This window comes from Streptomyces sp. NPDC006335, assembly GCF_040612795.1.
Classification (GTDB): Bacteria; Actinomycetota; Actinomycetes; order Streptomycetales; family Streptomycetaceae; genus Streptomyces.
On the sequence record NZ_JBEXQX010000009.1, the window covers coordinates 1 to 55,078 of the forward strand.

The window sequence follows — 55,078 nt, forward strand, 5'->3', positions numbered from 1 at the left end:
GCCGGCCACGGCCCCTTCACCTGGGGCACCAGCGCCCGCAAGTCCCTGGAACACGCGATCATCTGCGAAGCCGTCGCCGACATCGCCCTGCACACCATGTCCCTGAACCCGACGGCACCGCCGCCCGCCCACCTCCTGGAACGCCACTACACCCGCAAACACGGCCCCGACGCCTACTACGGCAACCCGGGCCCCCGGTCAGGGGCTACTGGTCGAAGTAGCTGAGATCGCCCACGGTCCATGCGCTGACGTCCTTGATCGCGACCCTGTACATGCCTCCCGTCTCCGGGATCCCCAGGCTCCCCTGCAGGATCCGGGCGAGGTGGAAGTGCAGGTGGGTGGGCGCCTCTGCACGGCCGGGACGCTCCCCTCGCGGGGCACGGGCGAAGACGTCGGAGAACGGTCCGAGGCGGTCCGAGTCCTTCAGGACCTCCGCCACCCGCTCCCTCCACACGGCCTCAGGAGCCAGCCGGCCGGTGATGACGGCACCGCCGACGACCACGGTCAACGACATCTGATTGCTTCGCTCGGACTCCACCGCGGCGGAGAGGGCGACAAGCAGCTCGTCAGGGTTCGACATGAGAGCAGATCCTATGCAGTCCCGGCAGCGGGCGGGGATCGGGTCCCGGCAGCGGTGACGGCACTCGGCGCGCGACCGTCGCGCCGAGTGCCCGCCGACTCGGGGAACCGGGCGTGTTGAGCGGGTGAAGCTTGGGCCCGGGTTCGTGCCGCGGGGCATGCATGAACGTCTCCGCCGTACCGCGACGAGTCGGCGGACACGACGCGCTGGAGGCGAGTGATGAACCAGAGAACTGCCCAGGCCGACCCCACGACCCACCGGGTCCCGGTCCTCATCGTCGGCGGTTCCCTCGTCGGCCTGTCGACCTCCGTGTTCCTGGGCCGACTGGGCGTACGGCACACGCTGGTGGAGCGGCACGCCGGCACCTCCATCCACCCCCGCGGCCGCGGCAACAACGTGCGCACCATGGAGCTGTTCCGGACGGCCGGCGTCGAGCCGATGATCCGTCAGGCCGCCGCCACGCTGGCCGGCAACCACGGCATCCTGCAGACCCCCACCCTGGTCGGTGACGCGGGCGAGTGGCTGTTCAAGGAGATCGACGCGGGCGGCGCACTGGCCCGCTTCAGCCCCAGCTCATGGTGCCTGTGCAGCCAGAACGACCTGGAGCCGGTGCTGCTCGACCACGCCGCACGGCTCGGCGGCGACCTGCGGTACGGCACCGAACTGCTGTCGTTCGAGAGCGAGCCCTCGGGCGTCACCGCGATCCTCAAGAGCAGGGAGACCGGCGAGCACACCACCGTCCTCGCGGACTACCTCGTCGCCGCCGACGGCCCCCGCAGCCCGGTCCGCGAGCAGCTCGGCATCGGCCAGAGCGGTCCGGGCGACCTGTTCAGCAACGTCAGCATCACCTTCCGCTCCCGCCGCCTCGCCGACGTCGTGGGCGAGCGCCGGTTCATCGTCTGCTACCTGACCGACCCGGCGGCCGACGGCGCCCTGCTGCCCGTGGACAACCGGGAGAACTGGGTGTTCCACGCGCCCTGGCACCCCGAACGCGGCGAGACGCTGGAGGAGTTCACCGACGAGCGGTGCGTCGAGCACATCCGCCGCGCGGTCGGCGTCGCCGATCTCGACGTGGAGATCACCGGCCGGGCTCCCTGGCACGCGGCCCAGCGCGTCGCCCGCGCCTACCGGTCGGGGCGCGTCTTCCTGGCCGGCGACTCGGCCCACGAGATGTCCCCGACGGGGGCGTTCGGCTCCAACACCGGTATCCAGGACGCGCACAACCTCGCCTGGAAGCTCGCCGCGGTCCTCGGCGGCTGGGCCGGGGAGTCGCTGCTGGACTCCTACGACGCCGAGCGCCGCCCGGTCGCGGAGGCGACCAGCGCCCGCGCCGCCGCCCGGTCGGCCGAGCACAGCCACCCCGGCTACGCCCCGGCGCCCGGCACCGGCGGCGGCCCCCAGCGCGGCATCCTCAACGTGGCCCTCGGCTACCGCTATCCGCGGGGTGCCGTCGTGGGCGCCGACCCCGCGACCCCGGTCGTCCCGGACCGCCTCGACCTGTCCGGCGAACCCGGCAGCAGGGCCCCGCACCTGGCGGTACGGCACCGGGGTGAACAGATCTCCACGCTGGACCTCTACGAAACGTCGTTCGTCCTGCTCAGCGACGCCGGGGCGGCGAGCGGCTGGCACGAGGCCGCCGTCCGCCTCGCCGAGCGGACGTCCGTCCCGCTGACCTCGTACCGGGTGGGCGAGGGCCCGGACGCCGAGCTGGCCCCCGAGGGCGACACCAACTGGTCGGCCGCCCACGGGACGACGCCCGAAGGCGCCGTACTCGTCCGGCCCGACGGGTTCGTGGCCTGGCGGTCGGCGGGGTCGGTCCCGGACGCCGAGTCGGCGCTGCGTCAGGTCCTGAGCACCCTGCTGGGGTCCGTCTGACGCCCCCCGGACCGGGGCCGGTTCACCCGGCTGACCGCCTTGAGTGGTGGCCGACGCCCGGCTGACTGACGGTGGATCACGTCGGGGGTGGGCCACCCAAGCTGACGAAGCACCAGCTGCCCGGCCGCCGACGGAAGGAACGACACATGCGCTCTGCTCGCATCCTCCTGACCACGGCGGCGGCCTCGGCCGTCCTCGTTCTCGGCGCACCCGGCGCGTACGCGGCCGGGGACGATTGGGACTCGTCGGACTCCTCCTACAGCAAGGAGCACACCAACCCCAAGTACGACCCGGAGACCTACAAGGACAAGGACAGCGAGCACGGCCGGGACTCCGGTGGCGGCAAGCACGAGGGCGGCTGGAGCGGCGGCCACGAGAAGCCCAGCGGCGGAATGCACACCGGTGGCGGCGGGCTGGCCTCCCCGACGGTGACCACGGGCGGGCTCGCCATGCTGGTGGTCGCCGGAACCGGCCTGTACGCGGCACGCCGTAAGAGGGTCGCCGGAAGCCTGGCCTGACCCATGCCGGACGCGATAGCCGCCGTGGCCGCCACGCGTGCCGCGTGGCGGCCCGGCCGGCCCGCCCCCTGCCCCGTCCGCCTGATTCCTGCCGCGCCCTGGTGAGGTGGTCCCCGATGGCAGTCAGTCCTTCTCCTCCCGCAGACAGCCCCGGCGGTCCCGGTCCCGGCGGTCCCGGCAGTCCCGGCAGTCCCGGCCAGGACGAATCCGCCCCCACCGGGGACGGGTCCCACACCAAGGTGATGGTGGGCGCCGCGGCGATCCTGGTACTGGCCGTGAGCCTGTTCGGCGGAAACGACGGGTCGTCACCCGCGGCCGCCCCGCCGCCCCGGGCCGTACCCGCCTCCGTGCCGGCGGCGTCGGCCCCGCCGCCCGGACAGGCGGCCGGGCAGCCGGCCGGCCGGCAGCTTCCGCGATCGAAACCCGTCCGTCTGCTCATTCCGAAGATCTCGGTCGACGCGCCCTTCACGGACCTCGCCATCGGTCCCTCGGGCCGTCTCGAACCTCCTCCCGCCCACGACACCAACCTCGTCGGCTGGCACGCCAAGGGCGTCTCCCCCGGGGAGCCGGGCACCGCGATCATCGCCGGGCACGTCGACACCGCGACCTCGGCGGCCGTGTTCGTGAACCTCGGCGAACTGGAGGAGGGGGACATCTTCCACGTCGACCGGGCCGACGGGCGCAGGGCGTCCTTCGTGGTCGACAGCGTGGAGACGTTCGAGAAGGACGACTTCCCCAGCCGGCGGGTGTACGACGACACGGCCCGTCCCGAGGTCCGGCTCATCACGTGTGCGGGTGACTACGACCGCTCGGCCAGGGACTACACCGACAACCTGGTCGTCTTCGCCCACCTCCTCTGATCCCGCCCCGCCCCCCTTCCCGGCCCACCGGTCACCCCCACGGTGCATACGAGTCGCGCGCTTCCCGGGGCGGCCTGACGATCGAGGAACGCCGACGTCGAACCCCGTGACCGACGTTCGTCCGCCTTACCCCCGAAGGAGATGTGCGCAGGATGACCACCACGTCCGACCGTGTTTCGAAAGCGCCTACGCAACAGGCGTCACAGCGGGTCTCCCAGTCCGTGTTCGACGGCTCCAGGCTCCGTGTCGTCCTGCTGGTGGACGTCTACGACGGGGCCCAACAGCAGTTCCTGGAGGCGTACGAGAGCCTGTGCAGCCAGGTCGCCTCCGTCCCCGGACACGTCAGCGACCAGCTCTGCCAGTCCATCGAGAACCCCTCCCAATGGCTCATCACCAGTGAGTGGGAGAGCGCGCCGCCCTTCCTCACCTGGGTCAACAGCGAGGAACACGTGCGGATGGTGCAGCCGCTGCACAGCTGCGTCCGGGACACCCGCTCGCTGCGCTTCCACATCGTCCGCGAGACGGGCGGCCCGGCGGTGCCGACCGGCCCCGAGGAGCGCCGGCTCCAGGCGGCGCCCAGGATCGGCGACGGGCTGATCCGGCACGCGCTCACCTTCACCGTCAAGCCGGGCAGCGAGGCCACGGTCGCCAAGATCCTCGCCGGCTACACCTCGCCGGAGCCGCGGGTCGACGACACCACCCGGCTGTGCCGCACCTCCCTGTTCATGCACGGCAACCGGGTGGTCCGGGCCATCGAGGTGCGCGGCGACCTGCTCGCCGCGCTGCGCCACGTCGCCCGGCAGCCCGAGGTGCGGGCCGTCGAGGAGGCCATCAACCCCTATCTGGAGCAGGACCGGGACCTGGACGACCCCGAGTCCGCCCGGGTCTTCTTCACCCGCGCGGCGCTGCCCGCCGTCCACCACGTGACGTCCGGTCAGGAGAGCCCGGAGGCGGTGCGGCACGCGCTGTACTACCCGGCCCGCGAGGGATGCGGCATGCGGCTGGCCGAACTGCTCGCCCGGCAGGACGAGGCGGCGGCGGACGACCCGCGCGGACCCGTGCTGCGCAGCACGATCTTCCAGCGCGACGACGTCGTGATGCGGCTGGTCGACGTACGCGGCCCCCTAGACAGCGACCCCGGCCCGGTGCTCGGTCTCACGGACCACAGCCGGGCGGCCGAGCTGACGGCACTCCTCGACGGCGCGGCCCTCGGGGTGGACGGTCCGGCACTGCGGGACAGCACGCCCGCCCACCTCCTCGCGGTCTCCCGCATGGACCTCGTCACCGACCGCCGCGCGCCCGAGGCCTGATCCACGGCTCGGGCCGTGACCGGCCACGCCCTCATGTCGATGCAGCACATGTTCGGAGGAACGTCGTGATCAAACGTCATCCCGGAGTAGTGGATCTCAGCGAGGTCGAGCCCAACACCCGGCGCGGGGGCGACCTGCGCGCCATGCTCACCCCCGCCACGGTCGGCTCCACCAGCGGTTTCATGGGCGTGGCCATCGTGCAGCCCGGCGACCGCATCGCCGAGCACTACCACCCGTACTCCGAGGAGTTCATCTACGTGGTGTGCGGGCAGCTCGAGGTAGACCTGGACGGCGAGCCCCATGAACTGCGGCCCGAGCAGGGGCTCCTGATCCCGTCCCACATGCGGCACCGCTTCCGCAACGTCGGCAACGTGGAGGCCCGGATGGTCTTCCACCTCGGCCCGCTGGCCCCGAGCCCGCCGCTCGGGCACGTCGACACCGAGGACGCCGACGGGGTGCCGATCCCGGAGGCGGTCCACGCCGGCGGGGCGGCCGAGCCAACCAGGTTGCGCTCATGAGGAGGCGCGTGGCGGTCACCGGCATAGGAATCGTCGCCCCGGGCGGCATCGGTGTCCCGGCGTTCTGGGATCTGCTGACCAGCGGTCGTACGGCGACCCGCGGCATCACGTTCTTCGATCCGTCCGGGCTGCGTTCCCAGATCGCCGCCGAGTGCGACTTCGACCCGGCGGCCCACGGCCTGGACCCGGAGCAGATCGCCCGGAGCGACCGCTACCTCCAGTTCGCCCTGGTCGCCGGGGAGGAGGCGGTACGGGACTCCGGCCTCGACCTCGCCGCGGAGAACCCGTGGCGGGTCGGGGTCTCCCTGGGCACCGCGGTCGGCGGAACCACCCGCCTTGAGCACGACTACGTCCTGGTCAGCCACGGTGGGCAGCGCTGGGACGTGGACCCCCGGGAGGCCGGTCCGCATCTGCACCGGGCGTTCTCGCCCAGCACCCTCGCCTCGGCGGTCGCGGAACGGTTCGAGGCCCGCGGGCCGGTGCAGACCGTCTCCACGGGCTGCACCTCCGGGCTCGACGCCGTCGGGTACGCCTTCCACACAATCGAGGAGGGCCGGGCCGACGTGTGCATCGCCGGCGCCTCGGACTCGCCGATCTCCCCGATCACCATGGCCTGCTTCGACGCGATCAAGGCCACCTCCCCCAGCAACGACGACCCCGCCCACGCCTCCCGCCCCTTCGACGCCCGGCGCAACGGGTTCGTCATGGGCGAGGGCGGCGCGGTGCTCGTCCTGGAGGAGCTGGAACACGCCCGGGCCCGCGGCGCGCACGTGTACTGCGAGATAGGCGGTTACGCCACGTTCGGCAACGCCTACCACATGACCGGTCTGACCGGTGAGGGCCTGGAGATGGCCCGCGCCATCGAGGACGCCCTCGGCCAGGCCCGGCTCGACGCCACGGCGATCGACTACGTCAACGCGCACGGTTCGGGCACCGTCCAGAACGACCGGCACGAGACGGCCGCGGTCAAGCGGGCGCTGGGCGCGCACGCCTACGACACGCCCATGAGCTCCATCAAGTCCATGGTGGGCCACTCCCTCGGCGCGATCGGGGCGATCGAGGTCGTCGCCTGCACGCTGGCCCTGGCCCACCAGGTGGTCCCGCCCACCGCGAACTACGAGACCCCGGACCCCGAGTGCGACCTGGACTACGTGCCGCGTGTCGCCCGTGAGCGCAGGCTGCGCAGCGTGCTCTCCGTGGGCAGCGGGTTCGGCGGCTTCCAGTCCGCGGTGATCATGAACCTGCCGAGGGAGAAGACCGAATGAGCGCAGCGCATCCCCGGCGCGCGGCCGTCACCGGAATCGGTGTGATCGCGCCCAACGGAACCAGCACCGAGGCCTTCTGGAAGGCCACCATGGAGGGTGTCGCCGTCCTGGACCGGATCACCCGTGACGGGTGCGAGCACCTGCCGCTGCGGGTGGCCGGCCAGATCCGGGACTTCGATCCGCCGTCGGCGGTCGAGGAGCGCTACCTCGTCCAGACCGACCGGTTCACGCACTTCGCGATGGCCGCCGCCGACCTGGCACTGGACGACGCCGGTCTCGGCCGGTCCGACACCGACGCCGCCCCCTTCTCCGTGGGCGTGGTCACCGCGGCCGGTTCCGGCGGCGGCGAGTTCGGCCAGCGCGAGCTCCAGCAACTGTGGGGCAAGGGCAGCCGGTTCGTCGGCCCGTACCAGTCCATCGCCTGGTTCTACGCCGCGAGCACCGGCCAGATCTCCATCCGGCGCGGCCTCAAGGGCCCCTGCGGGGTGGTCGCCTCCGACGAGGCCGGCGGTCTGGACGCCCTGGCGCACGCGGCGCGGGCCGTGCGGCGCGGCACCGACGTGATGGTGGCCGGTGCGACCGAGGCGCCGCTGGCCCCCTACTCGATGGTCTGCCAGCTCGGTTACGAGGAGCTGAGCACGGTCGAGGAACCGGACCGCGCCTACCGCCCGTTCACCACCGCGGCCTGCGGATTCGTACCGGCCGAGGGCGGCGCCATGCTCGTCGTGGAGGCCGAGGACGCGGCCCGGGAACGGGGCGTGCCGGTGCGGGCCACGCTGGCGGGGCACGCGGCGACGTTCACCGGCGCCTCCCGCTGGCAGGAGTCCCGCCAGGGGCTGGCCCAGGCGATCCGGGGCGCCCTGGACGAGGCCGGGTGCGCGCCGGAGGAGATCGACGTGGTCTTCGCCGACGCCCTCGGGGTCCCGGAGGCCGACCGCGCCGAAGCGCTGGCGATCGCGGACGCCCTCGGCCCGCACGGCACCCGCGTGCCCGTCACGGCGCCGAAGACCGCCGTCGGCCGGGCCTACGGCGCGGCGCCCGTGCTGGACGTGGCCGCCGCGGTGCTCGCGATGGAGCACGGTCTGATCCCGCCCACCCCCAACGTCTTCGACATCTGCCACGACCTCGACCTCGTCACCGTCCGCGCGCGAGCCGCCGAGGTGCGCACGGCGCTGGTCCTCAGCCGAGGGCTCATGGGGTCGAACGCGGCGCTGGTGCTACGGCGCGGTGCCGCCGGCGCCTCGTAGCGAGGCCTCGCGACCACCCATCACGACACGACATCACGACACGACATCACGACCCAAGGAGAGGAACCCCATGAGTGACCGCATCACCGTGGAAGAGCTGGCCGAGCTCATGAAGAAGGCCGCCGGAGTCACCGTCGCCCCCGACGAGCTGCGCCGGCGCGACGACTCCGGCTTCGACACCTTCGGCCTCGACTCGCTCGGGCTGCTCGGCATCGTGGGCGAGCTGGAGAACCGGTACGGCACGCCGATGCCGCCCGACGCCGAGAAGAGCAAGAGCCCCCGGCAGTTCCTCGAACTCGTCAACAGCGCACTGCTGGCAGGAGCCTGACATGACCGGACACACGCAGAACGAGGTCACCATCGAGGCCCCGCTGGACCTGGTCTGGGACATGACCAACGATGTCGCGAGCTGGCCGGAGCTGTTCAGCGAGTACGCCTCCGCCGAGATCCTGTCCCGCGAGGGGAACCGGACCACGTTCCGGCTCACCATGCACCCCGACAAGGACGGCAAGGTGTGGAGCTGGGTCTCGGAGCGGGAGCCGGACCGCGACACCCTCACCGTGCGGGCGCGCCGGGTCGAGACCGGGCCCTTCGCCTACATGAACATCGTGTGGCAGTACGAAAAGGTGCCCGAGGGCACCCGCATGGTGTGGACGCAGGACTTCGCGATGCGGCCGGACGCACCGGTCGACGACGCCTGGATGACGGACAACATCAACCGGAACTCCAAGGTCCAGATGGCGCTGATCCGTGAGCGCATCGAGAAGGCCGCCGCAGAACGCCGGCCCGTGCAGATGCTGTCCGACTGAGCGGGACGGAGAACATGACGATGCACCAGTCCCTGATCGTCGCCCGTATGGCCCCGGAGTCGGCCCTGGACATCGCCAAGGTGTTCGAGGAGTCGGACCGCGGCGAACTGCCGCACCTCGTCGGGGTCGCCCGGCGCAGCCTCTTCCAGTTCGAGGACGTGTACCTGCACCTCATCGAGTCCGAGCAGGACCCCGGGCCCGCCATCGCGAAGGTGGCCGGGCACCCCGAGTTCCGGGACATCAGCGAACGCCTCGCGGCGTACGTCAGCGCGTACGACCCGGCGACCTGGCGCTCCCCGAAGGACGCCATGGCGCGGTGCTTCTACCGCTGGGAGCGGGACGCCGGCGCCTGAACCGCCGTTCGCCGGGCACGCACTGTTCGCGTGCCCGGCGAGGGTCGGTCAGGCGGGGACCGTGCAGTCGAACGCGTGCAGATAGGGGTTGACCGGGCGGACGTCGTCGATGACCAGGCCCGCCCCCGTCAGCCTGCCGGTCAGGCTCTCGGTGGTGTGCTTGGCCCCTCCGACGTTGAGGAGCAGCAGCAGGTCCATGGCGGTGCTGAACCGCATCGACGGCGAGTCGTCGACGAGGTTCTCGATGACCACGACCCGCGCTCCGGGGCCGCCCGCCTCGATGACGTTGCGCAGCGTGCGGGTCGTGCTGTCGTCGTCCCACTCCAGGATGTTCTTGATGATGTACACGTCGGCCCGGACCGGGACGGCCTCGCGGCAGTCACCGGGCACCAGGCGGGCCCGGTCCGCGAGCGCGCCGCCCGGGCGCAGCCGCGGGTCGACGTTGTCCACCACGCGCGGCAGGTCCAGCAGGGTGCCGTGGAGTGTCGGGTACTTCTCCAGCAGGCTCGCCACGACATGCCCCTGGCCGCCGCCGATGTCGGCGACCGACGCGCTGCCCGACAGGTCGAGGAACTGCGCGACGTCCCGCGCGGACTGCACGCTGGAGGTCGTCATGGCGCGGTTGAAGACGTCCGCCGACTCCGGGGCGTCCTCGTTGAGGTACTGGAAGAACTCCTTGCCGTAGAGGTCCTCCACGACGTTGCGGCCGGAGCGCACCGCCTCGTCCAGCATCGGCCAGGCGGCCCAGGTCCACGGCTCGGTGCACCACAGGGCGATGGCGCGCAGGCTGTTCGGGTCGTCCTCGCGCAGCAGTCGGGACATGTCGGTGTGCGCGAACGTCCCGTCCGGCCGCTCGGTGAAGACGCCGTAGCAGGACAGGGCGCGCATCAGCCGTCGCAGTGTCCTCGGCTCGGTCTTCACCGCGGCCGCGATGTCCTCCACGGCCAGGGGGCGGTCGTCGAGGGCGTCGGCGACACCCAGTCGGGCGGCCGCGCGCAGGGCGGCCGCACAGGCCGCGCCGAACGCGAGTTCCCGGAGCCGCATGGAGGGCGGCGGTGCGGTCTGAGCGGTCGTCATGGTCCGTCTTCCTTCGTCGAGTTCATGGGTGACCACGGCCGGTCAGCACAGTCCGGCGGGCTTGGAGGCCCGGCACGCGTTGTGTTCGAAGGTGTTGTCCTTGCCGGCGTCCGTGTTGACGAGGTCCGCCGGGGCGTTGCCCTCCAGCGTGTTGTCGGTGATCCGGTTCCGTTCGCTGGCGGTGCCCACGAAACTCTTGAACAGGACGATGCCGCCCGACAGCGGGGAGGTGCCGGTGTTGCCGATGACGCGGTTGTGCGTCACGAGGGTGTCCTCGGTGCCGGTCAGCACGATGCCGGAGCCCTGGAGCGCGTCCAGCCGCGCGGTCTTCGGGCAGGACTTGTTGTTCTTCACGATGGTGTTGCCGCGCACGGTCAGCGCGCCGGCCCGCGGCTTGTTCTCGTCGCCTACGACGAAGACGCCCGCGCAGTTGCCGGTGAGGTGGTTGTCCGCGACGGTGAGGTTCCTCAGGCGCCGGACGGTGATGCCGATCCGGTTGCCCTCCAGGCGGTTGTGCGCGACCACGGTCCCCTGGGTGTCCGCGGCGCCCGCCTCCTCCTTGATCGTGTTCGCGAGGAACAGGCCGGCGTCGCCGTTGTCCCGGGCGGTGTTCTTGCGGAACACCCCGCGCACCGAACGCTCCTGGGCGATCCCCCACACCCCGTTCCTCACCGCGGTCACGTTCCGCACGGTCAGCCCGTCGGTGGCCATGGCGAACACCCCGGACCCGGTGAAGCCGGTCACGGTGAGGGAGGCGATGGTGACGCCCTCGACGTCGTGGTCCTTCGTCCCGATCACGCAGATGCCGTTGCCGGCCTCGGCGCAGGGGTTGCCGGCCTTCTTCGTGGCCGGCTCGACGACGGTCTCGCGGCCCGTGCCGCTCAGGGTGATCCCGGGCGTGCTCACCAAGACGCTCTCGCGATAGGTGCCGGGGGTCAGCAGGACGGTGTCACCCGGCTCGGCGGCGTCCACCGCCTGCTGGATCGACTGTCCGGGGAAGACCACGTGGGTCATCCGGGGGGCGGCGGCGACGGGCGGGGCGGCCCCGAACACCGCCCCGATGATCGCCACGGTGCATGCCAGGCGGGAGATATGAAATCTCATCATATTCGGTACGGTATGGCCCAGTAGGTCGCAAATGGGCGGGATAGACCGTCCGGGGGCGTGTCACGGGTGCGACCCGAGGTGAACCTACGGCCGTGTCGCGCCCCGGCCTTCGGCGGCGGCCCCGAGATCGCTCAGCCACGCCTCGAGACCCGCTCGGGGTGCGGCCTCAGTTCCCGGACCGTCGAGGTGATTGTTGAGGGTGGTGGCCGGGGTCGCGCGGGTGGCGGGCGCGGGGGTCGTCCACCGGAACCGCGAGCCCTTCGCGAGCCGGCCGGAATCGAGCCGCTCGGCCGTGATGACCGCGAGCTGCCGGGCCGGCCGGCGTTCGACGTCGGTCTGGAGCTTCCAGACGGTGCTCAGCGGCGCCTTGATCACGACGTCGGACGCGTATCGGATGCGGGCGTCCGCGTCGACGCCGCGCCCGCCGCAGCGGGACGGTTCGCCGCGGGCCGCCGCCTGCGCGACCGGGACGGCGCTCGTCAGGACGTCGGCGACGGCGAGCGAGAGCGCGAGCACGCGGGGCCTTGTGATCATGCTGCGCCTCTCCTAGTACCGGCCGGTTCTGGTACGCGGCTGCTCGCTCACGGGTTGAGGACGATCTTTCCGGCGACGGTGCCGGACTCGGCCGGCCGCAGGGCCTCGGCGGCGATGGAAGGCGGCGAAGCTCTGGGTGAGGTCGGTGCGCAGACGGGCGCGGAAGCGGTTCCTGGCCCGGCGACACCGCTCGACGCCCACCTCGAAGAGCACCGGGACCGGGCGGGCGACCCACCCCGCCCCTTCCGCGGTCTTCCGCCGGGCCCTGGCCTTCTGGACCGGGCTGCACGGCGCCCTGTCCCTGGAGCTCCGGGCGGCGACGCGATGTGACGTTCATCGTGATCGCGGATCTCCGGGGCGTTTTCCGCCGTGCCCTCCACCGACACCGGTGACGGCGGCGAATCAGCCGTCACCGGAGGTCACAGCGGTGCGGGCGGACCCGCACGGGAGGTAGGACATGCCCGGGAAACCGCAATATCTGTGCCCGCAAAATGAGATACAGGACCAGGGCGCGGCGAGTATTCCCCGAACGCGGGCCAGGTCGAAAATCACGGCCCCCACAGGGCCGATCGCACCGTGCTACTGTCGATCTCAGTTGCAGGTGTGGTTGCCAGAAGGTTATTTCCGACGGGCGAATCAGCACGGCGACACGGAATTCACGCACGGTGAATTCTGAAACCGCCTCCGAAGGAGATATGACATGGCTACTGGCACCGTGAAGTGGTTCAACGCGGAAAAGGGCTTCGGCTTCATCGAGCAGGACGGCGGCGGCGCCGACGTCTTCGCCCACTACTCCAACATCGCCGCCCAGGGCTTCCGTGAGCTGCTGGAAGGCCAGAAGGTGTCGTTCGACATCGCGCAGGGCCAGAAGGGCCCGACGGCCGAGAACATCGTTCCCGCCTGACACCCGGCCCTGCCGCGCATATTTCGTAGCTGGGGCCCGCACCTAGGGGTGCGGGCCCCAGCTCGCGCATTTCCAGGCGCATCACACATCGCCTTCGGCTCGTTCTCGCGATTCTCTGCGCCGCTCATCGGCTGCGGGACTTCCTTGATACGTGCCGCATCAAGGAAGGTTTCACATGAATCGCACACGCTCGAATCCCCCCCGCGGCCGCTCCGGCGGTTCGCACCGTGGTTCCAGGACCTACGGAAACCGGCAGACCGTGCAGGGCGAGTTCGCCCCGCCCAGGACGCTCACGCCCGCGCTGCCCGCGGTCGAGACGTTCGCGGAACTCGCCATGCCCGCACAGCTGTTGGCCACGCTGGGCCATGAAGGCGTGACCGTGCCGTTCCCGATCCAGGCGGCGACCCTGCCGAACTCCCTGGCCGGCCGTGACGTCCTCGGCCGTGGCCGCACCGGCTCGGGCAAGACCCTCGCCTTCGGCCTCGCCGCACTGGCCCGTACGGCGGGACGCCGGGCCGAGCCGCGACAGCCGCTCGCCCTGGTCCTCGTACCGACCCGCGAGCTCGCCCAGCAGGTCACCGACGCGCTCACCCCCTACGCCCGCTCCGTGAACCTGCGACTGACCACCGTCGTGGGCGGTATGTCCATCGGCAGGCAGGCCGGCGCGCTGCGCTCCGGGGCCGAGATGGTCGTGGCGACACCCGGCCGGCTCAAGGACCTCATCGACCGGGGTGACTGCCGGCTGGACGAGGTGGCCATCACCGTCCTCGACGAGGCCGACCAGATGGCGGACATGGGCTTCATGCCCCAGGTCACCGCCCTGCTCGACCAGGTACGCCCCGGCGGGCAGCGGATGCTGTTCTCGGCCACCCTGGACCGCAACGTCGACAAGTTGGTGCGGAACTACCTGCACGACCCCGTCGTCCACTCGGTCGACCCCTCCGCGGGCGCGGTCACCACGATGGAGCACCACGTCCTCCACGTGCACGACGCGGACAAGCACCGGACGACCACCGAGATCGCGGCCCGCGACGGCCGGGTGATCATGTTCCTGGACACCAAGCACGCGGTGGACCGGCTGACCAAGCACCTGCTGAGCAGCGGCGTCCGTGCCGCGGCCCTGCACGGCGGCAAGTCCCAGCCGCAGCGCACGCGGACGCTGGCCCAGTTCAAGACCGGACACGTGACCGTGCTGGTGGCGACCAACGTGGCGGCCCGCGGGATCCACGTCGACAACCTCGACCTGGTCGTCAACGTCGACCCGCCCACCGACCACAAGGACTACCTGCACCGCGGCGGCCGTACCGCCCGGGCCGGCGAGTCCGGCAGCGTCGTCACCCTGGTGACCCCCGACCAGCGTCGCGGCATGAGCCGGCTGATGACCTCGGCGGGCATCACGCCCCGGATCGCCCAGGTGCGTTCGGGCGAGGCGGAGCTGAGCCGGATCACCGGGGCCCAGGCCCCTTCCGGTGTCCCGGTCGTCATCACCGCACCGCAGGCGGAACGCCCGCGCCGAGCGTCCTCCTCCTCGTCCCCGTCCCGGGGTCGTCGGGGGCGCCGGGGCCAGGCGTCGGGCCAGGGTCGCCCCGCGGGCGAAGCGTCACGCCGCGCGCCGCGCCGGACCGGCTTCGGCTCCGCCGCCTGAGCGGCGTGAGCGGCTTCGGCTCCGCCGAGGCGACGCTGCCGACGGCCCACGCACCCCACCCCCCTTTCCAGCAGGAGGCACCCATGACGCCGACCATGACGCAGCACGTGGTCCTCGACAGGCCGGGGTCCGGCCCCCGGGTCTGTGACGACATGACGGTCGAGGTGGCCCTGTCCCTCATGGCCGGCGCCCGTGTCGATCACCTCGTCCTCTGCGACCGGGACGAGCAGCGCACGGGCCTGGTCACGCTGGCCGGACTCGCCGTGCTGCGGGACAGTGCCGCCTACACGGACCGGTTGCAGCTGCGGGACGTCGTGAGCCTCGCCCGCTGATTGCGTCCCACCCCGGATCCACCCGCACAGCCCGAAGGGGCCCTGCCGACGCGCGTCGGCAGGGCCCCTTCGTCGTATGACCCGCCCGCCGAAGTATCTCTGAGTCCCTCGAACACCAAAATCTCCTCTTGTCAGAGTAGACATTGGCTTCCGGCAGGGTTACTGTTTTTCTCGTAGACGAAGTCAGGGAGACCCGCCAGACACGAACTGGCGGGTAGCAGTACCCGCAGTACCCCGCAGTACCCGTTCACAGGTAAGTGGTTCAGAGGAAAGAAACGGAGGAGCAGACGCCATCAGGATCGCCCGGCCCGACGCGTTCGGCCCGGGTACCGCAAGACCCCGGATTGGATGGTGGTCCCCGGTCACGCAGCCGCGATCCCCGCACCCCTCCCGTCAGCGGGACGGGTAGCGGAAACAGAAGGTCGGCGCAGCATGAGGGCCGACAGATGGTGTTGAATTCCCTTCGGGGCCCTGGTGCCGTACGGCATCGGGGCCCCTCGACGCGTTGCACAACGAGGTGACATGGCAGCAGATAACCCACTCGGCGATCGCCTGGACGACGACGACTACCCCGCGTACACGATGGGCCGTGCCGCGGAGATGCTCGGTACCACCCCGGGCTTCCTCCGAGCCATCGGCGAGGCCCGGCTGATCACGCCCCTGCGCTCGGAGGGCGGACACCGCCGGTACTCCCGCTACCAACTGCGGGTCGCCGCCCGTGCCCGCGAACTCGTCGACCGCGGAACCCCGATCGAGGCCGCCTGCCGCATCGTCATCCTCGAGGACCAGCTGGAGGAAGCACAGCGCATCAACGCCGAGTACCGGCGTGCCGCGAACGCGGCGGCCGACAACTCGTCTTCCCGCGCCGGCTGACCGCGGGAAGACGGGCACGGGTCACCAGCTCACGGCGTCGTCCATCGACTGCTGCCAGTAGGTGACCTTGAGCGAGTCGTCGACGTAGACGCCCTTCGCGGGCAGCGGCGGGCGGGCGCCGGTGCCCACACTGCCGCTGCCGGAGCGGCCCTGGAAGTACACGGTCAGGGACGTGGCGGTGTGGCCGTTCGCGCCGCTGCCGTCGGTGGCGGCCAGGTTCACGGAGGCGTAGCCCGACTCGCCCGGGGCGAGCGTGACGACCGCCTGCGGCTGCGAGGCCTCGATGACCGGCGGCACCGACTGGGCCCCGCCGAACCGGACGGCCGGGTAGCCGTACAGGTAGCAGCTCTTGCTGCCGGTGTTGGTGACCGTGAGCAGCAGGTGGTTCACGGGACGGGTCAGCGGTGCGGCGACCGTCCTGGTGACGGAGCCCTCGCAGGTGACCGGCTTCCCGGCGGCGGGCGCCTTCGACACCGCAGTACGCGCGGTGGACGTCGCGGTGCCGCCCGTGGACCCGGCGCCGGAGGACCCCGTGGCGGCCGAGGAGCCCGTGGTGCCCGACTGGTCCGTGGCGGCCGAGGGGGCCGGGGAGTTGGACGCCCTGGCCGGAGAAGACGCCGTGGAGGAAGGGCTCGTGCCGGCCGCGCCGCCCTCGTCCTGGGTGCCTGTCCCGTTGTTGCACGCGGTCAGCGAGAGCGCCGCGAGAACGGTGGTCGCGGCGGCGGCGACGAGACGGGCGCGGGAGGTGCTGGACATGTCGATGTGCCCCTTCGAGCTCGGGTGGCGGTGGTGATTGGATGACCGAAGCTTGTGAGGTGATCCGTCCCGTTCGCCACGCCCAGCGGGCAGTTGGGGACGCTGGAACGCGGAAATGGGCTCTGACCAGGGGGAACGCGCTGACCCTGGAATGCGGGACTGGGATGCGCGGGGTTGAGGGGAACGGGTGTCAGGGGCAACGGGGACCGAGCGGACGGAGGCGTTCGCGCAGCGGCTGCGGGAGCTCAAGGACCGGTCGGGGCTGAGTTACGGGACGCTCGCCAAGCGTCTGCACATGAGTACGTCGACGCTGCACCGCTACTGCAACGGCACCGCCGTGCCCGTGGAGTACGCCCCGGTGGAGCGCCTAGCGCGGGTCTGCCGGGCCACCCCGCAGGAGCTGGTGGAGCTGCACCGGCACTGGATCCTCGCGGACGCGGAACGGGGGCGCAGGACGGACCCGGCCGCGGCGAAGGGCGCGGATCAGGAGACCGCTTCCAAGGGTTCCAAGGGGCCGGACAGCACGGAGGTCTTGGACAGTACGGAGGGCCCGGGCAGTACAGAGAGTCCGGCCAGTACGGAGGGGCTGGGCGGTTCGGGTCGGAGGTCCTCATGGCTCCGGCGTCGCCGTACCGCCCTGATCGCCTCCGTCGCCGTGGTCGCCGCGCTGGGCGCCGTCACCTATGCCCTGCGCCCGACGTTCGTCCGGGCCGGGGACACCACCGCGCCGGCGTCCACCAGCCCCCTGGACGTCGGAACCGCGGGTCAGCCCTCCACCACCCCGTCCGCCGACCGGAGCGGCGAGCCGTCCGCGTCGGCCGGCAGTTCGCCGACAAAGATCGCCCCATCCGCGACCGGCACCTCGAAGGGCAAGGCTCGGCAGAGCGCGGGCACCGGGGGTGGTGCCACCGACGCCGTCCCGCTCGCCGTCGGCGTCCGCCCCTACGTCTACGACGATCCGTGCAGCCAGCACTTCCTCGTCGACAGCGAGCCCGAGCAGGTCGGCCCGCCGGCCGGCGAGCAGGACGCGCGGCGCTGGGCCGACGCGTACGGGGCGGTCTCCTCGGGCGAGCAGCGGATCGCGCTCACCGTCCAGGGCACCGGCGAGGAGACCGTCGTCCTGAACGCCCTGCACGTCCGCTTCCTCACCAAGGACGCGCCGCTCGCCTGGAACGACTACTCGATGGGCGTCGGCTGCGGAGGCGGGGTCGGCACCAAGTCGTTCGACATCGACCTGGACAACGGCAGCCCCACGGTCACCGTGAAGAACGGCCAGCGCCCCTTCCCGTACAAGGTGAGCGAGTCCGACCCGGAGGTCTTCTACGTCACCGCCCGCACCAAGGCGCACGACGTCCGCTGGGACCTCAGCCTGGACTGGTCCAGCGGCGGCCGCAGCGGCACCGTCCACATCGACGACGCCGGCAAGCCGTTCCGGACCAGCGCCGACGTGGGCCGCCCGGGCTACGACTATCCGCTGGGCGGCGGCGAGTGGATCGAGCGGATCGGCGGCTGATCCGGGCGCCCACCGCCCTTCACAGCAGTTCGGGCTGCGGCTGCCGCGCTCGCGCCGGACCGGTCGCCGGTTCCCACCGGGCGACGGTCCGCGTGTAGCCGTAGATCACCGAGACCATCGCCAGCAGGAGCAGCGGTCCGGCCAGCCAGGGGTACTCGGCCATCTGCGTCGGCAGGAAGCGGTACGACACCAGGAGCGCGACGAAGACCGTCGTGCCGTAGGCGGTCAGCCGGAGTCCGGTCCGGTCCCAGGCGCGGTCGAACGAGCGCAGTCCCGCCTCGATGGTGAGGGTGAACACCACACCGGCGACGAGGTCCACGCCGTAGTGGTAGCCGAAGCCCAGCGTGGCGCAGAGGGTGGCGATCAGCCAGAAGGCGCCCCCGTACCGCAGGAGCCTGGGGCCCTTGCGGGAGTGGATGAAGATCGCGGTGGCCCACGCCGTGTGCAGGCTCGGCATGCAGTTGCGGGGGGTGACCTCGTCGAACGGTATGGAGTGGGGGGCGGCCATCGGTGGCGGTGTCTGCGGCCACAGGTTCGCCACCGCCCAGTGCCCGTCGCTCGGTATCTGCGGGGACCACAGGGCGATCGACGCCCAGTGGTCGGTCCCGGTGCCGTAGGCGAAGACCGGACCGACCACCGGGAAGATCATGTAGATGCCCGGTCCGAGGAGGCCGATCAGCAGGAAGGTGCGCACCAGGTGGTGGCGCGGGAAGCGGCGCTCGGCCGCCACGTTGCGCAGTTGGTACAGCGCGACGACCACCGCGGCCACCGCGAGCTGGCCGTAGATGGTGTCGAGGAAGTTGAAGCCGAACGCGCCGGTGGCGGTGATGACGCGGCCCATGACCCATGACGGGTTGCCCAGCGCGTGGTCGGCGAGTGCCAGGTACGGGTCGAGGACCAGGTGCCGTGACTTCGAGGTGATGAGGAGCCAGGTGTCCCCGGTCTTGCGGCCGGCCACCAGCAGCAGGCCCAGCCCGACGCCCTTCAGCAGCAGGACACGTTCCGGGCCGGTGCGGCGGGTGAGGGCGATGACCGCGCAGGCCACGATCACCCACAGCGCGCCGTTGCCGAAGGGGTGGCCGTGGGTCACCTTGATGTCGAGCACCCACCGGACCACCGCGATGACGAGATCCACGCCGACCGCGGTGCCGAGCGCGAGGAACCGCTGCCGCCAGGTCAGCACCACCATCATCAGGGCCAGGCCGGCGTACAGCAGGGGGCCCGACTTCGGCGGGTACACGAACTCCCGCGCCTGGGTGGTGAGCGGTCCGGGCAGATCGTAGTGGCGCGCGACGCACTCCATCGCGATGAAGAACCCGACGGCCACGACGGCCGCCACGGCCCAGAGTCTCGCCCGCGAACGAATCTGCGGTGGCATATCCATCAATTCCAGCCAGTTTCACTAGATGCTCGTCAGAGAACCGCCCGCCCGACTGAGAAAGAGGGAAGGATCTCGGTCCGGGTTCCTGTGTCCCCCCTGCGAAGCCCGGCCCACCGAAGATGCAGGGTATGACATCGCGGTGCTAATCGAACACCGGGCTGCGGCGGTCCGCCCGGCGTCGGTGCGGGTGCCTGCCGGCGGGCGGCGGAGGGACGGGGGCCGTGTCAGGAGACGGCTCCCGTCCCACCGCGGGCCGGGCGGCGGAGCTCCTCGACGGCATGGGCCGTCACCGCGTCCGCGGGCGGCGCGGGCGAATACGCCATATCCGATGTGAGGGGGTGGCGGGGGTGGGCGTCGCTGGGCGTGGGCGGACGGGGTGTACCTCCTGCTTGATATGAGCGGGGGTGTAGGTCTTGCTCGGCGGGAGCGGGGACGGGGGGTGTACGTCCTGCTCGGCGGGAGCGGGGGCCGGGGAAGGGCCGGATGCCTGGATCGGCTGAAAGTCAACGATCGGTGAGGCCGGGGGCCGGTGAGGCCGGGGGCCGAGGGCCGGGGGCCGAGGGCCCAAGGGCCGGGGGCCGGGGGCCGGGGGCCGGTGAGGTCGGTGGCCGGGGCCGGTGAGGCGGGGCCGGTAAGCCCGGGGGCCGGGAGGCGGGAGCCGGCCAGACCGAGAGCCGGGGGCCCGGGGGCCGGTCGCGGCCGAGAGCTGGGAGCCGGCGAGGCCGAGGGCCGGTCGGGGCCGGGGGTCGGGGCCGTTGAGTGCCGAGGGCCCGGAGGGGAGCGCTAGGGCCGGGGGAGCGCTAGGGGGCGGCTGGGCGTCAAGGGTGGGAACTTCGCAGCGACGGCGACGGGGTCCCCGGTCCCTTTACCTCGCGCCTGCTGTTCTCCTGAGCGTCGGGGGGCGCACGTGTGGCGGATCACTGTGGGCGTCGGAGGGATTTGTCGGGGTCTTCCGCCGGGCACAAAAGTCTGGTGTCGTGGCGCCACATTTAGGTGGGTCTCGACGTTAGAGTTGGGACCATCCCGGTGCCGCATCCCGCCGGCACGACCGGAACGAAGGTGCCATGCCCGCCGAGACCTCCCCCGCCGGCAACCTCGACGACGACGACTACCCCGCCTACACGATGGGGCGGGCCGCCGAGATCCTCGGCATCACGCCCGCCTTCCTCCGTGCCGTCGGGGAGGCGAAGCTGATCACGCCGCTGCGTTCGGAGGGCGGTCACCGCCGGTACTCCAGGGGCCAGTTGCGCATCGCCGCCCGGGCGCGCGAGCTCGTCGACCAGGGCACCCCCGTGGAGGCGGCCTGCCGCATCGTCGTCCTGGAGGACCGGCTCGCCGAGGCCCTCCGGCGGATCGAGGAGATGCGGCGGCCTCCGGGCGAATAACTGTCACGGCCGCGACAGAATCACGTGCAGGGCGCGGCGAAGTTTTCGGCCCGGTCGCCACCAGAATTCAGGGCGCCGTAGATCCGCCCACCTACCGTGTGTTACCGTGATAAAAGTTGCAGTTTTGGTTTCCGGAGAATTCACATGAGTTCTCCGGCGTCTTTCCGGGTCTTCCGGAGGGGAGTCCATCGCGGCGACTCGGGGTCCGTACAGTGCGGGTCCCGGCACTGCCCCCTAGGGAGATTCAATATGGCATCTGGCACCGTGAAGTGGTTCAACGCGGAAAAGGGCTTCGGCTTCATCGAGCAGGACGGCGGCGGCGCCGACGTGTTCGCGCACTACTCGAACATCGCCACCTCCGGCTTCCGCGAGCTTCAGGAAGGCCAGAAGGTTACCTTCGACGTCACGCAGGGCCAGAAGGGCCCGCAGGCCGAGAACATCGTTCCCGCCTGACGCTGACGCGTATCTTCACGGCTGGGGCCCGCACTCTTCGGGTGCGGGCCCTGTCCCATTGCCGTGAAAGAATCTGATTGTCCCGAAGAATCTGATTTTCTTCGTTTTTCCTCGGCTCTTTCTTGCGAATTCTCGCGCGGTTGCGCCGCGCCTCGGAGGAATTCCTCGACACGTGCCGCACGCATCGAGGAAGGGTTCCCCTCCCATGGACCGCACCCGCCGAACCGGGAACACCGGGAACAACACGTCCCGGCACCGCTCCCGCGGCGCGAGCCACCCGCGCTCCCGCCCCACCGCCGCACCCCGCGGCGAGTTCACCCTCCCCACCACCGTCACCGAGGCCCTGCCCGCGGTGGAGGCGTTCGCCGACCTCGACCTGCCCGAACGTCTGCAGGCCGCGCTCCGCGCCGAGGGTGTGACCACGCCCTTCCCCATCCAGGCGGCGACCCTGCCGAACTCCCTGGCCGGCCGTGACGTCCTCGGCCGTGGCCGCACCGGTTCCGGCAAGACCCTCGCCTTCGGCCTGCCGCTGCTGGCCCGCCTGGACGGACAGCGCGCCGAGCCCCGGCAGCCGCTCGCCCTGGTCCTCGTACCGACCCGCGAGCTCGCCCAGCAGGTCACCGACGCGCTCACCCCTTACGCGCGGGCGCTGCGCCTGCGCGCGGCCACCGTCGTCGGCGGCATGTCGATCGGCAGGCAGGCGTCCGCGCTGCGGGCCGGCGCCGAGGTCCTCGTGGCGACGCCCGGCCGGCTCAAGGACCTCATCGAGCGCGGCGACTGCAACCTGAGCCAGGTCACCATGACCGTGCTGGACGAGGCCGACCAGATGACCGACATGGGCTTCATGCCCCAGGTCACCGCCCTGCTCGACCAGGTGCGCCCCGACGGCCAGCGGATGCTGTTCTCGGCCACGCTCGACCGCAACATCGACCGGCTGGTGCGGAACTACCTGCACGACCCCGTCGTCCACTCGGTCGACCCCTCCGCGGGCACCGTCACCACCATGGACCACCACCTCCTGCACGTCCGGGACGACGACAAGCACGCCACCGCCACCGAGATCGCCGCCCGCGACGGCCGCGTGATCATGTTCCTGGACACCAAGCACGCGGCGGAGCGCCTCGCCAAGCACCTGCTGTCGGTGGGTGTGCGGGCCTCGGCGCTGCACGGCGGCAAGTCCCAGCCCCAGCGCACCCGGACCCTCGGCCAGTTCAAGGACGGCCAGGTGACCGTGCTGGTGGCCACCAACGTCGCGGCCCGCGGCATCCACGTCGACGACGTCGACCTCGTCGTCAACTTCGACCCGCCGGCCGACCACAAGGACTACCTGCACCGGGGCGGCCGTACCGCACGCGCCGGCGAGTCCGGGACCGTCGTCACGCTGGTCCTGCCGCACCAGCGCCGCTCGGTGGACCGTCTGATGTCCGACGCCGGTGTCACCGCGCGGACCACCCGGGTCCGCCCGGGCGAGGCCGAGCTGAACCGCATCACCGGCGCCCGCACCCCCTCCGGCGTGCCCGTCGTCCTCCCCGCTCCCGCGCCCGCCGAGGCCCCGAAGCGCTCCGGGTCCGCGGGACGCAACCGCAGCGGCCGCTCCTCGCGGGGCCGCCGCCGCTCCACCCCCACCAGCCGATAGCCGTACACCCACTGACGGGCCGGTGGCCGCTCCACCGGCGTTCCCGTCGCGAAGGAGACGAACAGGGCCGCACCCTGGCCGTTCTCACCGTCACGTCCCTACCGCTCCCCGTGGAGGCACCATGCGCATCGTCATCGCACGTTTTCCCTTCGACCTGACCATGAGCGAGGTCGAGAGGTCGATGGACGGCGTCCAGCCCGAACCCGCCACCGGCCTGTGTGTGACCGTCGGCCCCCACGTCTACCCGGTCAAGCAGGTCGGTCAGGTCATCACCCGCCAGGACCGCCGCGACTTCACCGCCAGCGAGGTGGGCCGCGCCCTGACCCGGCTCGGCTTCACCTGCCACGAGGTCCAGCCGCCCCGCCAGGAAGCGTTCAACGACCCGGCCGCGTCCCTCCCCTGGGCCGACACCCCGCTGGGCTGACGCCACCGATCGACACGGCCGGAGCACGGGAACGACCTGGCCCGTGGCCGCGAATCCCGGCCCTCGTCCGGCTCGCGGCCACGCGTCCGGCCGACGACCGTGTCGTACCGGAGCCGGGCCCGTGTCCGCCCGCCCCGCAGCCGCCTCGGAAGCAAGGCGCTCACCGGACAGCTGCGGTCGGTGCCGATCGACGACCGCGCCCGGCCCTCGCCCTCGCCGTGGCCACCGCCGCACCGCGCCGCTGCCCCTCCCGTACCGTGACTGCGGTCCTCGGTGCATCGCCGCCGCACCAGGCCAAGCCGCGCCTCCAGGGGTACGGCCCCGCAACCGGTGAAAGGCCTGGACCAGCACCGATTCCGGGTCCCGAGATCACCGTTTTCCGTTCCGCACCCCCCTCACCCCGTGCAAGACTGCGGCTCCTCACGGCAGAGCCGCCGTGTTCCCCCTGTCATCGCTTGAGCGGGGAGCTGCGCGGCGGGACGCTGGGAGCATGGACAGCAGGGGCGGCACATCCGGAGGCACCGTGGAGGGACGCGCACCCGAGGGCCTGGCGGTCGTCGTCGACGCGGGCGGGACGATCACGGTGTGGAGCGCCGGGGCGCGGGAGCTGCTCGGATACGAGGCCGAGGAAGTCGTAGGACAGCCGGCTGCCGGACTGCTCGCCGCCGACCTGCCCGAGTCCGCGCGCCGTCACGTCGCCGTGGGCCGGACCTGGGCCACCGAGGTCGCGCTGCGGCACCGGGGCGGCGACCGGGTGGTCGTACGGCTGAAGGCGACACCGCTCGCGGACGGCGACGGCGCGCGGCCGTGGCTGGTGACCGCCGCCGTCCCCGAGCACATGGCCGGGCCCGTCGAACCCGGCGCGAAGACCCTGTGGGACCTCACACTCGCCCAGTTGCCCGTGCCGGTGGCGATCTACGACACCGAGGCGCGGCTGGTGTCGGCCAACGAGGCCATGACCCGGGTGATGGGCCGCAGCGTGGCCGCGATGCGCGGTCTGACCCTGTGGGAGATCGAGCCGAACCCGCCCTTCGACACGTACGACCGCCTCCAGCGGCAGGTGCTGCGCACCGGTGAGCCGGTCTTCCACGAGAACTACGGGCAGGCGCCCGGCGAGGTCCGGGGCCACGCCTGGTCGATGTTCCTGTCCCCGCTGAAGGACGAGAGCGGGGCGGTGCGGGGCATGTCCGCGGCCGTCTTCGACACCACCGAGCAGTACTGGGCCCGCCGCCGCCTCGCCGTTCTCAACGACGCCAGCCTCCGCATCGGCAGCACCCTGGACGTGGCCCGGACCGCCGAGGAACTGGCCGAGGTGGCCGTGACCGGCTTCGCGGACTTCGTCACCGTGGACCTGCTGGAGTCGGTGGCCCTCGGCGAGGAACCGGAACCGGTGCCGCCGGACCGGCCGGTCACGGTACGCCGTACCGCGCAGCTGTCGGTCCTCGACGGCTGCCCGGAGTCGGTGGTGCCGACCGGCGGCACGACGTTCTACCCGGTGGGCACACCCCCGATGCGGGCCCTGATCGCCGGCCGCGGCACCCGGCCGAAGGCCTGGGACCCCGGGATGCGGGAGTGGGTCGACTCCTCCCCGGCCCGCGCCGAGACCGTGGCCAAGTTCATGATCCACTCGGCGATGATGGTGCCGCTGCGCGCCCGAGGGGTCACCCTGGGCCTGGTGCACTTCCTGCGGCACCGGACGGCCGAACCCTTCAGCGAGGACGACCTGCTGCTCGCGGAGGAGATCGTCGCGAGGGCCGCGGTGAGCGTGGACAACGCCCGCCGCTACACCCACGAGCGCCGCACCGCGCTCACCCTCCAGCGCAGCCTCCTGCCCGAGCGGCCGCCGCACCTCGTGGCCATGGACGTGGCCTACCGCTATCTCCCGGCGGGGGCCGGCGCGGACGTGGGCGGGGACTGGTTCGACGTCATCCCGTTGTCCGGCGCCCGGGTCGCCCTGGTCGTGGGCGACGTGGTGGGCCACGGCATCCACGCCTCGGCGACGATGGGCCGCCTGCGCACGGCCGTGCGCACCCTCGCGGACGTGGACCTCGCCCCCGACGAACTCCTCACCCAGCTCGACGACCTGGTCGTCAGGCTCGACCGGGAGGAGGGGCCGGACACCCGCGACGGGGGTGCGGAGGCCTCGACACCCGGTGAGGTGGGGGCCACCTGCCTCTACGCCGTCTACGACCCGGTCTCCCGCCGCTGCACGATGGCCCGCGCCGGCCACCCGCCACCGGCCGTGGTCACCCCGGACGGCGAGGTCCGCTTCCTGAACCTCCCGACCGGCCCGCCCCTCGGCCTCGGCGGCCTGCCCTTCGAGTCCGTCGAGGTGGAACTGGAGGAGGGCAGCCTGCTCGCCCTCTACACCGACGGCCTCGTCGAGGCCGCCGACCGTGACATCGAGGTCGGGCTGAACCTGCTGCGCGGTGCCCTCGCCGACAGGGCGGGCCCGCTGGAGGAGACCTGCGACGAGGTCCTGCGGACGGTCCTTCCGGCCCGCCCCGCCGACGACATCGTCCTGATGCTGGCCCGCACCTCCGCCCTGGACGCCGCGAAGGTCCGCACCTGGCAGCTCGAACGCGACCCGGCGGCGGTGGCGCGGGCGCGGAAGGCGGCGAGCGAACAGGTGACGGCGTGGGGCCTGGGCGAGGCGTCCTTCGCGACGGAACTGATCGTCAGCGAGCTCGTCACGAACGCCGTCCGCTACGGCGACGACCCCGTCGTCCTCCGGCTGATCCGTGACTCGGCCCTGATCTGCGAGGTCTCGGACGGCAGCAGTACGGCTCCGCACCTGCGCCGGGCGCGGGTGTTCGACGAGGGCGGGCGGGGGCTGCTGCTGGTCGCACAGATGGCGGAGCGGTGGGGGAGTCGGCAGACGGCCACGGGGAAGACGATCTGGGCGGAGCTGGGGTTACCGGACGAGTAGGTGTCCCCGGCAGTCGGACGGCCCGGTGTCCCCGGCGGTCGGACGGCCCCGTCCGTAGGTCGCCCGGGCTACCCGGTTTGCGTGAGGCGGCAAACGGAACGGCGAATTCACCCGCCTGTGCGACGATGCGCCCGTGAACGTACCCTCCAGCCCTTCCGCCGGCGCACCCCCCACGGAGCCGGCCCCCAAGTCCCCTGGTTTCGCGGCGGAGTTCAAGGACGCCGTGACGTTCCGGGCCTTCGGCCTGGTCCTCGGTGGCCTGCTGGTCCAACTGGCCTTCGTCGTCTCGTACGTCGGCGCCTTCCACTCTCCCACCCCCCACCGCATCCCCGTGGCCGTGGTGGCCCCCCAACAGGCCTCCGCGAAGATCGTCGCGCAGCTCAACGGGCTGGACGGCGAGCCGGTCAAGGCGATGGCGGCTTCCAGTACGGCCGTTGCCCGCGAGTGGGTCATGACGCGCCGCACGGACGCGGCCTTCCTCTTCGACCCGAAGGGCACCGAGGACACCCTGCTCGTCGCCTCGGCGGGCGGCCCGTCGGTCTCCCAGACGGCCACGCAGATCGCGCAGAAGATCGAGGCGTCCGAGAAACGCCGGATCACGGTGACGGACATCCGCTCCCCCAACTCCGGCGACGGCCGCGGCATGACGTCGTTCTACCTGGTCCTGGGCTGGGTGATCGGCGGCTACCTGACCGCGACGATCATGGGCATGGCGTCCGGCTCCCGCCCGGCGAACCGCCCCCGCACCCTGATCCGCCTCGCGGCCCTGATCCCGTACGCGATCGTCTCGGGCCTGGCCGGAGCGCTGATCGTGGGCCCGGTGTTCGACGCCCTGGGCGGCCACTTCTGGGCCCTGAGCGCGATCGGGGCCCTGACGGTCATGGCCTCCGCCGCGACGGCGCTGGCGTTGCAGACCCTGCTGGGCCTGCTGGGCACCGGCCTGGTCGTCCTCCTCTTCGTGGTCCTCGGCAACCCGAGCTCGGGCGGCGTGTACCCGGCCCCCCTGCTCCCCGCCTTCTGGAGCGCGATCGGCCAGGCCCTGCCGCCCGGCGCCGGAACGACCCTGGTCCGCAACACGGTGTACTTCTCGGGCCACGCGACGGGTTCGGCGCTTTGGGTGCTGGTCGCGTACGCGGTGGGCGGAGCGGTGCTGGCCTGGGGCGCGTCCTGGTGGCGGGAGAAACGGGGGGCTCCGGCGGGGGCCACACCGGCGACGGAGACGCCGGCGACTGTCTGACGGACGGCACGGCTTTCCGCACGGGGCACGGCACTTGTGCTCTGGCCTTCGTGCGGGGAGCCAGCCTCCCCATTGGGCTCCGGTGGGGCCGTGCGGGTCGTCGCGTCCGAGCGGCGCCGTTCATGTGGCGCACGGTAGGGACGGCCGCCTCTGTGCGGTCCGAGTGGAGTGCTAGGCGGTGGTTGTCCGTGGAGGAGTCGGTCGTCGGTGAGGTGGCGTACGGCTGCGAACCGTTCGTCCTGGCCGGTCCCGGAGGCGAGGTCGCTCAGAGCGTAGGCGAGGGGTTCACCATGACGATCATCCCCGTGGTGAGTTCCAGACGGACAAGCAGCAGGTTCCACCAGGGGCTTTCAGCCAGGCGGACACCGCCCCGAGCGCGGGGACGGCGGCGAGGGTGAAACCCCGGACGCGGCCCGGCGTGGCGACACGCCACACGCCCAACACGCCCACTCCGCCGCCCGGATGGTCGTCTCGCACATCGGTCACGAGGCGAATGATCCTCGTCGGGGCCTCATGGCGGAACCACGGGGAGGTATGAAGGCCCGCCCGTGTCGACAAGGAGAGGCGGGTCGTTGAGGATCACCTGGTGACTGATGACGAGCTCGTCCTGGCGGTCCGTGAGCGCGCCGCGGAGCGAGGGCTGCCCGGCCCGGCAGCTCCTGAGGACGTCAGCGCCGTCGAGCGTCTGGTCGGGTATCCGATGCCCGCGCCGCTGAAGCGGATGTATCTCGAAGTCGCCGACGGTGGCTTCGGGCCGTGGCAGGCGGTGTCGCTGACCGACACCGGAAAGTGGTTCAGCGATTGCGCGGACCTCGCCATGGCCTACGACCAGTTCGGCGGCCCCGGTGGCGTTCTGCCGCCGGGGCTGGTCCCGCTGACGGACCGGGGCTGCGCCATGTGGACGCTGATCGACTTCCGCACGGCCGACGGCCGGATGTGGGACTGGGACCCGAACCTGTGCTGCGCCCGGCATGCCCTCGCCCCGATCGGCCAGTCGCTCACGCAGTGGCTCGTCGACTGGCTGCGCGGGCAGGCACACGAAGGCCCCTACACCCGTCACCCACGGGATGTCGCCTCCCCCTGCATCCCGTGGGGCGCGGGGAGGTCAGGGCCGGCCCCTGCGTGAGTCATCGAACGGCACACCGGCCCGGCGGGCGCCGTTCCGTACACCTCTCCCTACGCCGTGGCCAGCACCGGCCCCCGTGCCTTCCCCGCATGTGCTCTCCGCAGGAACGGCCTTTCGACGGCGTAGTACGACAGCAGTGCCATCAGCAGGGTCAGTACCACCGTCGCCGCCAGGCGTCCCTCCCGCACGCCGAGGGAGGCGAGGAGCCGTACGACCGGGTAGTGCCAGAGATAGATGCCGTAGCTCAGGTTGCGGCCCACCCAGGACAGGGGGGTCAGGGCGAGCAGGCGGGACAGGCGGTCGTCGGGGCGTAGTTCCAGGGCGGTGACCAGGGTGGCGGAGAGGACCGCCACGGCGAGGAAGCCGATCGTGTACCAGGCGGACGTCCACGGGCCGAGATCCTCGGTGACCGGTACCTGCCAGGCGACCAGGCCCAGCAGGGCGAGGGCCGGCCAGGCGAGCCGGGCGGACCAGGTGCGCAGGAGGGCCAGGCGCGGGTCGTCGGACCGCAGGCGGGCGAGGGCTACGGCGACCAGGGCGCCGGCCAGGAGCTGGTCGGCGCGGGTGTCGGTGCCGTTGTAGATGCGGTGGGCCGCTTCCGGGGTCCACAGGACGCAGCGCCAGAGCAGGGGGAGCACGCACAGGGCCGCCGTGCACAGGAGGACCGTACGGGCCCGCAGGCGTCGGAGGAGAAAGAGCAGGACGAGCGGCCAGAGCAGGTAGAACTGCTCCTCCACGCCCAGGGACCAGGTGTGCGCGAGCGGGCTGGTGAGGTCGGAGTAGGGGCCGGGCTCCATGGCCCGTACGACGTTGGTGAGGAACGTCGCCGACAGTCCCGCGGCCTGGAGGGAACCGTCGAAGCCCCACAGGTCCGTGGTCGCGGCCAGCAGGGCGCAGACCGCGCACAGGGCCAGCAGGGCGGGGACGAGCCGCAGCCAGCGCCGCCGGTAGAAGGACATCAGGGAGATGCCGCCGCGGCGGACGTACTCGGCGATCAGCAGGCGGGTGATGACGAAGCCGCTGATGGTGAAGAACACGTCCACGGCGACCGCGCCACCCGGCAGTGCCTCGGGCTCCACGTGGTGGACGATGACCAGCGCGACCGCGAGGGTGCGCAGTCCGTCCAGGCCGCTCACCCGGCCGGTGCGGGACACCGCGGACGGAAAACCCCGGCTCGCACGGGGTGCGACCGGGGCCGGTGGTCTGCGGGCGCCGACCGCCGTGTCCGCTCCCTCCTGCCCTTCCTGCTCCGTTTCCGCCACGGCTGTCGAGTCCGGTGCCTTCGCCATGAAAGAGATCTCTTCCCACCTGCCCGCTGAATCGAGTAATCCCGGTGCGCCTAACCGGAATCCACGCTCCCATGCCTTTCTGGGCGTCCGCTGTGATGAATCACGGCCCCACCACAGGACGGGCACAGGTTCTGCTCAGCCGTACGCGGGACAGCCCCCCGTACGGCTCCACGCGTGGAATCCGCCCAGGGCTCGGGGCGCGTGCGAAGGCGGACGCGGCGAAGGCAGACGCGTCGAAAGCGGGCACGGCGAAAGCGGGCACGGCGAAGGTGCGGCCGGCGGAGGTGCGCTCTCACCGGTCGGAGACGTACGTCACATGGGCGGGGCGGGGCAGCCGACGACTCCGCGGTGTGTGTACGGGGCGAGGTCGGCTGTCAGGGCCCGGGCCCCCTGGCCGGCGCGTACGGCGCGCACCCAGGGAGACGGCCCGGCCCAGAAGGACGTCCACTCGGTGATCCGCACTCCGAACGGCGACGACCACGGAAAGGAGCTCATCGGGGCAGCACTGTCCGACCTCACCGCACCGTCGGTGAGGCGGGGGGAGCTAGGCCGCTTCCGGCCGCGGGAAAGTCTCGTCCTCGTCGTCCCCGAAGTCCGGGGCCTGGAAGGGGTTCGTGGTGGGGGGCGGCAGGGCCGCGGGGGTGCGCTGGGGCTGCCCTTCGGGGGCGGAGAACAGCGAGGTCAGATCGATGAGAGGGAGTCCTTTCTCCTACAGCTTGGTCATCTTCGAGTACGGACTCAGGATCCGCATCTGCGACGAACCGAAATCGACGAGCACCGCGATTCCGTCCTCGACGCCGATCACGCGGCCGAGACCGTACATGTCGTGTGTGACCTGGTCGCCCACCGCGAAGTGCTTGGGAGCGGGTGCGACCGGTGCCTTGAAGGGGCTGGTGGGCAAGTGACGCTTCTGTGCAGCAGGCTTTGTCATCCTCCTCAGTATGCGCCTACGGCCGCCCGGCCCGCGCCGTCTGTACAGGACCGATACGAACACGCAACGGGCGGGGGGCCGCGGAACGCCTCGCGGAGATCACCGCGAACGGGCCGGCGGGGGGTGCCGCAGCCGTCCCGGAGACTCGGCCGCGTCCCGCTCTTGAACGCCATACCGGTGCCGCCTTGGATGACCCGATGGAACGCGTCGAAGCAGAACTGTTCACACCGGGCGGCAACAACGCCGTGGTCCGCCTGCCCGGTCGTCACTTCCCCGGGGTCCTGGTGCAGGGCGACTCCCTGCACATCGTGCGGACCGAGGTGGCCGAGATCCTGGAGGCCTGCGAACGGGGCGACCTGGCAGAGGCCCGCGACACGGCCGGCCTCCTCCTGAGCGGCCTCGACGAGCTCCTGGCCGGCTACGAGGCGGCGCTCTCGGACCACGGGATCCGGCGGCCGTACTGAGGCGGCCCGCCGCGTCGCACGGCGGGGGTGAGGGTGCCGTCCGCCAGTGCCCTCACCCCCGTACGCTGCCCATCTCCGCCATGAATTCGGCGGGGTTGCTGTCGAAGCCGCGGATCAGCTCCGTGAGGTGCCACGCCCCGGACGGGTCCCTGGTGAACTCGGCGATCGTGGCGGCGGTGGCGTCCGCGACGCCCGCGAAGTCGTCGGCCAGCAGGTGGCGGTAGCCCTCGACGACGAGCACCCCCGCGTGGGTGAGGTCGCCGAAGGTGCGCGGGCCGCCGTTCTGGTGGATGGCGACGCCGACCACCACCCGGCCGTAGGCGGACGACAGGCGCTCGAACTCCAGCTCCATGACCTCGACGAACCCGAGGCCGAGGCCGGTCTCGCTGTGCCGGGTCATGGTGATGGTGCCGTCCGGCGAGCGGCTCTCGGTGTGCACGACGTACTCGGGCCGCCCGTACGGGTCGCCCGCCGCGTAGGTCGCGGCGACGATGTCGAGGTGCCGGGCCGGTTCCCCGTAGGGGCTCGGGTCCCACTTGAGCCGCACCTGGACCTTGCCAAGACCCGCGCCGTCGGCATGCATCAAGCCGCTCCCCGTCCAAGCTCCCCCCGGGACCCTCCCGCTTGCTGAAGTATGTGCTCCGATCAGCCTCTTGATGCCTCGCCCACGGTCATCTCCTGGTCAGATCCGGCCCGGACTCCGTCAGCCGGACGCCGTCAACCGGACGCCGTCAGCCGGCCTCCGCCCCCGAGGCGCGCCAGAGTTCGGACGTCTCCTCGGCGGCGCCGGGCGCGACGAGCAGCAACGGCTGGTTGTGGGCGGGGAGTTCGGGCAGGGCCACCGCTCCCGCCTCCCGTGCGATCAGCAGCGCCGGGAGCCCGTCGACCGCGTGGAAGCCGCCGATCGCCGCCGCGGTCGCCCGGCCCGCCGCGACCTGCGCCAGGGAGAGCGCCGTCGACCCCATCACGCGCACCGTGCAGTGCCGGTCGGCGAGTTCGGCGAGGAGGGCGTCCAGGCCGGGCCAGTGGGCGTGCGCGGCCCACTCGGTGAGGAAGACGTGGCCGGTGAGGGTGGTGTGGGCGGCCGCGTACGTGCGGGTGCCGTTCAGATACGCCCCGCGGCCCTTGACGGCGGTGAACGTCTCGCCCCGCCAGGGGTCCGCCACCACACCGAGCAGCGGGGTGCCGTCGGCGGCGGCCAGGCCCAGCGAGAAGGAGCACCAGCCCAGTCCGTGCGCGTAGTTGGTGGTGCCGTCGACCGGGTCGATCACCCAGTGCGGGGCGCCGGCGGAACCCTCCGTCGTGCCGTACTCCTCGCCGACGATCCCGTGGTCGGGGAAGGCCCGCCCGAGCACCTCGCGGGTGTGGGTCTCCACCGCCTCGTCGGTCGCGGTCACGATGTCCGCCGGCCCGTCCTTCTCCCGCACCTCGGCACCCGGGTCGCGGGGGCGCCGGATCGTCTCCGACGCCCAGGACGCGAGGTCCGTCGCGACCTCCAGTGCCCGGTCGAGATCCACGTCAGCCATGCCGGCCACCCTACGGGCCCGGGGTCAGGCGGTCGGCGGCCTTCCGGTGAATCCCGGGTGACCCCTGCCCCACCCGCGCCGCCCCGTCCCTCACCCTGTCTCCTCCCCGCTCACCGACGGCTGCAACGGCAGTGCCGTGCTCACCTCGAAGCCGCCCTCCGGACGCGGTCCCGCCCGCAGTTCGCCGCCGATGGAGTGGGCGCGTTCACGCATGCCCATCACGCCGAAGCCCTTCCCGGCCCCGGGGTCGGCCTCGGTGGGCGGGCCCTCGTCGGTGACCGTGATCAGGAGACGGGAGCCGTCGTAGACGAAGCGGACGTGCGCGGTCTGGGTGGCGGCGTGCTTGGTGACGTTGGTGAGGGCCTCCTGCACGATCCGGAACGCGGTCAGGTCCACACCCGGTGAGAGGGGCTGCGGCTCGCCCTCCGTGGTGACGGTGACGGTGATCCCCGCGGAGGCGCACGAGGAGACCAGTTCGGGCAGCCGGGCGAGGCCGGGGGCCGGTTCCAGCGGGGCGCCCTCGTCGTCGGTCTGCCGCAGCAGGCCCAGGGTGGCCTTCAGTTCGCGCAGCGCGGAGGACGTGGTGCCGGTGAGGTCGTGCAGGATCCGCTGGGTCTGCTGCGGGTTGGCGAGCGCGAGGTGTTCGGCGGTGCCGGCCTGGGCGTTGGCGAGGGCCAGGTGGTGGGCGACGACGTCGTGCAGCTCCCGGGCGATCCGCATGCGTTCCTCGGTGACCCTGAGCCGCGCCTCCTCCTCGCGGGTGCGCTCGGCGTGGTCGGCGCGGGCCTGGGTGGCCGCCAGGTAGGCCCGCCGCAGCCGCGTCATGGTGCCGGCGGCCAGCGGCAGCATCAGCCAGAAGACCGGGCCGATGGTCCTGAGCAGCAGCGCCACATGGTCCATGGAGTCGGAGAAGGCCGCCGCGAGGGTCAGCATCACCGTGGTCGCCAGACCGTAGGCGCGGATGGTGCTCCGCTCGGTGAGGGTGGCCAGCCAGTACAGCGATGCCATGACGGGCCCCAGCAGCAGGGGGGTGAGGAGGTAGCCCTGCGCGATCACGAGCGTGGCGCAGAGCGCGTTGACCACGACGGTGAGGCGCGGGTGGGTGCGGTGCTTGAGCAGGGCGAGGCAGGACACCCCCATGAGGGCCACGGCCAGCCTGTCGTCGTCCGGCGGCGCGGCCCCGGGCAGGGTGAGCGAGGCACCGAGGGTCGCGGAACCCATCAGCGCCAGGACCAGGGCCAGGTCGACGAGGAAGGGATGGCGTTCCGAGAACTCCTCCAGGCGGTCGGTGTACCGCCGCTCCGGGCTGGTGGTCATCGTGTTCTCCGGTGGGTGGGCCTGGGCCCCATGGTGAGCGAACGGGGCCGCCCGTGCCGTACGACACGGGCGGCCCCTGGTGGGGGGTGGGGGTCAGACGCGTACGGCCTCCTGGTGCGCGGGCGCGGGCTGCGGAGTGTCGGCGGCCCTGGTGAGCGCCTCGCCCTCGACGTCGACCCGGGGCAGGATCCGGTCCAGCCACGTCGGCAGCCACCAGGCCTTGTCGCCGAGCAGGGCGAGCACGGCCGGCACGATGGCCATCCGCACCACGAAGGCGTCGAGCAGGACGGCGGTGGCCAGGCCGAACCCGATCATCTTGATCATGGAGTCGCTCTCGCCGATGAACCCGGCGAAGACCGCGATCATGATGAGTGCGGCGGCCACGACCACCCGGGCGCTGTGCCGGAAGCCGGAGGTGACGGCCTGGCTGGCCGTCTCGCCGTGGACGTACGCCTCGCGCATCCGGGAGACCAGGAACACCTCGTAGTCCATGGCGAGGCCGAAGACGATGCCCACCAGGAAGATCGGCATCAGGCTCATGATCGGGCCGGTGGTCTCCACGCCGAAGAGTCCGGCGCCGTGCCCCTCCTGGAAGACCACGACGACCGCGCCGAGGGAGGCCAGGACGGAGAGCAGGAAGCCGAGGGCCGCCTTCAGCGGGACGAGCAGGGACCGGAAGACCACCAGCAGCAGCACGATCGCGAGGCCCACCACGACGATCAGGTACGGCACCAGCGCGGACTGCACCTTCTCGGCGATGTCGATGTTCAGGGCGGTGGTGCCGGTGACCTCGAAGGTGGCTCCGGTCTCGGACTCGATGCCGGGGCGCTCGCCGCGGATCGTGGTGACCAGGTCCTTGGTCTTCTCGGCGGTCGGCGCGGTGGACGGCACGACCGAGAAGACGGCGGTGTCCCCGGTCTCGTTGAAGCGGGCCGGGGAGACGGAGACGACCCCCTTGGTTTTGCCTATCTCCTTCGCGATCGTCGAGGCCGCCCCCTTCGCGTCGTCGTCGCCCTTCGCGTCCACGACGACGGTCAGCGGGCCGTTGAAGCCCGGCCCGAAGCCCTCGGCGAGCGCGTCGTAGGCCCGGCGTTCGGTGCTGGAGACCGGCTTGGCCTCGTCGCCGGGCATGCCGAGCTGGAGGGAGGTCATCGGCAGGGCGAGGGCGCCGAGGCCGACCACGCCGAGCAGCAGGACGGGCAGCGGGTGGCGCAGCACCAGCCGGGCCCAGCGGGTGCCGCCGTTGTCCTTGGCCTCCGCCTCGACACGGCCGCTCTTACGCGCCTTGCGCCGCAGGACCGCGTTCGGCCAGAAGCCGAGGAACGCCGGGACCAGGGTCAGCGCGATCAGTACGGCGACCACGACCGCGCCCGCCGCGGCCAGGCCCATCTTGGTGAGCATCGGGATGCCGACCACCGAGAGTCCGGCCAGCGCGATGACGACGGTCAGGCCCGCGAAGACGACCGCGGAACCGGCCGTGCCGACCGCGAGTGCCGTCGCCTCCTGGGGTGCCCGGCCCTTGGCGCGTTCCTCGCGGTAGCGGGAGACGACGAACAGGGCGTAGTCGATGCCGACGGCCAGGCCCAGCATCATCGCGAGGGTGCCGGTCGTGGTGGACAGGCCGAGGGCGTCGGACAGGGTGAGGATCGTGGCCATGCTGACGCCGACGCCGACGATCGCGGTCAGCAGCGGGAGTCCGGCGGCGGCCAGGGAGCCGAAGGTCATGAGGAGGACGACGGCGGCGATGGCGACACCGATCAGCTCGGCCGCGCCGCCCGCGCCACCGCGGTCGTCCATGGCGGTGCCACCGGCGTCGACGGCCAGCCCGGTGTCCCGGGCCTCGTCGAGGGCCTTGGCCAGCCGGTCCCGGTCGGCGTCGGTGAGGGCGTCGGCCGCGACCTTGTAGGTGACGGTGGCGTACGCCGTCGTGCCGTCCTTGCTCACCGCGCCCGCCTGGAACGGGTTCACGGCGGACGCGACCTGTGAGCCGTCGGCCAGGTCGGCGACGGTGTCCTCGACGGCCTTCCTGTGGTCGGCCGCGGTGACCTTCTCGCCCTTCGGCGCGACGAAGACGACCCGGGCGGTGGCGCCGTCGGCCGTGGCCCCGGGGAAGCGCTGTTCCAGGAGGTCGAACGCCTTCTGGGACTCGATGCCCGGCATCGAGAACCCCTCGTCGGCGGTGCTGGGCGCCTTCATGGCGCCCAGCCCGAAGGCGGCCAGGACGGCCGCCCAGACCAGGGCGACGTACCAGCGTCGCCGGAAGGCCAGGCGGCCCACGCGGTAAAGGAAAGAAGCCACGGCGGGGGTCTCCAGATCTGGTGCCGAACGGTCCGTCCAGGCTGTCGCGACGAGGGCGGCGATGTCGTCGTGCGCCTGCCGACAGTCCCCCGTACTGAGAACGCAGTACGCGGCCCGTCACGGGTAGGCCGCCGGGACTACCGCCGGACGGCGGGAACCGTGGCTGGTCTTTTTCTGTGTGTTCTCAGTGAGACAACCGATTCTCTGAGGCTTGACCAGCCCAAGGGGGAACAAAAGCAGTGAAGTTGAGACGACTCAGACTCGCCGGAGCCTCGGTGTGCGCGCTCGCCGTGGCCTGGACCGCGTCCCCGGTGTCGGCGGCCACCCAGGACACCCCGACCGTGCCGACCCCGACCGTGCCGACCCTGACCTGGTCGGACTGCCAGGACGGCTTCCAGTGCGCGAACGCCCAGGTGCCCCTGGACTACCGCGATCCGCAGGGCAGGACCATCACCCTGCCCGTCATACGCAAGCCGGCGGCCGACCCCTCCCGGCGCAAGGGCACCCTGTTCCTGCAGCCCGGCGGCCCCGGCAACTCCGGTGTGGACTTCGTGCGCGGCAACTACGCCGACCTGCCCGCCGAACTGCGCGACGACTTCGACGTGTTCGGCTACGACGTGCGGGGCGTCGGCCGCAGCTCCCAGGTCGTGTGCTGGGACGACCCGACCTACACCAAGGCCGTCACCGCCGCCAAGGGCGTCCCCGGTCCCGACGCCTACGAGCCGGCCGTCCAGCAGGCCGCCGACTTCGACGAGGCCTGCCGGACCAACGCGGGCGACCTGCTGCCGTACGTCGGCACCCAGTACGTGGCCCGGGACATCGACCTGCTGCGCCAGGCGCTCGGCGAGAAGCAACTGACCTATTACGGACGTTCGTTCGGCTCCTACATCGGTACGGTCTACGCCGCGATGTTCCCCAAGCGGGTCCGTGCGCTCGCGCTAGACGGGGCCTACGACCCGGAGCACTACACGAATCAGCCCTACGCCTACGACCGGCCGCAGTACCTCGCCCTGGACGGGGCGATGAGCCGCTTCCTGGACTGGTGCGAGGCCGACCAGGCGACCTGCGGCTTCGGTGACGGCGACCCGCGCGGGGCGTTCGAGAAGCTGAAGGCCGACCTGGACGCCAACCCGGTGCCGACGGCCAACGGGGGCCAGGCGAACGGCTACACCCTCGTCTACCGGCTGATGTTCAACATCAACGGGGGCAAGGTCGTCTGGCCGTCCTTCGGCGAGGCCCTGCGCAAGGCGCAACTGCGCGACAACACCTCGTTCCTGCTGCGGCCGCCGTCCCCGGCCAGCTTCGACTTCCTCAACCCGAACGTCGTGGTCGAGTGCGTCGACAAGAAGTACCCGTCCGACCCGGCCCTGCTCAAGCGCCAGGTCACCACCAACGCCCGGCTGGCCCCGCTGCTGGGCCCGGCCATGGCCTACGGGCCGCCCACCTACGACCACCAGCACGCCACCGCCTGCGCGCAGTGGAAGGGCGAGCACACCAGCCGCTACACCGGGAACTTCCACGCGAAGGGCTCCGCGCCGATCCTCGTCATCGGCAACACCGGTGACCCGGACACCCCGTACCAGGACGCGGTGGCCCTCTCCCGTCAGCTCGACAACGGCCGTCTGCTCACCTTCAAGGCGGAGGGGCACACCGCCTTCAACCGCAGTGTGTGCGCGACGGACGCGATCACCGACTACCTGGTGGACCTGAAGGTCCCGGCCCGCGGCACGACCTGCGCGGACGAGGCCCAGCCGCCGTCGTCCACCCCGACGGTGGCCCCGCCCGGCACGACGCTCTCGGAACTCCGCAACGGCGTGAACGAGCGGGTCGACCGCATCGGCTCGCTGCGCTGACAGCGGGAGAGGGCCCGGGTCTCTTGAGGGAGACCCGGGCCCTCTCGCGTCACGTGGGTCTAGTACAGAGCGATCCTCGGCTGCACGGTCCCCTCGGCGGTCGGGTCGACGACCGTGATCCGGTAGACCTCGGTGAGGGTCCGGCCCGCGTGGAGGGTGCGCTGAGCGGTCGTCAGGTCGGTGAAGAGCGTGCCGGTCTGGCTCGCGGTCGCGACCGGCCGCCAGCAGCCGTGCGCGGTGCGCCGCTCGACCACGACGTCCGACGGGTCGAGGAAGGGACCGGCGTCCGGCGACTCCAGCAGGAGCTGCGGGGCGACGGTCCGGTCCGCCGCGGTGTCGTTGCGGTAGCTGACGGTGACCTGGTGCTGCTCGCCGTCGGCCACGAGGGCACTGGTGGGCAGGTCCACGAAGTCGACGGGTACGGCGGGCTGCTGGGCGCGGACGGCCGCGGCCGTGGGTGCGGCGACCGCCGGGCCGGCCGCCGCCAGACCGGCGAGGGTCATGGCCGCGGCGACGAAAGCCGCCTTGAGACGAGTGCTGTTCATCAACGGGTTCACTGTTCCTTGTCGTGCGTGGGGGGATGTTGTTCAAGTGGACCGCGGCAAAAGGAAAACCGTTGGTCGATTCCCGTGGATATTTCGTGGATACCGCTCGGTAGATCACCCGCCGTACCCATGACGGCCATAGCGGACTGATAACTTCCGCGTCACCGGCCAGGGGGAGCGTTTCGAGCCGGTACCCCCCACCCCTGTCTCTGAATGACCGGACGGAATTCCCTTGCGTACTTTCCGTGAAAGCTCCGGCGGAAGACACCGCTGGCGCGTACCGAAAAGCCGGCGCGGCCGGATAGCGGCGGCCGGCGCGATGTCCGTGCTCTCGCTGGCCCTCATCGCCCCGCTGGCCTCGGCGGCCCTGACCGACCCCGCCGACCCGGCGCCCGCCCCGACCGCGGACCACGTCACCGACACCTCCCGACTCCCCTCCGGCTGGCAGAAGTCCGGCGACCGGATCGTCACCTACGACGGTGACGGCACCGGACTGCACGTCCTGGTCGCCGACGCGGCCGACGCCTACAAGTGGCACACCGCGGCCACCCTGTCCGAGCCCGGCATCGACACTGACCAGTGGATCGGCCAGACCTGTGTGACCGGCTCGGGCGACCGTGCCGTCGTGGTCTACGCGCCCCGGCAGGCCGTCAACGACCAACAGGGCTTCCAGCAGGGCGCGTTCGCGGCCGTGGTCGACCTGGCGGACGGCCGGGTGACCAAGCTGCCCGAACTGGTCTCCCTGGCCTACTTCAACCCCGGCTGCGGCGACGGCGAACAGGCCGTCCTGACCCGGCCGCAGGGCTCCGGCACCCAACTGCTCACCGTCGACGCCCAGAAGGGGCAACTGGTCCGGCAGCAGACCGTCGCCGGTCAGCTCACCTCCGCCGTGCCCTTCGGGAACAAGATCGCCGCCGCCCTGGGCGACTCCGTGGTCTCGGTGGACGCCAAGGGCGCGACCAGCACCCTGGCCAGGACGGGCGGCACCCCGTTCCGGCTGGTGCCGGACGCGCACAGCGGACTCGCCTACCAGGTCCCGGCCGGGAAGAAGGTGCAGGTACGCCGGGTCACCTCGGCGGGCTCCGACCGGCTCCTCGGCTCCGGCGCGCTCGGCGCCCTCGCGGTGCACGGCACCGGCGGCCGGGTCTTCGTGACCGGCAAGGACGCCGAGGACGGCGTGAAGACGCTGCCGAAGAGCTGGCGGACGCTGGACGTGCCCGCCTCCGCCGAGGTCTCCACCACCGGCGGCCTCGCGCTGACCTCCGTCGGCAACGGCACCGAGGCGGCCGGCGGACGGAAGGCGGCGGCGGACATCGCCCAGTCCGTCGGGATCGGCGCGGTGCTGCCCGGCAGCGACAGCACCGTCGACTTCACGGTCAAGCCGAAGATCTCCCGGACCTCGCAGGGCGCCGAGCAGTCCCCCGCACTGTCCGACGGCGTGCACACGGACAGCGTCACCCCGGGCGACGCCGACCCGTCGACGTCCACCACCGACCCCGACCGCGCCTGCGCCGTCACCCGCAACGACCCGAAGCTCCAGTCGCTCCAGCCGTCGACCGCGCAGGTCGAGTGGGCGACGGACCTCGCCGTGCAGGGCAGGCTCGACGTGCGCCGCCGCAGCGGCTGGAACGGCAGCGAGCTGCCCTCGTACACCCCGCAGGGCCTGTTCCCGTCCACCGCGCTCAAGGGCGGCGGCCGGGTGCCCGCGCAGATCATGCTGGGGGTGCTCTCCCAGGAGTCCAACCTGCTCCAGGCCAGCTCCCGGGCGGCCGCGGGCGAGAGCAGCAACTTCATCCAGGGCGGCTACTACGGCAACGCCGGCAGCGTCCACACCGTCGACTGGGCGGCCGCGGACTGCGGTTACGGCATCGCCCAGGTGACCAGCGGGATGGCGAAGGCCGACACCACCTACACCGCCGAGCAGCAGCAGGCGATCACCGTGGACTACGCGGCCAACATCGCCGCCGGTCTCCAGATCCTCCAGGACAAGTGGAACCAGCTCCACGACAAGGGCCTGCTCGTCAACGGCGGCGACCCGAAGTACCTGGAGAACTGGTGGCTCGCGCTGTGGGCGTACAACAGCGGCTTCAACCTGCCCAGTTCGACCGACGCGAGCGCCCCCTGGGGCCTGGGCTGGTTCAACAACCCGGCCAACGGCCTCTACCCGGCCGACCGCAAGATGTTCCTCTCCTCCGGCTACGACGACGCCCGCAACCCCAACCTGTGGACGTACCCGGAGCGGGTGCTCGGCTGGGCGGCCTACTCCCAGCAGAAGACCGACCCGGCGACCGGGGCGACCGTCCGGGCGTTCACCGTCGGCGACTGGCCCGCGGGCGCGCCGGCCGCGGAGCCCGCGCACGACACGTTCTGCACGACCACGGTCAACGACTGCGACATCACCAAGCCGCACAAGGTGGAGGGGTCGACGCAGCCGGAGGGTCCCTGCCAGCGGGACGACTTCAAGTGCTGGTGGAACCAGCCGGTGAACTGGACCGACTGCACGGCCACCTGCGGCACCGAGGTGCTGAAGTACCAGGTCGGTGACCCCGAGCCCAAGGTCGCGGCCCCTCACCCGGCCGCCTGCGCGTCCACCCTTCCGGCGAACGCCCTGATCGTGGACGACGTGCCGAACACGGTGAAGTTCCGGGTCGGTTCCGCCAACCCCTGTGCGGGTGAGCGCAATTGGACCAGCCGGGGCAAGCTGACCTTCACCTTCGGGTCGGCCCAGCAGAACGGCGCGACCGTCTACCCCTCGAAGATCGACTTCCATCAGCTGGGCGCCGGCTTCGGCGGCCACTTCTGGCTCACCCACACCCGGGTGCCGAGCTACACCGACTCGGTGGTCACCGGCACGTGGACCCCGGGCCGGAAGATCGGCGGCTGGGCCCGGGTCATGGTGCACCTGCCCGACCACGAGGCCAACACCCCGTCGGCCACGTACCGCATCGACCTCGGTGACGGCACGGTCGTGGAGAAGACGATCTCCCAGGACACCGGGGGCGAGAACACCTGGGTGTCGCTGGGGTCCTACGAGTTCAAGGGCACGCCGAGTGTGTCACTGAGTTCGGCGACGGCGGACGGCACCGGCGACGCGTCGATCGCGTGGGACGCGCTGGCCTTCGTACCGCTGAAGGAGAAGCCCACGGACGCGGTGACGCCGTCGGCGTCCCCGTCACCGTCGAAGTAACCCGACAGCCCGCGTCCGCCGCCCCGACCGGGTCGGCGGACGCGGCACACCTCAGCCACGAGCCCCCTCAGGGGCACGGGAAGCCACACGCCAAGCCACGACGCCCCCAGGGGCGCGGGGAGCCACACGCCAAGCCACGACGCCCCCCAGGGGCGCGGGGAACTGCGCGACCAGCCACAACGGGCCCGCACCCGGCAGCGACGGACCACCCCACGACGCCGCCCCCAGGGGCGCGGGGAACTGCGCAACCAGCCACGACGCACCCCCACCCGGCAGCGACGGACCACCCCACGACGCCGCCCCCAGGGGCGCGGGGAACTGCGCAACCAGCCACGACGCACCCCCACCCGGCAGCGACAGACCGCCCCACGACGCCGCCCCCAGGGGCGCGGGGAACTGCGCGACCAGCCACGACGGACTCGCACCCGGCAGTGACCATCACCCCCACGGCGCTGCCCCGACCCCGCACTGGCCGTCCCCCCAGGGGACTCACCCCGTCGCGGAACCCGCGCGCGCCGCCTCCACGAACGCCGTGATCAAGGCCGGGTTCTTGACGCCCCGGCTCTCCTCCACGCCGCTGGAGACGTCCACGCCCCAGGGGCGGGTGACGTCCACCGCCTCCCGTACGTTCTCGGGGGTCAGGCCGCCGGCCAGCAGCCACTTCTCCCCGGCACCCGCCACCTGCTTCCTGGACCAGTCCCACGCGATGCCCGAACCCGGCACCGGCGCGTCGAGGAGCAGCATGTCCTCGCCCAGCTCCCCGCAGCGCGGCACGGAGTCGCCGAAGGCGGCCGCGCGGATCAACGTCCAGCCACCGCCGGCGAGTTCGCCGTAGTAGCCGCGGTCCTCGGGGCCGTGGAGCTGGACCGCCCCGATGCCCGACTCGACGGCGACCGAGCGGACGTAGTCGAGGGGTTCGCGGCGGAACACACCCACCGTGAGGACGCTCTCGGGGACCCTGGCGGCCAGCCGTGCCGCCGTGGCGGGGTCGATGCGGCGCGGGCTGTCGGAGAAGACGAACCCGATGGCGTCGGCGCCGGCCTCGACGGCCGTGTCGATGTCCCGCTCGGTCCTCAGGCCGCAGATCTTCACGAAGAGCGTCATGCCACCCACCGTATCCAATTCGTATGTGTGAACAACGATCACATACAGAACCGTTGACGCGACCATGGAAAGCGCTTACCTTCCGAACGGTACGTGCCCCCGTCGCCGCACACCATGGAGACGAACGATGCACCTGAGACCAGTCATCGCATCAGTCGGCCTCGTCGCCGGCACGCTCGTCGCACTGTCCGGCACCACCGCACAGGCCGCCACGACCCGCTACGAGGCGGAGACATCCCCCGCCATCTGCACCGGAGCCGTCGAGACCGAGTACGCCGGTTACTCCGGCAGCGGATTCTGCAACGGCACCAACGCCACCGGCGCCTACGCCCAGTTCACCGTCTCCGCGTCCACGGCGCAGACGGCGACCCTGAGCGTCCGCTTCGCCAACGGCACCACCACCGCCCGCGCCGCGGACATCATCGTGAACGGCTCGAAGGTCTCGTCGGCCTCCTTCGAGTCCACCGGCACCTGGACCAACTGGACCACCAAGACGCTCACCGTCCCGGTGACCGCGGGCAGCAACACCGTCCGGCTGAACCCGACCAGCGCCAACGGACTGCCCAACGTCGACTACCTGGACGCCGAGACCTCCGGCACCACCACCCCGCCGTCGAGCAGCGCCCTGTACGTGTCGCCGAGCGGCACCGACAGCGCGGCCGGCACGGTGACCGCCCCGACCACGCTCACCTCCGCGATCAGCCGCATCTCCGCCGGCGGCACGATCTACCTGCGCGGGGGGACGTACGCCTACTCCTCGACGGTGACCATCCCGGCCGGCAACAACGGCACCTCCGCCGCCCGCACCACGATCTCCGCCTACCCGGGCGAGACGCCGGTGCTCAACTTCGCTGCGCAGAGCGAGAGTTCGTCCAACCGGGGTCTCCAGCTCAACGCCAACTACTGGAAGCTCTACGGCCTGGTCGTCGAGCGGGCCGGGGACAACGGCATCTTCATCGGCGGCAGCAACAACGTCGTGGAGCGCACCGTGACCCGCTTCAACCGGGACACCGGCCTCCAGCTCGGCCGGATGGCCTCCTCCACCCCGACCGCCCAGTGGCCCGCGAACAACCTGATCGTGAGCTCCGAGTCGCACGACAACGCCGACTCCGACGGGGAGGACGCCGACGGCTTCGCCGCGAAGCTGACCGTCGGCTCCGGGAACGTGTTCCGGTACACCGTCTCGCACCACAACATCGACGACGGCTGGGACCTCTACACCAAGACCGACACCGGCGCGATCGGCCCGGTGACCATCGAGGACTCCCTCTCCTACAACAACGGCACCCTCAGCGACGGCTCACAGGCCGGCGCCGGCGACCGCAACGGCTACAAGCTCGGCGGCGAGGACATACCCGTCAACCACGTCGTCCGGCGCAGCATCGCCTTCGACAACGGCAAGCACGGGTTCACCTTCAACAGCAACCCGGGCTCGATGACGATCTCCAACAACCTGAGCATCGACAACACCGAGCGCAACTTCAACTTCGACGACGGCACCTCGGTGTTCCGGAACAACACCTCGTGCCGCTTCAGCAGCGGCACCAACGACCGGATCATCGGCGACTCCGACAGCTCGAACCAGTTCTGGTCCGGCACCAACGGGTCCCGCTGCTCCGCGTACTCCGGTGCCCTGGGCTGGTCGTTCGCCTCGAACGGCAGCCTCGTGGTGACCCTGGGCGGCCGTCAGGTCACGCTGTAGGGCCGTAGCGCACGAAAGGGGGCCCCGGCTGCAAGGTCCGGGGCCCCTCGCCGTGCCCCTACTTGGGCGCGGCCTGCTGGACGACCTCGAAGGTCCACAGCGTCGACCCGCTCGCGGCGGGCCTGGGACGCTCGCCCCCGCCCTCGCCGCCGCCCTGGTGGGCCGCCTTCATCGGCCCCTCCATCCAGGCCTGGAACGACTCCTCGTCACGCCAGCGCGTGTACACGAGGTAGGTGTCGGTGCCCTCGACGGGACGCAGCAGCTCGAACCACTCGAAGCCGTCCGAGCTCTCCACGCTCCCCGCCCGGGAGGCGAACCGCTTCTCCAGCGTCTCGCGCTGTTCCTCGGGGACCGTGAGTACGTTGATCTTGACGATGCTCATGGCGGCCATTGTGCGCCAAGGGGCATCAACAGGACGTCAGCGGGACGCGGCCCGCGCGGGCACCTCGCCCTTCGTGTCGACGACGGCGGTCTCCATCACGGCGCTGGTACCGGCCAGGGCCTCGGTCGTGATCCCCCGGTCCGGGTCGGTGATGTAGAAGCGGGAGCCGAGCAGGGCCAGGGTCTCCTTGTCGAAGATCCATTCGTGGCGGGTAGCGAAACCGGTGTCGTCGAGGGTGATGGCGATGCCGTGCCGGCCGGCCGCGTCGACGGCGTCCGGGATCTCCCGCACCCCGGGCAGTCTCGCGGCCGCCCGGTAGAAGGCGGCGGCGTTGGCGGGCGGCATGACGGTGCCGCTGATCAGGTCGCCGATCAGGGAGAAGACCGCCTGGTCCCGCGACTCGCCCTCGACCGGCCTCGCCTCCTTGTAGAGCCGTCGCAGCAGGGCGTCGGGGTCGGTGGGCAGGGAGGCCAGCCACCGGTAGGTGGGGTGGAAGACGCCCGCCGGGACCGGGTCCGTGCTCTCGATCGGGAGCAGCCGGTCGGGCATGATCGCGTCCTTGCCGCTGGACCGGAGCCATCCGGTGACACGCAGGGGGCCGGGGTCCTGGGAGGTCCAGCTCTCCTCGGTGTGCAGGGCGCCGAGCCGCACGGGGCCGCCGAAGGTGCCCGTGTTGGAGCGGTCCAGCCTCCTGACGTACACGAACTGGTCGTCCCGCACCCGGATCGTGTCGCTCGCCATGGCGGCCGTGGCGATCCGGTTCAAGGTGACGGAGGCACCCGGCGCGGTCGCCGACGCAGTGGTGCCGTCCGCCGGGGAGCGGCCGTCCACGGAGAGGGTCACGAGCAGCGCGCCCGCGAGGGCCGCGGAGGCGAGCGGCAGCAGGACGGCGGGGCGCAGGAACCGGCTGCGCCGGGGCGCGGACGCTGTGTCGTGATCGATCTGCTGCATCAGTACGTCCTTGAAGTGACGGTGACGCTCCGGCGGGAGGTCCCATTCCGCCGGGGTCTGAAGCAGTTCCTCGGCCTCGCTCATCGGGTCTCCTCCCGCAGGAACAGGGCCGCGAGCGCGGCCTCACTCTCCATCTCTCCGTGGGCCGGGGGCGGTTCCGCCTCCGCACTGAGCCGGGCGAGCCGGGCGCGGGCCCGCGACAGCCGGGAGCGCACGGTGCCGACGGGCACGCCCAGGGCCTCGGCGGCCTGCCGGTAGTCGAGGCCGGCCGACACGCACAGCGCGAACACCTCACGGTCCTGCCGCCCCAGCCGGCTCAGGGCGCGGTGCACCACCTCGAGCCGCCGTGCGTCGTCGATCCGGCCGGCGGTCTCCTCGGCGAAGTCCTCGACCGGGCGTGGCGCGGGACTGCGCGCCAGGAAGGCGAGCCTGCGCCGCAGCCCCCGGTTGGCGTTGTGCGCCTTGTGCGTGGCGATGCCGAGCAGCCAGGGCTTCAGCGAGCCGCCCTCCGGGTCCACGGTCCGTCGGGTCCGCCAGGCGGCGAGGAACGTCTCGGACATCGCCTCCTCGGCCTCCGCCCAGTTCCCGGTCAGCCGCAGGGCGTGGTTGTAGACCGCCCGCGCGTACCGGTCGTACAGCTCGCCGAACGCCGCCCGGTCGCCGGCCCGTATCCGCGCCCGCTCCGGTTCCGCCACTTCTGTTTCCCTCACACCTCTAACGCTCCGCACCCCGCCCCCGGGTTCCTGTGTCCTGCGCCACACGCCACGGCCCACATAGACGGCTCGTCGCGCCCCGCCCGGCGGACCGCTTACGCTGCGCGCCATGGAACAGCGCGAGGTCATGCAGAACGTCGTCGGCATCCTCACCGAGGCACTGGAGATGCGACGGCAGGTCCGCGAGCACCCCGACCAGCAGGTCTCCCTGAGCGGGGCCGTCTCCGCGCTGCTGGTGGAGACCCTGCCACGGATCCACCTCCCCGCGGACGCCAGTGGCCACGCGGCGGCGGACGCCGTGGTGGAGGAGCTGGGGCCCGCCATCGCGAGCATCGCGCACTGCTTCGCGTTCGCCTTCGTCCAGTTGGCCGAGGCCCACGACGAGGGCCGCGCCGACTCCTCCGCGGAGGTCCTGCGGCGCATCTCCCTCCAGTTCGCGGGCGGCGCCCCGAAGTAGCCGCGGGCTGTCCTACGAGCGGCGCCGGGCGTCCTCCAGGTAGTGGAGTACGGCCGCCACGCGCCGGTCGACCTGGTCGGTCGGCGCCAGATCGAGCTTCGCGAAGATGCTGCGGATGTGCTTGTGCACGGCCCCGTCGGTCACGAACAGCCTCTCCGCGACGGCGCTGTTGCCGAGCCCCTCGGCCATCAGGGCGAGGACGTCCCTCTCGCGCGGGCTGAGCCGCTCCAGCCGCTCGTCCTTGCGGGACCGCGTGAACAACTGGGCGACCACCTCGGGGTCGATGGCGGTGCCGCCGGACGCCACCCGGCGCAGCGCGTCGAGGAACTCCTCGACCCGGCCGACCCGTTCCTTGAGCAGATAGCCCAGCCCGCCGACCCCGCCGGTCAGCAGCTCGGTCGCGAAGCTCTGCTCGACGTAGGCGGACAGCACGAGGACGGCGAGGTCGGGCCTGCGCCGCCGGGCCTCGACGGCCGCGCGGACCCCCTCGTCGGTGTGCGTGGGCGGCATCCGCACGTCGAGGATGGCCACGTCGGGCTGGTGCGTGTCGATGGCGTCGAGCGCCCCGTCGGCGGAGTCGGCCGTGCCGACCACGTCCAGCCCTTCGGCGCGCAGCAGCAGCGCGAGCCCCTCCCGCAGCAGGGGGTCGTCCTCGGCGATCACGATCCGCATGTCAGGTCCAACTCCGGGAGCGTGGGGAAGGTCGGGCGGGGGGTGCGGTCACGGACAGGTCGGGCGGGGGTACGGTCACGGGCAGGCCGGGCAAGGGGTACGGTCACGCGCAGGCCACCGAGAGGCACGGTCACGGGGCAGGCCGCCGGAAGGTGCCGCCGTACGCGCGCAGGCCGGGCGGGGGCCGCCGACACGCACCGGCCGAGCGGTGGCCGCGGACACGCACAGGCCGAGCGAGAGCCGCGGTTACAGGCGGGCCGCCGAGGGGGCACGGTCACGGGCGAGCCGCCGAGGGGCACGGTCACGCGCAGGCCTCCCAGAGGCGCGGACACGCGCAGGCCGCCGGAAGGTGCCGTACGCGGGCGGTCGCGCCGCACCCCGTGCCGTCGGCCGGGGGTCACGTGCCGCACGGCAGCTCCGCCTCCAGGGTCGTGGGGCCGCCCGGCGGGCTCGTCAGGCGGAGGGTGCCGTCGTGGGCGGCGACGCGGCGGCGGATGCCGGTGAGGCCGGAGCCGATGTGCTCGTCGGCCCCGCCCCGGCCGTCGTCGGTGACCCGCAGCAGGAGCGTGGGGCCCAGGGCGCGGACGGTGACTGTGGCCCGGGCCGCCCCGCTGTGCTTGGCGATGTTGGTGAGCGCCTCGGCGACGACGAAGTAGGCGGTCGCCTCGACGGACGCGGCACATCGGCGCGGCACCTCGACGTCGACCGCGCACGGCACCGCGCTCTGCGCCGCGAGCCCGGTGAGCGCGCCCGCGAGGCCGCGGTCGGCGAGCACCGGCGGCAGGATGCTGCGGGAGACGGTCCGCAGCTCGGCCAGCGCCTGTTCGGCCGCGGACTGGGCCCGCTCCAGGAGTTCGTCGGCGCCGGCGGGGTCGCGGGCTACCATGCGGCGGGCGGCCCCGAGCAGCACGGTCACCGTGACGATCCGGTTCTGGGTGCCGTCGTGCAACGAGCGCTCGATGCGCCGCAGTTCGGTGGCGTGGGCGTCCAGCGCGGCGGCCCGGGTCGCGGTCAGCTCGGCGACGCGCAGGGAGAGATCGGCGTCGGGACCGGCCGACAGGAGACGGCGGCCCGGGTCCGCCTGGAGCCGGGCCAGGCCGGGCGTGAGCCCCAGGAGGATGGCGATCCAGCCCACGCCGAGCAGGCACACCGCGAGGGCGTCCGGCCAGGAGTGCGCGACACCGATCCCGATGGAGGTGGCCGTCGCGTCCTTCGGGGCGAACCGCCAGTACAGCGGGAACGCGGTGTCCCGCAGGGCGAGCACCGGCAGGACGAACCCGAGCAGGCCCAGGGGCAGGCCCACGGCCAAGTGCCGGACCAGCCACAGCAGTTCGCGCCGGGTCGTGGGGTCGCGGAGGGCGGCCCGCAGCCGTGCCGACGGCGGTGCGGGGGCGATGACCTCGGGGCCCCAGCGGGCGAGCCGGGCGCGTTCCATGCCGGCCAGGGCGTGCAGCGCGCGCACCCCGCCCGGCGCCAGCACCAGCCACAGCAGCACGAACGGCGTGAGGACCGCCGTACCGAGTCCGGAGACGAGTTGGCCGAGCGCGGCGGCCGCGGTCGTCGCGGTGCCCACGACAAGGCCCTTGGCGTCGGCGGTGGCCATGCGTGCCCCCTTCGGGCCGGAGGACAACGACCCTAGGCGGAGGGCGGGTTCACCGACAGATCGGGAGGCGGAAAGTACAGCCTGCTGTACCTCCGGCCGGGCGGCCCGCTGGATCGTCCGGGAGGGCCGGGGCTCGTAGCGTCGTCCGTACCGAAGACACCCGACAGCCCCTGGAGTACCCCGTGAACCTGCTGCTCTGGCCCCTGCTCGTGCTCAGCGTGCTCGGCAACGCGGTGGCGTCCTTCACGCCCGCCGACACCGCCGTCCACCTGGCCTTCGGCACGGTCACCGCGCTGACGGCCACCGCTCTCGCGGTACGGCGGGTGCGCACCGGCCCCTGAGGAACGCCTACTTGAGGCCGACCGCCGCGCAGTCCGCCGCGTACTGGGCGGTGCAGATCTGCTTCACGGTGTAGACGCCGTCCTTGACCACCGTCTGCGCGATGTTGTCCTTGGTCAGCGCGACCACCGGCACCAGCACGGACGGGATGTCGTTCTGGGTGGGGCTGTCGACCTTGTCGGTGACCAGTGCGTCGAACTGGAGGTCGCGGCCCTGGATCTTGTACACCGCGATCTGCGCCGCGTTGGTGGCCTCCAGCAGGAACGACTTGTACACGGTCATGTACTGCTCGCCCGACACCACCCGCTGCACGGCGGCGAGGCTCGCGTCCTGCCCGGTCACCGGCGGGATCCTGGTGGCCCCCGCCGCCTTGAGCTCGTCGATGACCGCACCCGCCATGTCGTCGTTGGCCGAGTAGACGGCGGCAATGTTGTTCAGGCCATACGAGGCGATCGCCGCCTTCATGTTGGCCTTGGCGACCGACGGCAGCCACTCGCGGGTGTCGTACTGCTTGGCGATGACGACCTTGCCGTCGAGCTCGTCCAGCGCGCCCTTCTTGAACAGGGCCGTGTTGGGGTCGGCGGGCGAGCCGTTCATCATCACGATCTTGCTGGTGGCGGCCTTGTCGCCGAGCGCCTCGACGATGGCCCGGCCCTGCACCTCGCCGACGAGCTCGTTGTCGTGCGACACATAGGCGTCGATCGGGCCCTGGGCGAGGCGGTCGTAGGCGATGACGGGGATGCCGGCGTCCTTCGCCTTCTGGACGTCCGGCTCGATCGCCTTGGCGTCGACCGCGTCCACCAGGATCACGTCCACCTTGTCGGCGATCATCTGCCGGAACTGCCCGCTCTGGCGCTTCGCGCTCGCCCCGGCGTTGGCGTAACTCACCTTGCCCTTGCCGTGGGTGAGGGTCGCCACCTCGTTCTTGATCAGCGGGTAGTCGAACCGGTCGAAGCGGCTGGTGTCCCGGTCGGGCAGCAGCAGACCCAGCGTGATGGCGTCGCCCTTCTTGGGGATCACCGCGGTGTCGCTGTCACCCACTCCGCAGGAGGTGAGCAGAAGGGCCGACACGCAGACGGCCAACACGGGAAGTATGGGACGCATGGCGATCCTGGGGGTGGGGGGCTGTCACGTAGGCGCAACAGTAAGTGCCCTCAATCCCGATCAAACGCCCTGACCGTTTCCTTCAACGGATCACCACCCGGCGTCCGCAACTGATCACCGATGTGCACAAGTTGTACGGCGGTCAGGGCGCGCACCATGAGGATCCCGGCGACGGCCGCCCCGACCACCGCGAGGTCGGCGACCAGCAGCGTGGTCACGCCGTGGTAGGCGCGGGCGATGACGTCGTCCGTGTCGCCGTCGTACATCAGCCCCACCCCGGTGACCATGCCGACCAGCCACAGCGCCCACCACACGTTCACGACGACGGGCAGCTTGCGGCCCGGGGCGCTCTTGTGGTGGATGTCGGCGACGATGCCGCGCGGGATCCAGAGGTTGGCCAGGGGCACGAACCAGGAGACGTAGACCCAGATCCCGGCGTAGCGCGGGGGCTCGCCGGACAGGGCCCGCGCGTTGTCCCGCATCCGCCCCAGCCAGCCGATGAACAGGGCCGCGCACAGCAGGGTGAGGACACTGCCGGCCGCGCTGACCAGGTGGTACGAGTCCTCCAGGGAGTTCAGCGGCCGGTGCCGGCCCTGGCCCTGGTCCGGCGGTCCCGACGCGGGCTCCCCCGCCACGGCGAGCCGAACGTGCCACACGGCCCGCACCGCCCAGGCACCCCCGGCGAGCCCGAGCCCGGCGACGGCGAGCCGAGCGGAGCCGCGCACGCTGTGCAGGGCGGGCCGGACGACGTTCACACTCACGGGGTCCCCCTTCGAAAGGATCGCTGCACCCCCTCATCGTGACGAACCCCGGGATCGGTTCATGGGGCGGCGGGCGGACAGAGGGCCGTCGAGAAGAAAGCCCGCCGGGCGAGGATCGTGGAGGGCATGGACGAACAGCGATACGACGTGTGGGTGTCCGGTGCCGCCTACGACCGTTACATGGGCCGCTGGAGCCGGGCGGTCGCACGCGAGTTCACGGCCTGGCTCGGGCGTCCGGACGGACTGACCTGGCTGGACGTGGGATGCGGCACCGGCGTGCTGTCGGAGGTGGTGCGGCAGCGCTGCCGGCCTCGGCTGGTCGTGGGCTGCGACCTCTCCGAGGGCCTCGTGCGGGCGGCCCGGGGCGCGGTCGTCGCGGACGCCATGGCGCTGCCCGTCCGGGACGGCGTCTTCGACGTGGCCGTCAGCGGTCTGACCCTGAACTTCCTGCCCGACCCGGCTGCCGCCGTCGCCGGGATGGCCCGAGCGGTCCGGCCGGGCGGCGCCCCGGTGGCCGCGTACGTGTGGGACTACGCGGACGGGATGGGGCTGCTGCGCCTGTTCTGGGACACCGCCGCCGAACTCGACCCGGGAGCGGCCGGGTTGGACGAGGGCCGCCGGTTCCCCGGCTGCCGTCCCCAGCCGCTGCACGACCTGTGGACGACCGCGGGACTCGTCGACGTGATCGTGCGCGCGATCGAGGTCCCCACCGTCTTCGCCGACTTCACCGATCTGTGGGGTCCCTTCCTGTCCGGTCAGGGCCCCGCGCCGGGGTATGTCACCGCGCTCCCCCCGGCCGCCCGGGACGACCTGCGGGAGGCACTGCGCACGGCGGCCCCCACCGCACCCGACGGTTCGATCCCCCTCTCGGCCCGCGCCTGGGCCGTACGCGGCCGCACGCCTTGACCCGCTCCCCCGACCGTCCCCCGGAACCGCACTGGGTCGGGAACCGACCCCAACTCCCCTTGCGTCTGAAGGAGTTCGAAAGACGCAGGAGTTTATCGGGACGTCCAGGGGGACCGCATGAGCACGAAGACCGGACCACAGCGTTACCCCGGCGCGAGCCGGGCCAACTGGTACCAGGACGACTTCGGCGGTGACCCGATGCAGGTCAACGTCGTCGTCCTGCACACCACCGAGGGGCGCACCCTGCCCACGTACTCGGGCGGCGCCCTGGCACCCAACCTGACCGCGGTGCCCGACCTCACCGCGAAGAGGCTGCGCTGGTACCAGCACTTCGACATCGAGACCTCGTCCCGGGCGCTGGCCAACCTGCGCGGTGGCGTCGAGACCAACACGCTCAACGTCTGCCAGGTCGAGCTGGTCGGCACCTGCGACCCCGCGATGCACGCGAAGTGGAAGGCCGCGGGCAAGGGCCACGTCTTCTGGCCGGACGCCCCCGACTGGGCCCTCCAGCAGGTCGCCCGGTTCCTGGCCTGGATGCACGAGGAGCACGGCGTGCCCCTGTCCGGGCCGAGCGCGTGGCCCGCGTACCCGTCGTCGTACGGCAGCCGGCACGGCCAGCGGATGTCGGGGAAGAAGTGGGGGGCCTTCAAGGGCGTGTGCGGGCACATGCACGTGCCCGAGAACGAACACGGCGACCCGGGCGCGATCGACTTCTCCCGGCTGGTCAAGTACGCCAAGGCCGATCTGGACGTGGGCGACGACGACACCCCTGAGCAGCCCTCCAGGCCGAGGGTCCCGGCCTACCCGGGCCGCAAGCACTTCCGCGCGGGCGCCACGAACGACCACGTCCTGCGGCTGGGGAAGCGGTTGGTCGAGCGCGGTTTCGGCGACCACTACAGGGTCGGCCCGAGCAGGACCTGGGGCGAGGCGGACCGGCTGAACGTCCGCGACTTCCAGAAGTCCCGCAAGGAACTGCGCGGGGACGCCGACGGCTACCCCGGACCGCTGACCTGGCGCCTGCTGTTCTCCTGACCACGGGCGGGACCACGGGTTGGACCACGGGCTGCACCACGGGCGGGACCACAGCCGTGGCCACAGGCTCGACCACGTGGACCGGTGACCGATGTCGGCGCCACGGACCGAGCGGGAACGGGCAAGTCCGGGCGCCGACCAGCCACTTGTGGCCGACGCGACACCTCACGCCCCGGTTACGTTTCGCTCAACCTCTGGTTGCCGGACGATGAGCGGGCGACGATGGGCCCATGACTCTGGCCGAGCGCGCCCTGGAGCGCCTGGAGGCGTGGTCCGACCTCAGCACGGACCTGCCGAGCTGCGGAGCGGGCCTGGCGCTGCGCTCCGCGCACACCGAGATCGTGCACTTCCACCCGGGGCGGGACGTGGACCTGCACCTCACCGAGCCGGCCATCCGCAGATTCCACGACGACCTCCAGGAGTCGACCGCGGTCCGGCTGCTGCCGGGCTCCCGCTGGGTCACCGTCCACCTCGACTGCGGGACCGACGTCGACCTGCTGATGAGCCTGGTCAGCGTGGCGCTCAAGGCCCACCAGGCGGGTCCCCGTCCTGTCGGCCCGGCCGCGTGCAACCTCCACCGGGTCACGGTGGTCCCCCGGGACGAATCGTTCGCGCCGAACCGGTGACAATCGGCGATAATCGGACCATGAGTACGGCGACGTTTGTCCTGGCGGCCACGTCGAGCGAGGTACTCAACGTGATCGCCGCCTTTGCCGGTGGGCTGTTCATCGCCGGCGCGCTGGTGTGGGCCGTGCAGTTCGGCATGCGGGTCCAGGAACGGGAGCTCCCACGACCGCTCGGCGACGAGCAGCCGCACCTCCCGGAGACCGGACCGATCCGTGAGATCCGGGAGATGCGGGAGCCGGACGAGCTGCCGGCCCCCGCGGAGGGGCAGGAACGGCTGATGCCGTACCAGCTCCATCACTCGGGAAGCAGACGAGGAAAGGACCAGCAGCGAAAACGCTGGCTGCCCGGCTCCAGCGGCGGCTTCGGCAGCGGCGGCCTCGGACACGTGTGACCGGGGCGGCCGCCCCGCCGCGCCGCTGCCCGTACCCGGGCCCCTGACCCTCCGGCATCCCCGGAGGATCAGGCCCGCTTGTCCGCCGGCCGGTACACCGCCAGCGCCCAGATGATGAAGAAGTCGAGGCCGATCATGATGACCGACCACACCGGGGCGTAGGGCAGGAAGAGGAAGTGGGCGAGCATGCTCAGCGAGGCGAGGAAGATGCCGGTCATCCGGGCCCAGGCTGCGCCCCTGAGGATGAAAGCGCCGGTGACGGCGGCGAGGGCTCCGA

Annotated in this window: 56 protein-coding genes and 2 pseudogenes (1 of these 58 cut by a window edge); 34 read left to right on the plus strand and 24 right to left on the minus strand. The window is 71.9% G+C overall.

Annotated elements, in window-relative coordinates:
• Nucleotides 1–225, plus strand: a pseudogene (araD, locus tag ABZ098_RS24285) (L-ribulose-5-phosphate 4-epimerase); the annotation flags it as partial.
• Here the strand turns inward: araD and ABZ098_RS24290 are convergent.
• On the minus strand, nt 206–580 hold the full coding sequence (locus tag ABZ098_RS24290) for a hypothetical protein (protein ID WP_356594413.1): 375 nt from the start codon (nt 578–580) through the stop codon (nt 206–208). The pseudogene araD and the gene ABZ098_RS24290 overlap by 20 nt on opposite strands.
• 219 nt (nt 581–799) lie before the next feature.
• Between ABZ098_RS24290 and ABZ098_RS24295 the strand changes: the two genes are divergently transcribed.
• From ABZ098_RS24295 to ABZ098_RS24340, 10 genes are all read left to right on the plus strand, one after another.
• On the plus strand, nt 800–2,455 hold the full coding sequence (locus ABZ098_RS24295; protein ID WP_356594415.1) for an FAD-dependent monooxygenase: 1,656 nt from the start codon (nt 800–802) through the stop codon (nt 2,453–2,455).
• A gap of 146 nt (nt 2,456–2,601) precedes the next feature.
• The gene (locus ABZ098_RS24300; RefSeq protein ID WP_356594417.1) at nt 2,602–2,973 is read left to right on the plus strand and encodes a hypothetical protein; all 372 of its coding nucleotides are present in this window, start codon (nt 2,602–2,604) and stop codon (nt 2,971–2,973) included.
• A gap of 242 nt (nt 2,974–3,215) precedes the next feature.
• Nucleotides 3,216–3,833 (plus strand): class F sortase, encoded by a 618-nt coding sequence (locus ABZ098_RS24305; protein ID WP_356595029.1) that lies wholly within the window; start codon nt 3,216–3,218, stop codon nt 3,831–3,833.
• Between the two features lie 152 nt (nt 3,834–3,985).
• Nucleotides 3,986–5,143, plus strand: coding sequence for a SchA/CurD-like domain-containing protein (locus ABZ098_RS24310; RefSeq protein ID WP_356594419.1), 1,158 nt, complete (start codon nt 3,986–3,988; stop codon nt 5,141–5,143).
• 65 nt (nt 5,144–5,208) lie between these two features.
• Nucleotides 5,209–5,661, plus strand: coding sequence for a cupin domain-containing protein (locus tag ABZ098_RS24315; protein ID WP_356594421.1), 453 nt, complete (start codon nt 5,209–5,211; stop codon nt 5,659–5,661).
• Nucleotides 5,658–6,926: a beta-ketoacyl-[acyl-carrier-protein] synthase family protein gene (locus tag ABZ098_RS24320; protein WP_356594423.1), complete on the plus strand. Its 1,269-nt coding sequence runs from the start codon at nt 5,658–5,660 to the stop codon at nt 6,924–6,926. The genes ABZ098_RS24315 and ABZ098_RS24320 overlap by 4 nt, the downstream gene beginning before the upstream one ends.
• Nucleotides 6,923–8,173 (plus strand): ketosynthase chain-length factor, encoded by a 1,251-nt coding sequence (locus ABZ098_RS24325; RefSeq protein ID WP_356594425.1) that lies wholly within the window; start codon nt 6,923–6,925, stop codon nt 8,171–8,173. Before ABZ098_RS24320 ends, ABZ098_RS24325 begins: the two co-directional genes overlap by 4 nt.
• Before the next feature lie 70 nt (nt 8,174–8,243).
• Nucleotides 8,244–8,501, plus strand: coding sequence for an acyl carrier protein (locus ABZ098_RS24330; RefSeq protein ID WP_356594427.1), 258 nt, complete (start codon nt 8,244–8,246; stop codon nt 8,499–8,501).
• 1 nt (nt 8,502) lies between these two features.
• Nucleotides 8,503–8,982 (plus strand): SRPBCC family protein, encoded by a 480-nt coding sequence (locus tag ABZ098_RS24335; RefSeq protein ID WP_356594429.1) that lies wholly within the window; start codon nt 8,503–8,505, stop codon nt 8,980–8,982.
• A 20-nt stretch (nt 8,983–9,002) separates the two neighbouring features.
• On the plus strand, nt 9,003–9,335 hold the full coding sequence (locus ABZ098_RS24340) for a TcmI family type II polyketide cyclase (protein WP_356595031.1): 333 nt from the start codon (nt 9,003–9,005) through the stop codon (nt 9,333–9,335).
• A gap of 48 nt (nt 9,336–9,383) precedes the next feature.
• On the opposite strand, the gene ABZ098_RS24345 is transcribed toward ABZ098_RS24340, so the two are convergent.
• The 3 genes from ABZ098_RS24345 to ABZ098_RS24355 all read right to left on the minus strand — a co-directional run bounded on the left by ABZ098_RS24345 (nt 9,384) and on the right by ABZ098_RS24355 (nt 12,053).
• Nucleotides 9,384–10,412 carry a methyltransferase gene (locus ABZ098_RS24345; RefSeq protein ID WP_356594431.1) on the minus strand — a complete coding sequence of 343 codons (1,029 nt, stop codon included), beginning with the start codon at nt 10,410–10,412 and terminating at the stop codon, nt 9,384–9,386.
• 42 nt (nt 10,413–10,454) lie between these two features.
• Complete coding sequence (locus tag ABZ098_RS24350) at nt 10,455–11,519, minus strand: right-handed parallel beta-helix repeat-containing protein (protein WP_356594433.1); 1,065 nt, start codon at nt 11,517–11,519, stop codon at nt 10,455–10,457.
• Between the two features lie 84 nt (nt 11,520–11,603).
• Nucleotides 11,604–12,053 carry a hypothetical protein gene (locus ABZ098_RS24355; RefSeq protein WP_356594435.1) on the minus strand — a complete coding sequence of 150 codons (450 nt, stop codon included), beginning with the start codon at nt 12,051–12,053 and terminating at the stop codon, nt 11,604–11,606.
• Nucleotides 12,054–12,227: 174 nt separating this feature from the next.
• Between ABZ098_RS24355 and ABZ098_RS24360 the strand changes: the two are divergent.
• From ABZ098_RS24360 to ABZ098_RS24380, 5 genes and pseudogenes are all read left to right on the plus strand, one after another.
• Nucleotides 12,228–12,363: pseudogene (locus tag ABZ098_RS24360) on the plus strand (TetR/AcrR family transcriptional regulator); the annotation flags it as partial.
• 390 nt (nt 12,364–12,753) lie between these two features.
• The gene (locus ABZ098_RS24365) at nt 12,754–12,957 is read left to right on the plus strand and encodes a cold-shock protein (RefSeq protein ID WP_004986771.1); all 204 of its coding nucleotides are present in this window, start codon (nt 12,754–12,756) and stop codon (nt 12,955–12,957) included.
• Between the two features lie 175 nt (nt 12,958–13,132).
• Nucleotides 13,133–14,602, plus strand: coding sequence for a DEAD/DEAH box helicase (locus ABZ098_RS24370; protein ID WP_356594437.1), 1,470 nt, complete (start codon nt 13,133–13,135; stop codon nt 14,600–14,602).
• An 83-nt stretch (nt 14,603–14,685) separates the two neighbouring features.
• Nucleotides 14,686–14,934, plus strand: coding sequence for a CBS domain-containing protein (locus ABZ098_RS24375; protein ID WP_356594439.1), 249 nt, complete (start codon nt 14,686–14,688; stop codon nt 14,932–14,934).
• 522 nt (nt 14,935–15,456) lie between these two features.
• Nucleotides 15,457–15,807, plus strand: a complete 351-nt coding sequence (locus tag ABZ098_RS24380) for a MerR family transcriptional regulator (RefSeq protein WP_356594441.1) — start codon at nt 15,457–15,459, stop codon at nt 15,805–15,807.
• 21 nt (nt 15,808–15,828) lie between these two features.
• On the opposite strand, the gene ABZ098_RS24385 is transcribed toward ABZ098_RS24380, so the two are convergent.
• Nucleotides 15,829–16,563, minus strand: coding sequence for a DUF4232 domain-containing protein (locus ABZ098_RS24385; RefSeq protein WP_356594443.1), 735 nt, complete (start codon nt 16,561–16,563; stop codon nt 15,829–15,831).
• Nucleotides 16,564–16,750: 187 nt separating this feature from the next.
• Here ABZ098_RS24385 and ABZ098_RS24390 point away from each other — a divergent pair, with 187 nt between their 5' ends.
• Nucleotides 16,751–18,076 carry a helix-turn-helix domain-containing protein gene (locus ABZ098_RS24390; protein WP_356594445.1) on the plus strand — a complete coding sequence of 442 codons (1,326 nt, stop codon included), beginning with the start codon at nt 16,751–16,753 and terminating at the stop codon, nt 18,074–18,076.
• A gap of 19 nt (nt 18,077–18,095) precedes the next feature.
• Here ABZ098_RS24390 and ABZ098_RS24395 read toward each other — a convergent pair whose 3' ends face one another.
• Entirely contained in the window at nt 18,096–19,415 is a 1,320-nt protein-coding gene (locus ABZ098_RS24395) for a phosphatase PAP2 family protein (RefSeq protein ID WP_356594447.1), read from the minus strand.
• Nucleotides 19,416–20,521: 1,106 nt separating this feature from the next.
• Here ABZ098_RS24395 and ABZ098_RS24400 point away from each other — a divergent pair.
• The 7 genes from ABZ098_RS24400 (at nt 20,522) to ABZ098_RS24430 (ending at nt 28,647) form a co-directional block, all read left to right on the plus strand.
• Entirely contained in the window at nt 20,522–20,842 is a 321-nt protein-coding gene (locus tag ABZ098_RS24400; protein ID WP_356594449.1) for a MerR family transcriptional regulator, read from the plus strand.
• A gap of 249 nt (nt 20,843–21,091) precedes the next feature.
• Nucleotides 21,092–21,295: a cold-shock protein gene (locus tag ABZ098_RS24405; RefSeq protein WP_007383480.1), complete on the plus strand. Its 204-nt coding sequence runs from the start codon at nt 21,092–21,094 to the stop codon at nt 21,293–21,295.
• A gap of 205 nt (nt 21,296–21,500) precedes the next feature.
• Entirely contained in the window at nt 21,501–22,931 is a 1,431-nt protein-coding gene (locus ABZ098_RS24410) for a DEAD/DEAH box helicase (protein ID WP_356594451.1), read from the plus strand.
• Between the two features lie 121 nt (nt 22,932–23,052).
• Entirely contained in the window at nt 23,053–23,355 is a 303-nt protein-coding gene (locus ABZ098_RS24415; RefSeq protein WP_053852860.1) for an SCO5918 family protein, read from the plus strand.
• A gap of 490 nt (nt 23,356–23,845) precedes the next feature.
• Nucleotides 23,846–26,284: a SpoIIE family protein phosphatase gene (locus tag ABZ098_RS24420; protein ID WP_356594453.1), complete on the plus strand. Its 2,439-nt coding sequence runs from the start codon at nt 23,846–23,848 to the stop codon at nt 26,282–26,284.
• 133 nt (nt 26,285–26,417) lie between these two features.
• The gene (locus tag ABZ098_RS24425) at nt 26,418–27,521 is read left to right on the plus strand and encodes a DUF3533 domain-containing protein (protein ID WP_356594455.1); all 1,104 of its coding nucleotides are present in this window, start codon (nt 26,418–26,420) and stop codon (nt 27,519–27,521) included.
• Nucleotides 27,522–28,107: 586 nt separating this feature from the next.
• A complete protein-coding gene (locus ABZ098_RS24430; protein ID WP_356594457.1) occupies nt 28,108–28,647 on the plus strand; it encodes an SMI1/KNR4 family protein in 540 nt (179 codons plus the stop codon).
• Nucleotides 28,648–28,697: 50 nt separating this feature from the next.
• On the opposite strand, the gene ABZ098_RS24435 is transcribed toward ABZ098_RS24430, so the two are convergent.
• From ABZ098_RS24435 to ABZ098_RS24450, 4 genes are all read right to left on the minus strand, one after another.
• Nucleotides 28,698–29,936 carry an acyltransferase gene (locus tag ABZ098_RS24435; protein ID WP_356594459.1) on the minus strand — a complete coding sequence of 413 codons (1,239 nt, stop codon included), beginning with the start codon at nt 29,934–29,936 and terminating at the stop codon, nt 28,698–28,700.
• A 50-nt stretch (nt 29,937–29,986) separates the two neighbouring features.
• A complete protein-coding gene (locus ABZ098_RS24440) occupies nt 29,987–30,232 on the minus strand; it encodes a pentapeptide repeat-containing protein (protein ID WP_356594461.1) in 246 nt (81 codons plus the stop codon).
• Nucleotides 30,233–30,248: 16 nt separating this feature from the next.
• On the minus strand, nt 30,249–30,431 hold the full coding sequence (locus ABZ098_RS24445; protein ID WP_356594463.1) for a hypothetical protein: 183 nt from the start codon (nt 30,429–30,431) through the stop codon (nt 30,249–30,251).
• Between the two features lie 214 nt (nt 30,432–30,645).
• Nucleotides 30,646–30,867, minus strand: coding sequence for a hypothetical protein (locus ABZ098_RS24450; RefSeq protein WP_007383474.1), 222 nt, complete (start codon nt 30,865–30,867; stop codon nt 30,646–30,648).
• A gap of 197 nt (nt 30,868–31,064) precedes the next feature.
• On the opposite strand from ABZ098_RS24450, the gene ABZ098_RS24455 reads away from it, so the two are divergent.
• A complete protein-coding gene (locus ABZ098_RS24455; protein ID WP_356594465.1) occupies nt 31,065–31,331 on the plus strand; it encodes a hypothetical protein in 267 nt (88 codons plus the stop codon).
• A 52-nt stretch (nt 31,332–31,383) separates the two neighbouring features.
• On the opposite strand, the gene ABZ098_RS24460 is transcribed toward ABZ098_RS24455, so the two are convergent.
• The 4 genes from ABZ098_RS24460 to ABZ098_RS24475 form a co-directional block, all read right to left on the minus strand.
• Nucleotides 31,384–31,914, minus strand: coding sequence for a TerD family protein (locus tag ABZ098_RS24460; RefSeq protein ID WP_356594467.1), 531 nt, complete (start codon nt 31,912–31,914; stop codon nt 31,384–31,386).
• Between the two features lie 148 nt (nt 31,915–32,062).
• On the minus strand, nt 32,063–32,857 hold the full coding sequence (locus ABZ098_RS24465) for an inositol monophosphatase family protein (RefSeq protein WP_356594469.1): 795 nt from the start codon (nt 32,855–32,857) through the stop codon (nt 32,063–32,065).
• A 90-nt stretch (nt 32,858–32,947) separates the two neighbouring features.
• Nucleotides 32,948–34,174: a sensor histidine kinase gene (locus ABZ098_RS24470; protein ID WP_356594471.1), complete on the minus strand. Its 1,227-nt coding sequence runs from the start codon at nt 34,172–34,174 to the stop codon at nt 32,948–32,950.
• 93 nt (nt 34,175–34,267) lie between these two features.
• Nucleotides 34,268–36,472 carry an MMPL family transporter gene (locus ABZ098_RS24475; RefSeq protein ID WP_356594473.1) on the minus strand — a complete coding sequence of 735 codons (2,205 nt, stop codon included), beginning with the start codon at nt 36,470–36,472 and terminating at the stop codon, nt 34,268–34,270.
• Nucleotides 36,473–36,711: 239 nt separating this feature from the next.
• On the opposite strand from ABZ098_RS24475, the gene ABZ098_RS24480 reads away from it, so the two are divergent.
• Entirely contained in the window at nt 36,712–38,325 is a 1,614-nt protein-coding gene (locus ABZ098_RS24480; RefSeq protein WP_356594475.1) for an alpha/beta hydrolase, read from the plus strand.
• Nucleotides 38,326–38,384: 59 nt separating this feature from the next.
• Here the strand turns inward: ABZ098_RS24480 and ABZ098_RS24485 are convergent, their stop codons facing one another.
• Nucleotides 38,385–38,870 (minus strand): signal peptide protein, encoded by a 486-nt coding sequence (locus ABZ098_RS24485; RefSeq protein ID WP_356594477.1) that lies wholly within the window; start codon nt 38,868–38,870, stop codon nt 38,385–38,387.
• A 319-nt stretch (nt 38,871–39,189) separates the two neighbouring features.
• On the opposite strand from ABZ098_RS24485, the gene ABZ098_RS24490 reads away from it, so the two are divergent.
• On the plus strand, nt 39,190–42,057 hold the full coding sequence (locus ABZ098_RS24490; protein ID WP_356594479.1) for a transglycosylase SLT domain-containing protein: 2,868 nt from the start codon (nt 39,190–39,192) through the stop codon (nt 42,055–42,057).
• A gap of 489 nt (nt 42,058–42,546) precedes the next feature.
• Here ABZ098_RS24490 and ABZ098_RS24495 read toward each other — a convergent pair whose 3' ends face one another.
• Nucleotides 42,547–43,161 carry a phosphoribosylanthranilate isomerase gene (locus ABZ098_RS24495; protein WP_356594481.1) on the minus strand — a complete coding sequence of 205 codons (615 nt, stop codon included), beginning with the start codon at nt 43,159–43,161 and terminating at the stop codon, nt 42,547–42,549.
• Nucleotides 43,162–43,288: 127 nt separating this feature from the next.
• On the opposite strand from ABZ098_RS24495, the gene ABZ098_RS24500 reads away from it, so the two are divergent.
• Nucleotides 43,289–44,863, plus strand: coding sequence for a carbohydrate-binding protein (locus ABZ098_RS24500; RefSeq protein WP_356594483.1), 1,575 nt, complete (start codon nt 43,289–43,291; stop codon nt 44,861–44,863).
• Between the two features lie 58 nt (nt 44,864–44,921).
• Here ABZ098_RS24500 and ABZ098_RS24505 read toward each other — a convergent pair whose 3' ends face one another.
• The 3 genes from ABZ098_RS24505 to ABZ098_RS24515 are packed head-to-tail and all read right to left on the minus strand — an operon-like array spanning nt 44,922 to nt 46,906.
• Nucleotides 44,922–45,245: an antibiotic biosynthesis monooxygenase gene (locus tag ABZ098_RS24505; protein ID WP_356594485.1), complete on the minus strand. Its 324-nt coding sequence runs from the start codon at nt 45,243–45,245 to the stop codon at nt 44,922–44,924.
• A 36-nt stretch (nt 45,246–45,281) separates the two neighbouring features.
• The gene (locus tag ABZ098_RS24510; RefSeq protein WP_356594487.1) at nt 45,282–46,280 is read right to left on the minus strand and encodes a CU044_5270 family protein; all 999 of its coding nucleotides are present in this window, start codon (nt 46,278–46,280) and stop codon (nt 45,282–45,284) included.
• Nucleotides 46,277–46,906 carry an RNA polymerase sigma factor gene (locus tag ABZ098_RS24515; protein WP_356594489.1) on the minus strand — a complete coding sequence of 210 codons (630 nt, stop codon included), beginning with the start codon at nt 46,904–46,906 and terminating at the stop codon, nt 46,277–46,279. The genes ABZ098_RS24510 and ABZ098_RS24515 overlap by 4 nt, the downstream gene beginning before the upstream one ends.
• 112 nt (nt 46,907–47,018) lie before the next feature.
• Here ABZ098_RS24515 and ABZ098_RS24520 point away from each other — a divergent pair, with 112 nt between their 5' ends.
• Nucleotides 47,019–47,366, plus strand: a complete 348-nt coding sequence (locus tag ABZ098_RS24520) for a hypothetical protein (RefSeq protein WP_356594491.1) — start codon at nt 47,019–47,021, stop codon at nt 47,364–47,366.
• Between the two features lie 12 nt (nt 47,367–47,378).
• Here the strand turns inward: ABZ098_RS24520 and ABZ098_RS24525 are convergent, their stop codons facing one another.
• Together ABZ098_RS24525 and ABZ098_RS24530 are read right to left on the minus strand one after the other, a co-directional pair.
• Nucleotides 47,379–48,038 (minus strand): response regulator transcription factor, encoded by a 660-nt coding sequence (locus ABZ098_RS24525; protein ID WP_356594492.1) that lies wholly within the window; start codon nt 48,036–48,038, stop codon nt 47,379–47,381.
• Between the two features lie 397 nt (nt 48,039–48,435).
• Complete coding sequence (locus ABZ098_RS24530) at nt 48,436–49,641, minus strand: sensor domain-containing protein (RefSeq protein ID WP_356594494.1); 1,206 nt, start codon at nt 49,639–49,641, stop codon at nt 48,436–48,438.
• A gap of 182 nt (nt 49,642–49,823) precedes the next feature.
• Here ABZ098_RS24530 and ABZ098_RS24535 point away from each other — a divergent pair, with 182 nt between their 5' ends.
• A complete protein-coding gene (locus ABZ098_RS24535; RefSeq protein ID WP_174269183.1) occupies nt 49,824–49,982 on the plus strand; it encodes a hypothetical protein in 159 nt (52 codons plus the stop codon).
• 7 nt (nt 49,983–49,989) lie between these two features.
• On the opposite strand, the gene ABZ098_RS24540 is transcribed toward ABZ098_RS24535, so the two are convergent.
• Together ABZ098_RS24540 and ABZ098_RS24545 are read right to left on the minus strand one after the other, a co-directional pair.
• Nucleotides 49,990–51,084, minus strand: a complete 1,095-nt coding sequence (locus ABZ098_RS24540; RefSeq protein WP_356594496.1) for a substrate-binding domain-containing protein — start codon at nt 51,082–51,084, stop codon at nt 49,990–49,992.
• A gap of 50 nt (nt 51,085–51,134) precedes the next feature.
• Complete coding sequence (locus tag ABZ098_RS24545) at nt 51,135–51,845, minus strand: DUF4328 domain-containing protein (protein WP_356594498.1); 711 nt, start codon at nt 51,843–51,845, stop codon at nt 51,135–51,137.
• Nucleotides 51,846–51,971: 126 nt separating this feature from the next.
• Between ABZ098_RS24545 and ABZ098_RS24550 the strand changes: the two genes are divergently transcribed.
• The 4 genes from ABZ098_RS24550 (at nt 51,972) to ABZ098_RS24565 (ending at nt 54,801) form a co-directional block, all read left to right on the plus strand.
• Complete coding sequence (locus ABZ098_RS24550; RefSeq protein WP_356594500.1) at nt 51,972–52,751, plus strand: methyltransferase domain-containing protein; 780 nt, start codon at nt 51,972–51,974, stop codon at nt 52,749–52,751.
• Nucleotides 52,752–52,868: 117 nt separating this feature from the next.
• Complete coding sequence (locus ABZ098_RS24555; RefSeq protein WP_356594502.1) at nt 52,869–53,783, plus strand: peptidoglycan-binding protein; 915 nt, start codon at nt 52,869–52,871, stop codon at nt 53,781–53,783.
• 230 nt (nt 53,784–54,013) lie between these two features.
• A complete protein-coding gene (locus tag ABZ098_RS24560; protein ID WP_356594504.1) occupies nt 54,014–54,409 on the plus strand; it encodes a luciferase family protein in 396 nt (131 codons plus the stop codon).
• A gap of 20 nt (nt 54,410–54,429) precedes the next feature.
• Nucleotides 54,430–54,801, plus strand: coding sequence for a DUF6479 family protein (locus ABZ098_RS24565; protein WP_356594506.1), 372 nt, complete (start codon nt 54,430–54,432; stop codon nt 54,799–54,801).
• Nucleotides 54,802–54,869: 68 nt separating this feature from the next.
• Here ABZ098_RS24565 and ABZ098_RS24570 read toward each other — a convergent pair whose 3' ends face one another.
• Nucleotides 54,870–55,078, minus strand: the end of a protein-coding gene (locus ABZ098_RS24570) for a hypothetical protein (protein ID WP_356594508.1). Its footprint extends 262 nt past the window's final position; only the last 209 of its 471 coding nucleotides appear in the window; its start codon lies off the right edge, out of view; its stop codon occupies nt 54,870–54,872.

Excerpts from the sequence above, each read along its gene's own strand:
- ABZ098_RS24410 (WP_356594451.1), top strand. The coding sequence starts at position 21,501 with ATGGACCGCACCCGCCGAACCGGGAACACCGGGAACAACACGTCCCGG.
- ABZ098_RS24380 (WP_356594441.1), top strand. The coding sequence starts at position 15,457 with ATGGCAGCAGATAACCCACTCGGCGATCGCCTGGACGACGACGACTAC.
- ABZ098_RS24325 (WP_356594425.1), top strand. The coding sequence starts at position 6,923 with ATGAGCGCAGCGCATCCCCGGCGCGCGGCCGTCACCGGAATCGGTGTG.
- ABZ098_RS24355 (WP_356594435.1), bottom strand. The coding sequence starts at position 12,053 with ATGATCACAAGGCCCCGCGTGCTCGCGCTCTCGCTCGCCGTCGCCGAC.
- ABZ098_RS24365 (WP_004986771.1), top strand. The coding sequence starts at position 12,754 with ATGGCTACTGGCACCGTGAAGTGGTTCAACGCGGAAAAGGGCTTCGGC.
- ABZ098_RS24340 (WP_356595031.1), top strand. The coding sequence starts at position 9,003 with ATGCACCAGTCCCTGATCGTCGCCCGTATGGCCCCGGAGTCGGCCCTG.
- ABZ098_RS24490 (WP_356594479.1), top strand. The coding sequence starts at position 39,190 with ATGTCCGTGCTCTCGCTGGCCCTCATCGCCCCGCTGGCCTCGGCGGCC.
- ABZ098_RS24555 (WP_356594502.1), top strand. The coding sequence starts at position 52,869 with ATGAGCACGAAGACCGGACCACAGCGTTACCCCGGCGCGAGCCGGGCC.
- ABZ098_RS24495 (WP_356594481.1), bottom strand. The coding sequence starts at position 43,161 with ATGACGCTCTTCGTGAAGATCTGCGGCCTGAGGACCGAGCGGGACATC.
- ABZ098_RS24290 (WP_356594413.1), bottom strand. The coding sequence starts at position 580 with ATGTCGAACCCTGACGAGCTGCTTGTCGCCCTCTCCGCCGCGGTGGAG.
- ABZ098_RS24330 (WP_356594427.1), top strand. The coding sequence starts at position 8,244 with ATGAGTGACCGCATCACCGTGGAAGAGCTGGCCGAGCTCATGAAGAAG.
- ABZ098_RS24400 (WP_356594449.1), top strand. The coding sequence starts at position 20,522 with ATGCCCGCCGAGACCTCCCCCGCCGGCAACCTCGACGACGACGACTAC.
- ABZ098_RS24295 (WP_356594415.1), top strand. The coding sequence starts at position 800 with ATGAACCAGAGAACTGCCCAGGCCGACCCCACGACCCACCGGGTCCCG.
- ABZ098_RS24565 (WP_356594506.1), top strand. The coding sequence starts at position 54,430 with ATGAGTACGGCGACGTTTGTCCTGGCGGCCACGTCGAGCGAGGTACTC.
- ABZ098_RS24415 (WP_053852860.1), top strand. The coding sequence starts at position 23,053 with ATGCGCATCGTCATCGCACGTTTTCCCTTCGACCTGACCATGAGCGAG.
- ABZ098_RS24485 (WP_356594477.1), bottom strand. The coding sequence starts at position 38,870 with ATGAACAGCACTCGTCTCAAGGCGGCTTTCGTCGCCGCGGCCATGACC.
- ABZ098_RS24520 (WP_356594491.1), top strand. The coding sequence starts at position 47,019 with ATGGAACAGCGCGAGGTCATGCAGAACGTCGTCGGCATCCTCACCGAG.
- ABZ098_RS24405 (WP_007383480.1), top strand. The coding sequence starts at position 21,092 with ATGGCATCTGGCACCGTGAAGTGGTTCAACGCGGAAAAGGGCTTCGGC.
- ABZ098_RS24320 (WP_356594423.1), top strand. The coding sequence starts at position 5,658 with ATGAGGAGGCGCGTGGCGGTCACCGGCATAGGAATCGTCGCCCCGGGC.
- ABZ098_RS24460 (WP_356594467.1), bottom strand. The coding sequence starts at position 31,914 with ATGCATGCCGACGGCGCGGGTCTTGGCAAGGTCCAGGTGCGGCTCAAG.
- ABZ098_RS24530 (WP_356594494.1), bottom strand. The coding sequence starts at position 49,641 with ATGGCCACCGCCGACGCCAAGGGCCTTGTCGTGGGCACCGCGACGACC.
- ABZ098_RS24560 (WP_356594504.1), top strand. The coding sequence starts at position 54,014 with ATGACTCTGGCCGAGCGCGCCCTGGAGCGCCTGGAGGCGTGGTCCGAC.
- ABZ098_RS24310 (WP_356594419.1), top strand. The coding sequence starts at position 3,986 with ATGACCACCACGTCCGACCGTGTTTCGAAAGCGCCTACGCAACAGGCG.
- ABZ098_RS24550 (WP_356594500.1), top strand. The coding sequence starts at position 51,972 with ATGGACGAACAGCGATACGACGTGTGGGTGTCCGGTGCCGCCTACGAC.
- ABZ098_RS24375 (WP_356594439.1), top strand. The coding sequence starts at position 14,686 with ATGACGCCGACCATGACGCAGCACGTGGTCCTCGACAGGCCGGGGTCC.
- ABZ098_RS24370 (WP_356594437.1), top strand. The coding sequence starts at position 13,133 with ATGAATCGCACACGCTCGAATCCCCCCCGCGGCCGCTCCGGCGGTTCG.
- ABZ098_RS24335 (WP_356594429.1), top strand. The coding sequence starts at position 8,503 with ATGACCGGACACACGCAGAACGAGGTCACCATCGAGGCCCCGCTGGAC.
- ABZ098_RS24420 (WP_356594453.1), top strand. The coding sequence starts at position 23,846 with ATGGACAGCAGGGGCGGCACATCCGGAGGCACCGTGGAGGGACGCGCA.
- ABZ098_RS24350 (WP_356594433.1), bottom strand. The coding sequence starts at position 11,519 with ATGATGAGATTTCATATCTCCCGCCTGGCATGCACCGTGGCGATCATC.
- ABZ098_RS24345 (WP_356594431.1), bottom strand. The coding sequence starts at position 10,412 with ATGACGACCGCTCAGACCGCACCGCCGCCCTCCATGCGGCTCCGGGAA.
- ABZ098_RS24465 (WP_356594469.1), bottom strand. The coding sequence starts at position 32,857 with ATGGCTGACGTGGATCTCGACCGGGCACTGGAGGTCGCGACGGACCTC.
- ABZ098_RS24525 (WP_356594492.1), bottom strand. The coding sequence starts at position 48,038 with ATGCGGATCGTGATCGCCGAGGACGACCCCCTGCTGCGGGAGGGGCTC.
- ABZ098_RS24300 (WP_356594417.1), top strand. The coding sequence starts at position 2,602 with ATGCGCTCTGCTCGCATCCTCCTGACCACGGCGGCGGCCTCGGCCGTC.
- ABZ098_RS24505 (WP_356594485.1), bottom strand. The coding sequence starts at position 45,245 with ATGAGCATCGTCAAGATCAACGTACTCACGGTCCCCGAGGAACAGCGC.
- ABZ098_RS24540 (WP_356594496.1), bottom strand. The coding sequence starts at position 51,084 with ATGCGTCCCATACTTCCCGTGTTGGCCGTCTGCGTGTCGGCCCTTCTG.
- ABZ098_RS24470 (WP_356594471.1), bottom strand. The coding sequence starts at position 34,174 with ATGACCACCAGCCCGGAGCGGCGGTACACCGACCGCCTGGAGGAGTTC.
- ABZ098_RS24510 (WP_356594487.1), bottom strand. The coding sequence starts at position 46,280 with ATGAGCGAGGCCGAGGAACTGCTTCAGACCCCGGCGGAATGGGACCTC.
- ABZ098_RS24500 (WP_356594483.1), top strand. The coding sequence starts at position 43,289 with ATGCACCTGAGACCAGTCATCGCATCAGTCGGCCTCGTCGCCGGCACG.
- ABZ098_RS24435 (WP_356594459.1), bottom strand. The coding sequence starts at position 29,936 with ATGGCGAAGGCACCGGACTCGACAGCCGTGGCGGAAACGGAGCAGGAA.
- ABZ098_RS24445 (WP_356594463.1), bottom strand. The coding sequence starts at position 30,431 with ATGAGCTCCTTTCCGTGGTCGTCGCCGTTCGGAGTGCGGATCACCGAG.
- ABZ098_RS24305 (WP_356595029.1), top strand. The coding sequence starts at position 3,216 with ATGGTGGGCGCCGCGGCGATCCTGGTACTGGCCGTGAGCCTGTTCGGC.
- ABZ098_RS24385 (WP_356594443.1), bottom strand. The coding sequence starts at position 16,563 with ATGTCCAGCACCTCCCGCGCCCGTCTCGTCGCCGCCGCCGCGACCACC.
- ABZ098_RS24450 (WP_007383474.1), bottom strand. The coding sequence starts at position 30,867 with ATGACAAAGCCTGCTGCACAGAAGCGTCACTTGCCCACCAGCCCCTTC.
- ABZ098_RS24455 (WP_356594465.1), top strand. The coding sequence starts at position 31,065 with ATGGAACGCGTCGAAGCAGAACTGTTCACACCGGGCGGCAACAACGCC.